This is a genomic window from Halomonas sp. CSM-2, assembly GCF_002119345.1.
Taxonomy (GTDB): domain Bacteria; phylum Pseudomonadota; class Gammaproteobacteria; order Pseudomonadales; family Halomonadaceae; genus Vreelandella; species Vreelandella janggokensis.
Genome location: NZ_NBYR01000001.1, coordinates 172,370 through 230,040, shown reverse-complemented (window position 1 = coordinate 230,040; position 57,671 = coordinate 172,370). Strand labels below are relative to the sequence as shown.

The following is a 57,671-nucleotide window of genomic DNA, read 5'->3' as shown; positions in this document are numbered from 1 at the left end:
AGCCCATCACCTCAACGCCTCGCTTGAGTACAGCAGATTGCGCGGCGCCTGTTTCGGTCAGCCAGGCAAGTAGCAACGGCGTTACGATCAGTCCCCAAAAGGCAGGTAATAATTCGCTCAGCAGATGGTCACTGACAAGCTGCTCGCCCATCATTAACGTGACATAAAGCGGCAGCAGCGTTATCTGCAGCAAAAGCAGTACCGGCGTCGCGGCAATTGCCTTGGCACTATCCCCCTGCCCAAGATGGGTAAAGCTGATAAACCAGTCGGTGCAGGGCACCAACAACACCAGCAGGACGCCGAGCAGCACAGCACCTTTCAACCCAAACAGCGTGGCCAACCCCCACACCACCAGCGGCATGACAATAAAGTTACCTAGCGCCAACGCGCTCATAAAGCGTCGGTCTTTGAATGCTTGCGGGATATGTAGCAGCGGTACTTGAGTAAAGGTCGCATACAGCAACAAGCCAAGCAGTGGCCAGAGGGCAACGTTCCATGCCTGAATCACTTCCCAACGCGCCCCCAAACCAATACCGGCAAGGATGGCAACGAGATAAAGCCAGACTTGATACTTTTCCAGGGTTTCGCGCATCAAGGTAGTGTCGGATCCAGAGAAAAATGTCCCTCTCAGGGGCGTTGGTCGTGCCTAAACGATGATTAGCTCACGCGCTCATAACCGCCCACCACGCCTTTCTTGCTCAGCACGAACTGCCAAAGCTGGATTTCCCGCGCACGGAAAGCAGCCGCACAGCTCAGCAGGTAATAACGCCACATGCGGTAGAAGGTCTCATCAAAACGGTAGCGGAAGTTTGGCCAGTTGGTTTCGAAATTGGCGTGCCAGGCCATCAGGGTCTTGTCGTAGTCAGCGCCGAAATTATGTACATCTTCAACGACAAATAGCCCTTCTGCCGCATCGGTGACCTGGCCCATGACCGGCAACTCACCATTGGGAAAAATATACTTGTCGATCCAGGGATCGCAGGCCGTGGCGCGCAGATTTTTACCAATGGTGTGAAGCAGGAAGAGGCCGTCGTCTTTCAGGCAACGATGCGCCACCTCCATGAACTCGCGATAGTTTTTATGCCCCACGTGTTCAAACATGCCAATACTGACGATACGGTCAAACGTCTCGGTTTCATCGCGATAGTCCCGCAGACGGAACTCCACCGGCAATCCGTTTTTCATCAGGCGCTGGCCAAACTCTGCCTGCTCTCTGGAGATGGTCAGGCCAACACATTCGACGCCATAATGCTCGGCGGCGTAGGCCATGAAACTGCCCCAGCCGCAGCCAATATCGAGCACCCGCATGCCGGGCTCCAGATTCAACTTACGACAGATCAGGTCGAGTTTGGCCTCCTGAGCATCGTCCAGATTGGTGGCATCTTTCCAGTACCCGCAGGTATAGGTCATACGCTTGTCGAGCATGCCCGCGTAAAACTCGTTACCCAGGTCGTAATGTTTTTCGCCCACTTCCCAGGCACGTTTGGCACTTTGCCGGTTGATCAACCTGGCACGCAGGGAATGATAAATCAGTTGCGTGGGCTTGATCCGCTGATGAAGCTGAGCACGCATCAGGCGATAAAAGAATTGATCCAGCGACTCAACCTCCCAGTCGCCTTGCATATAACTTTCGCCAAACCCCAGGTTGCCTCGCGAAAGGGCGCTATCGATAACGCCAGGGGCTTTCAGTTGAATATCCCAGGACCTCTGGCCATTGATTTCAATATCGGCTTGCTTGAGCAGGTCGGCAACGAACCGATGGGAAGGTGAACGCTCGTCGAACACCTCACTTTTTTTCTCCAATATTGGTAAGTTCAAGGTAACACCCCCGCCTATCCCGTGAGTGAATTAGTAACACCTCAGTTAAGCATAGAACCAACGTCGACATTAGGTGAAGTGCCTTAATAGTCACACCACCCACAATGATAAAAAAAACCGGCACACTCACTGTACGAGGGCCGGTTTCGGGGAGCTTAACGCAATATCAACACGGGTATGGTGCTCTTGCGCAGCATGTCGGTGGTCGTGCTGCCCACCAACAGGTGGCGTATGCGCGAGTGGCCATAGGCCCCCATGACCATCATGTCGATGTCATTGTCCTTTGCGTAGGCATGAAGTGTTGTTTCCACTTCACCGGCGCGAATCGCCCCTTCGGCTTCGTGGCCGGCCTCGCGCAGGGTGGAAAGCGCCCACTCGAGCTGCGAGCTGTTTTCGCCGGTATCGGCGCCGACGATGACCACATGGCAGGCAATACCGCTGAACAGCGGGCTCTTGGCGAGCATTTCAATGCCCTTCCGCGCCGTCTTGCTGCCGTCGAACGCCATCATGACCTTTGCCGGGGTTTTGAAACCGCCTCGCGGCACCATCAGAATCGGCCGGTGCATTTCGCGCACCACGCGTTCAAGGTTGGAACCCAGATGGCCGCTGGCCTGGTCGGCGGTTTCGCCGCGCTTGCCCACGACCAGCAGACGCACATCGTTTTCGAGCTCCACCAGGGTTTCCACCAGGGTGCCGTTGCGCTGGCGGGTGGCCGGGTCGGCGATGCCGTCTTCAGCGGCACGCGCCTTGGCCGCCTCGAGCATCAGCTTGCCCTGCTCACGATTGACCTTGGCCCGCTGTTCATCAAGATCGGAAAGCTCTTCCATGAGCTTTTCCCGCGCGCCGAGGCGCAGACTCCCCGACAGGTTGGCGTCCTCGCTGGTTTGCGGATGGTTGTCCACCACGTGGACGAATACCAGCGGCGCGTTCAGCGCCTGGCTGGCCCAGGCGGCGTAATCGCAGACGCTTTCTGAAAACGATGAGCCGTCGATGGCGGCCAGTACCTGACCGGACATTGAGAATTGATCAGACATTGTGCACTCCTTGCTGATTAGTGGCCGCCCATGAGTTTTTCTACCGCCACGGGGTCATCATGTACGGCGTAACGATCCACCACGGTGGCGCTCGCCTCGTTGAGGCCGATCAGCTCAACCTCGGTGCCTTCACGGCGGAACTTGATCACCACCCGGTCCAGCGCCTGTACGGCGGTGATATCCCAGAAGTGAGCCCGCGATAGATTGATGGTGACCTTGTCGATGCTTTCCTTGAAATCAAACGCTTCGATAAAGCGCTCGGAGGAGGCAAAAAACACCTGGCCCACGACCTGGTATTCGCGCTCGCTACCTGGCGCGACTTCCGTCGAGCCGATGTACATGATATTGCCGACCTTGTTGGCGAAGAACATCGCCGCCAGCAGAACGCCCACGAAGACACCAATCGCCAGGTTGTGAGTGCCGACGGTGACCGCCACGGTCGCCACCATCACAATATTGGTGCTCATGGGGTGTTTCTTGAGGTCGCGAATCGACTCCCAACTGAAGGTACCCACCGACACCATGATCATGACCGCGACCAGCGCCGCCATGGGGATCTGGGAGACCCAGTCGGCGAGGAACACCACCATCAACAGCAGCGCAATGCCGGCAATCAGGGTCGAGGTGCGTCGACGGCCGCCGGATTTTACGTTGATCACCGACTGGCCGATCATCGCACAGCCCGCCATGCCGCCGATCAGGCCCGAACCGATGTTGGCAATGCCCTGGCCTTTACACTCACGATTTTTATCGCTCTTGGTATCGGTCAAATCATCGATGATCGTCGCGGTCATCATTGATTCCAGCAGGCCAACAATCGTCAGCATCAGCGAATACGGCAGGATGATCATCAGGGTATCAAGATTTAGCGGCACATCTGGCCACAGGAAAATCGGCAGGCTATCGGGTAGCTCACCCATATCACCCACACTGCGGATTTCCATGCCGGTCATCATATAAACCGCGGTTAGTACCACAATGCACACCAGCGGCGAGGGAATCATCCTGCCGATAGCGGGCACATAGGGAAAGCCGTAGATGATCGCCAGCCCTGCCGCCGTCATGGCGTAAACGTGCCAGGTAACGTCGGTCAGCTCGGGCAGCTGGGCCATGAAAATCAGAATCGCCAGGGCATTCACGAACCCCGTGACCACCGAGCGCGAGACAAAGCGCATCAGGTCGGCAAGCTTCAGGTAGCCGGCGATAATCTGCAGCACGCCGGTCAACAGCGTGGCGGCCAGCAGATACTCGAGCCCGTGCTCCTTGACCAGGGTGATCATCAATAGCGCCATGGCCCCGGTGGCGGCCGAGATCATGCCGGAGCGGCCGCCGGTGAAAGCGATGATCACACAGATGGCGAAGGAGGCGTAAAGCCCGACCTTGGGGTCGACCCCTGCAATGATGGAGAACGCGATCGCCTCGGGAATCAGGGCGAGTGCCACTACGATACCCGCCAGGGTGTCGCCCTTGAGGTTCGAAAGCCAAGACAGTTTAAATTTTTCGTACATGCGGGGGTCCATAGTTAAGGGTTAACGACAGGCCGCAAGCCTGTGGCGTAAAACGCCCGACAGCGGCGCGTAAAGCGCTTGGGTCATACAAGACGGTGCTTGAGTGCTTGAGAGATTGACGTCCGGTGACGCCAGGACATAGCAAAGGCGATATGCAAGATACCGCCATGCGATGACAGCCGGGTGAAGGCGTCATGCAAAGCAAAATAGGAAGGGAGGCCTAGGGTGGAGTCATCAGCCCTGAGGTGGCAAATGCCGGCAATGTCATAAACAAGGTCACTGTGTCATCTACACGGATTCGTCTATATGCCTGCCCTGAAAATAAGGGCGGCGGCAGAAGGCGCAAGATTATAACAGTAATTTTACCACGCTGCACCCGGCCATCGCCGTTGGCGTTCTTTGACAACGGTCAGGAAGGCACCATGTTCGACGACCGCAGGGTGCCCAAGCCCATCACTTTGGCGTACCATTGCAACGCAATATATCGACTGATCGAGTCCCAACTTTCCACGTTGAAGCGGCACCCCCGCCGAGAGAAGAGGAGCAGTAGATGAGCCATTCCATAGCAGTGATCAAAGGCGACGGTATCGGCCCCGAAATCATGGACGCCACGCTTCGCGTGCTGGATGCCCTGGATTGCGGTTTGGATTACGAATTTATCGATGCAGGACTTGGCGCGCTGGAAAAACACGGTACGCTGATTCCTCAGGCATCGCTGGATGCCATCGAAAAACACGGTATCGCGCTCAAGGGCCCGCTCACCACGCCGATTGGCAAAGGCTTCTCCTCGATCAACGTGCAGCTTCGCCGTCACTTCGACCTTTACGCCAACGTGCGCCCTGCCATCAGCTTTCCCGGTACTCAGTCACGCTACGACAACATTGACATGATCACCGTGCGGGAAAACACCGAAGGGGCTTACCTCGCCGATGGCCAGGAATATATCGACGATGGCAATACCGCCCTGTCAGTCATCAAGGTGACCCGTAAAGGCTCCGAGCGCATTGTGCGTTATGCCTTTGAATTGGCGAAAAGCAACGGCCGCAAGAAAGTCACTGCCGTGCATAAAGCCAACATCATCAAGACCAGCTCAGGGCTTTTCCTGGATGTTGCCCGGGAAATCGCCGAGGAATATCCCGACATCGAATTCCAGGAGATGATCGTCGATAACGCCTGCATGCAACTGGTCATGAACCCGCATCAGTTCGACGTCGTGGTGACCACCAACCTGTTTGGCGACATCATGTCAGACCTTTGTGCGGGTCTGGTCGGCGGGCTTGGCCTGGCACCGGGCGCCAACATCGGCGAAAAAGCGGCGATCTTCGAGGCTGTGCACGGCTCCGCGCCGGATATCGAAGGCAAGAAGATCGCCAACCCCTGTGCGCTGCTGCTGGCCGCGGCGCAGATGCTCGACCAGCTGAACATGGACGACAAAGCCACCGCCATTCGCAAGGGGATTCGCGACGTGCTGGAAAACCGCCGCGATATGGTCACCCCGGACATGGGCGGCACCGGCACCACCGATACCTTTGCCGACGCACTGGTCGACTACGTCGGTCATTAAGCAGCTACCGCTCACCGGCCCTCAGTAACGGCCGGTGAGCGAAACCGGTAGCCCAACAGGCGCATCGCATTAAGCGTGACCAACACGGTAGCGCCGGTGTCAGCCATTACTGCCACCCACATGCCGGTGATGCCCAGTACGGTCGACACCAGAAACAACGCCTTGAAGCCCAGCGCCAGCGCCACGTTGGTCTTGACGTTGTTCAGTGTCGCCCGGGACAGCGCGATGAGTTCGGCAACCCCCATCACACGGTTCTTCAGCAAGGCCGCATCGGCGGTTTCCAACGCCACATCGGTTCCACCGCCCATGGCGATCCCCACGTCGGCGGCCGCAAGCGCCGGGGCATCGTTAATACCGTCACCCACTTTACCCACGGTCCCCAGTCCCTGGGCCTGCCAGTCCCGCACCCGCTGGGCCTTGTCCTCGGGCATCAGCTCGCCTTCGGCCTCAATACCCAACTGCTTACCCATGGCGGCCACCGTGCGCGCGTTATCGCCGCTGAGCATCACCACGCTGACGCCCAGGCGTTTGAGCGCCTCAATCGCGGCTGGCGTATCCTCACGGGGTTCGTCGCGCAGTGCCAACACGCCAAGTGCCTTGCTTTCAGCCAGCAACAGGACCACCGTTTTACCCTCTGCTTCCAGCGCGGCAATTCGCGCTGACTGGGTCTCGGTCCCCTGCCAATGGCGCGGGCTTGTGAGGGTTAACTGCCGGCCCTCGAACCGACCGCTGACACCCTGCCCGGCCTGAGCCTGCCCCTCGGATGCCCTGCCAAGCCACAGCCCCAACTGCTCTGCATGCTGCACAATGGCCTGGGCCACCGGGTGGCTTGAGTCCTGCTCCAGCGCGGCGGCCAACCTGACTACCTCGTCCTCGCTCGACTCGGTCCATGCTTCAACATCGGTCACGCTGGGCGCACCAGCGGTCAGGGTCCCGGTTTTATCCACCGCCACGCGCTGGAGCTTGCCCAGCTGTTCAAGCACGGCACCGCCCTTGATCAAAAGACCACGCCGCGCGGCGGTTGAAAGCCCCGCGGCAATGGCCGCCGGCGTCGAGATGACCAGCGCACACGGACAGGCAATCAACAGAAGTGCCAACGCCCGGTAGATCGACTCGGACCAGGCAAGCCCGGTCAGCCAGGGCGGCACCACCGCGACAAGCACGGCCACACCGACGACCAATGGCATGTACCAGCGGGCAAACCGGTCGATAAAGCGCGCCACTGGCGCTTTGGCGCCCTGTGCTTCTTCGACCAGGTGAATAATCCGGGCAATAGTATTGTCAGCAGCCCCCCGAGTGACTTCCACCTCTAACGCCGCGTCGAGATTGACCGTGCCCGCCCAGATATCCTCGCCGGTGGCACGCTGCCGGGGCACCGACTCGCCGTTGATAGGCGACTCATCGAGCTGGGAGGTTCCTGCGACAATACGCCCATCGCAAGGCACGCGGTCCCCCGGGCGCACCAATACCCGCTGGCCGGGCGTCAACGTATCAGCTGCTACATCGCGGATGGCTTCCCCTTCAAGCAGACGCGCCGTCGCCGGCGTCAGATTGCCTAGCGCCGCGATGCGCCGCCGCGCCTGCCCGGCCGCCACCCCTTCGAGCAGCTCACCCACCGCGAACAAGAACACCACCATGGCCGCTTCAGCGGCGGCCCCGATGGTTAAAGCCCCCAGGGCCGCGATACTCATCAGCATTTCAATGGTCAGAGGATTGCCCATGCGCAGTGAGCGCCAGGCGGCTTGCCCGATTGGCACCCATCCGATCAGCGTGGCCAAGATGAATGGCCAGGCACCCACTTCGGGCAGACGCCAGGCCAACAGCCACGCCATTACCAGCAGTGCGCCACTGATCAGTACCAGCCGTCCTTTTGCCGTTCCCCACCAGCGCGGCGTCGATGCCGTGGATGGTGAGGCGTCAATCACCGGATAGCCAAGCTTGGACAGGGTGTGTGTCAGGGCGTCATGGTCCAGCGCCTGATCGGCATAAGCGGTCACGCTTACCGTACCGCTCATGCTTGAGGCGCTGACTTTTTCAACCTGCGACAACCCTTCTAGCGCTGCCTCTACCTTGCGTTCACAGCCGCCACAGTCCATGCCCTGGACGTTCAGACGCGCGGTGTCGCGGGTGTCTTGCTGGCGAGTGGTCATGGCATCATCCTTCCCGTTCGGCTATCGTGGGAATAGCGTAATACCTGTAGTCACTAGAGGTTCAAGCCATGACCAACACGTCCAGCCATGCCGCTATCGGCATTGGCGAACTCGCCAGCCGGACCCACTGCAAGCCGGAGACCGTGCGCTATTACGAGAAGATCGGCCTGCTACCCGCCGCCCCGCGTAATGATGGCAACCAGCGGCGCTACAGCGAGGCTACGGTTCAGCGGTTGATGTTTATTCGACACGCGCGGGATTTTGGTTTTTCGGTGGAGGCCGTGCGGGAGTTACTCGATATGGCCGATCACCCGAGCCAGCCGTGCGAGCAGGTCGATAGCCTGGCAAGGCGGCACCTGGCGGAGGTGGAATCGCGCATTCAGCGGCTGATGGTTCTGCGCGACGAACTGAAGCGGACGGTCGCCCAGTGCGACGGCGACAGCGTGGCTCAGTGCCGGATTATCGAGGTGTTGAGCGACCACCGGCTGTGCAGCCACGATGCCGCCCATGGCGGCGCGGAGGCGCTACGCTAATACGGCGGCGCGTCATGCCCCCAGCCACACGTCGAGGAACAGCATGATCACCAGGCCGATGGCCAGACCAAAGGTCGCCTTCTTCTGGTGACCGCAGCGATGGGTCTCGGGAATGATTTCATGGCTGATCACGTAGAGCATGGCCCCGGCGGCAAAAGCCATGCCCCAGGGCAGTAATATCTGCGAGACGCTGATAATGCTGGCGCCGAACAGGCCGCCGATAGGCTCGATCAGTCCAGTGAGCGCAGCAATCGTCCACGAGCGAACCCGTGAATACCCCTCACCCATGAGCGCAATCGCCACGGCCAGCCCTTCCGGTATGTTTTGCAGGCCAATGCCGATCGCCAGCGGCATGCCGCCCTCCAGGCCGTTGGCGCCGAATCCAACGCCTACCGCCATGCCCTCGGGCAGGTTATGAATGGCAATGGCAAACACGAACAGCCAGACCCGCCGCAGCGAGGCAGCTTCGGGGCCTTCGCGGCCCTGCTGGAAATGCTCGTGGGGCAGGCGCTCATTGAGCAGCGCAATCGCGCCCATGCCCAGCAGAATCGCCGCGCAGACGATGGCGGCAGGCACAGGGCCACCCGCATAGTAGATTTCGGCGGCGTCCAGCGCCGGGATGATCAGTGAAAAGAATGACGCCGCCAGCATGACGCCAGCGGCAAACCCCAGTGCCAGGTCACGAAAGCCGCGGTCAGGCGTTTTGCCCAGCAATACCGGTAGTGCGCCGACGGCTGTCAACGACCCGGCCACAAGGCTACCCAAGAAACCTAGTAAAAACGTATTTTCCATGCGCCAAGCAGGCCTTGTATCTAGAGAATCAGCGCCGGGGGTTATGTCTAGTCTAGCCTACCCCAGCCCGCGCAGAATAAAGTTTACCGTTTGCCGTGCCTGTTGCTGAGAAGCCCCGCTCTTCATCAACAGCCGCAAACCGGACATGGACAGCGTCAAGAATTGCGCGGCGCTGTCCGGATCCCGCGTATCAGTTATGCTGCCTTCCCGCTGAGCGCGTTTGATCACCTCGGAGAAGAATGCATTGATGCTGGCCACGCTGTCCCGGGCAGTCTGAGCCGGAAGCGAGTCTTCTCCGCCCAGTTCGGTGGCAGAATTGAACAGCAAACAGCCGAGCGATGCCTGTTGGCTGTCGGTATCAGCGGCTGAATGCAAAAGCTGCTCGATAAACGACCAGGCGCTATCGGCAGCGTCCAACTGTTCGGCCAGCGACGCCAACAGCTCTTCGCGATAATTCTGCAGGGCTAACAGGAACAGCGCCTCTTTGTTACCGAACGCCTGGTACAGGCTGCTGCGCGACAGCGCCATGGCGTCCAGCAGATCACGCATGGACGTATGGTAGTAACCGGAGCGCCAGAAGGTGTTAACCGCGGCCTTTAGCGCTTCTTCAGGCTGATGCTGTAGGGGTCTGCCGATGGTCATCGTCACCACTCTTGGAAGCTGTCGCCCACTATTCAACAGGGCAATCACGATCTGGAACATCAATCTAACATGCCGCAGGGGCATTAGGGGAGTCAGCGCCCCTATTGATCGCGGGGCGAGGAAAAGCGACACGAGGCCACCAACGAAGAAACCGCAACGCTCATCCCCGGCGCGGCCTGGCCGAACCGGGGATGGGATGCGTCCAGAGGGCGTTGAAAGCTTAGTTCAGCAGTTCTCTCACCTGCTTGATGCCTTCGCGGGCAAGCTGCACCGGGCGGGAATCGCTGAGGGTCCAGGCGGCCATCGAGCCGTCATACATGGCGATATTGTCGAACCCGGCGACTTCGCTGAGCACGAACCAGTCGGTAGCAGCCCAGTGACCGGTGTTGCAGAAGGCAATCGTGCGCTCACTGCTATCCAGCTCCACGGCATTGATGCGCGACTGCAGACCCTCGACGTCCAGATAGTAAGCGCCGTTCTGGTCGTTCAGGTGCGACTGGTGGGGCAGGCTCCGCGCGCCCGGAATCGTACCGGCGACCCGTGCCGCGGAGGATTGGTTGTCACCGGCGAAATAGTCGGCGGGCCGGGCGTCGACCAGCTGCGCCTGGCTTTCCCGGGCGGCTTCCACGTCCTCGGTTGACGCAATCAGCTCTTCACGGAGTGTGGCGTCGAACTCGGCGGCATCGTAGGGCTCAGGCTCGCCGCTTGCCACGTCAAAACCCTGCTGCTCCCAGCCTGCAAAGCCGCCGTTGAGGATGGCAACATCGTCGTGGCCGAGGACTTTAAGCGTCCAATACACCCGCGCTGCACTGCCGAAGTCGGTGGCGCCGGTACCGGCGGGCACAATCACCACCGCGCTGTCGTTATCGATCCCCAGGTCGCCAATCAGCGTTTCCAGATCGCTCACCTCGGGCATCAAGCCCGCAACGCTGTCGCGGGTTTCGCGCCAGCCGTCATCGGTGTAGCTTGAATAACGGCTGCCCGGAATGCGCGCCTCGGCAAAGCTCTCGGCATCGCCACCATCGTCGATGGACGAGCGCACATCCAGTACCACAAGTTCCTCTTGATCAAGGTGTTCGTTCAGCCACTGGGCATCCACCAGCGGCGTCATTTCAAGCGGCGTTTCTTCAAGTGCTAGGGCCTGGACGGAAAACCCCAGGGCGCCGATCAGGCCCAATAGTAAGCGGGACATAAAACCTCCATTGCGGTCGCGAGCAACGCTCATCGACCTGAGTAAAACAGGCAAAAGAACGATTGGTACATTAATATGATAGTGGGTGATATAAAACCATTATCAAAATGCTTTTTTGGCATAACCGTATAGATAAACATACCAATGGTCGTGGCATCGGTGCAGGGTCTGCTTTTCACAATCGCTGAAAATGTTGTGTAAGCAATCGCGCTGATCGACCACTCACTGGTAACGACCCGACAAGGAGCCCAGGATGAGCGCGCACGCTACTCCCCCGCCACGCTTTTGGCTGAGCGGCAAACGCCATGCCGAGCAGGATGTTTTTTTTCGCCAGACGCTGGAAGCCAAGGGCTGGCAGCAAGGCGACGACGCGCAGTGGCAGGCAGCCTGGGTCACCGGCATGCCGCCCAGGGCGGCATTCAAGGCGACGTCTCCCAGCCGCGTGATGAACCATATTCCCGGCAACGCCGCGCTCACGGTCAAAAGCCGCCTGCATGCGGGGTTGAGAGGGCTGCGCGAACGCACCCGGCGCCACTTTGGGGAGGCGCATCCCAACACGGAACGGCTGAATTTCTTCCCGCGCGCCTATGAAATGCCCCACGACTACCCGGCGCTGGTCGAGGACGCCGCCGCGCATCCCGACAAGCGCTGGATCTTGAAGCCGACCAATGCGTCCAAGGGCCAAGGGGTTCAGGTGTTGCGCGATCCGACCAGCGCGCCGCTGGAACCCAACTGGCTGGTGCAGGAGTACGTTGCCAACCCGCACACCATCCGCGGCCACAAGTACGTGCTGCGCCTTTATATGCTGATTGCCAGCATCGACCCGCTACGCGTGTACCTCTACGACCAGGGCTTTGCCAAGCTGGCCTCGGCGCCGTGGAGCCCGGATGACATCGACAATCCCTTTAGCCAGCTGACCAACCCCGACATCAACGCGCTCAACCTGGACGCCGAGATTCCGGTGGAGTTTATCGACCTTGACCGCTATCGCCACTGGCTTCGCGAACAGGGCCACGACGACCAGGCGCTGTTTAGCCAGCTTCAGGATCTGGCCACGCTGACCGCGCTGTCCGGCGTCGAGGCGATGCGCACCCGCTCCCGGGAAGACGACGCCGACCCGCGGGGCTGCTACGAGCTGATCGGCCTGGACTGCCTGGTCGACGACCAGCTCAAGCCCTGGATTCTGGAGTGCAACCTGAGCCCCTCGCTGGGCACCTGCGCCAAGCCCGAGCACGGCGGCGTAGTCGAAGAGGCCGTCAAAACCGGCCTGGTGCAGGACATGATCGCCCTGACCGGGCTTGATCAGCCGCCCCGCGACGAGGCCACCTTCGATGCCGCTGCACTGGCGGCCGAGCGTGAACGGGCGGGTGGCTTCGTGCTGCTCTACCCGACCCGGGACGGCCATCGCTACCTACCCTTTGTCGGGCTACCCAGCCTTGCCGATTACCGTTTGGCGTCCGAGCTCGCTCCGCTGAGCCTGTCTTACCACGGCCAGGACGTCAGCGAGCTGATCGACGGCGAGCGGCTGGCGCTTTACCACCACCCCAGTGGTCGCTACTTTCAGCTTAATGACAGCGCGGCACTGATCTGGCTGCTGGTCAGCGAAGGCGCGCCGCTCGAGAGCGTACTCGAGCAGCTCCAGGCGGCTAGCGGCGGGCAGGTCGATGCCGACACCCTGGCCAGCGACCTCTGGGCGACGCTCTCGCTATGGTGGCAACATGGGCTGCTGGCGCCCGGGGATAGCGACACTTCAGTGCCCGACACGGCGTCACCCGCGCGCGAGCGTCCCGCCACCTGGCGCGGTACGTTGTTTTTTGATCAGCGCCTCTGGTCGATCAGCGCGCCACAAGGCCCCGTGGCAGCGCGCATTGCCGAGACACTGGCGCCGCTGCTGGACGCCGACGGCAACGCCCCTGACACGTCGCTGCATATACTGGAAAGCGCCAACGGTTACTGCCTGACCAGCGACAGCCGCGTGATTCGCTCCCGCCTGCACCTCGACGACATCGTCCCTGCCCTCACCCAGCACTGCTTGTCCCACGCCACCAGGGACGGGCAGCTGGTACTCGACGTTGTCCTGCTGAGTCGGCCGGAGGGGCATGTCGTCTGCGTGGTGCCCGACCAGGAGCCTGCCCAGGCGATGGACACGCTCCAGGCAGTGTCGGAACCGAACGCCCTTGCCCTGACGCGCGGGGCACGCCTTTCGCTGGCCGTACCGGGCACCCTGGAACCGCTTAATCTACCGCTTGGTGATGCCGGGTTTCTGTTTCAGGAACGCGGCCCTTGCGTTGGGCTGTTATGGCTTGATACCGACCCGAGCGACAGCCCGGAGGCGCCGTCGTCGCTCGAGTTACTCGGCGCTTTGCTCCCCGCGACCCTGGAAACCGCAGAACACCCACAAGGCTTAAGCCCTGACGCCTTGACCGCGCTGCAGCACATGACTCAGGGCGCGCATTGTGCGCGGCTGGCCAGCACGCAGGTCGAGGCCGTCGGCCAGTGGCTTGACCGGACACCGCTTTCACCCTCTTCCCACGCCGCGGTATAGCGGCAGGAAGTCGCGCCATCTGGCGCATTTGCTTGTCACACCAAAAGGAGAAGCCTCATGTCTCAACACGAAGCTAAACGTCGTTTACTGAGCCGCCTTAGCCGTCGGTTCGGCTATACCGCCCCCGCCCTTGCGCTGGTCGCAGGTGGTCTGGCCTTTCAGGCCCAGGCCGACGAGCCCACCGACGGATTCACCTCGATGCAGGAAGCGCCCATGATGCTGGCAGAAGGTGGCGCTGAGGGCGAAGGCGAGGAAGAAATGGAAGGTGAAGGAGAAGGCGAAGGCGGTGCCGAAGCCGGCTAACACCGGCCTTGCCCACCAAGATAACTGCTTCTGTGCCGGTGTCCGCACCGGCACACTTCACCGGGAGGCTAACGACCATGTCGACATCACCACTGTCGCCACTGATTGACGAAAATGTGCAAACCCTCGCGCAGCTCGCCCAACTGCTGGGCCGCGTTTCGGCACACGATTACCAGCGCTCGCTCGGCGCCAAGGGGACTCAGTCGCTGGGCAAGCACGTTCGCCATATCCTTGAGCACTACCAAACCCTGCTGGATGCCTGCGCGACGACATCTACCCAGGCGATCTTTGACTATGAAAATCGCCCGCGGGAAGCGGCGCTGGAAACCCAGCCTGGCTATGCGAGTGACCGGACTGAAGCGCTTCAGGCGGGGCTCAAGGCATTAGCGACCATGCAACACGATGCCGCCCTAACGCTGAGCTATCCGGTTGAGGGTGACGTTGACGATTCGGTAGCACTGCCCACCAGCCTGGGCCGGGAGCTGGCATTTTTAACCAGCCACAGCATTCACCATATGGCGCTGCTGGGCCTGCTCTGCGAACAGCTGGGCATCGCGCTACCCGAGCACTTCGGCGTTCATCCATCGACGCTACGTTACTGGGAGCTACAGCATTCAGGCTCTTGAGAATCTACGCGCCACCCCACTTCCAAGCGCGTTTCCATTCGCCACATCACCTACTCGATCCCTGTTCAATTCCAGTGGAACACTACACGATTGCCTTTGCGTGGTAATAAAGATTCCGGCCACCAACGCTCAACGAAAGATACATGACAGAACCCTCATCGCGCCTGTTGTCAATTCTGAACCAATTGTTCCATAATCAATGAGTACAATGCAGCGATACTGCAGCAACCGTTTTTTATCAACCCAAAGAGAGCGACATGGCCGATTTCCCCCCCTTACACACCGCCGATAGCGCCCCCGAAGCCGCGCAGGCAAACCTGAAAGCCGCCGAAAAGAAAATGGGCTTCCTGCCGAATATCTTTGCCAAGATGGCCGAGGCGCCGACGCTTCTCGACGCCTATATGACCCTTGACGGCATCTATGCCAAGACCAGCCTGAGCCCGGTGGAACAGCAGGCGGCCCTGCTCGCCATCAGCGCCGATAACCACTGTGCATTCTGCGTCGCCGCCCATACCGGTGGCATTAAACAAGCCGGCGCCGACGACGAGATCGTCAAGGATCTGCGCGACCGCAAGACACCCAACGATGACAAACTGGCCGCCGTGACGCGTTTTGCACGCCACTTGAATGCTCAGCGTGGCTGGGCCGAGCAAGCCGAGCTGGATGCCTTCCTTGAAGCAGGTTTCACCCATCAGCAGGTGCTCGAGTTGGTCATTGCCTGCGCGCTAAAAACACTCTCGAACTACACTAACCACCTTGCCGGCACACCGCTCAACGAAGAGCTCAGGCCGCTTGCGTGGGAAGCCCCCACGTCATAAGGGATCAGAGGCGAGTATGAGCATGAACACTTTTCTGCTATCAGATCTTGTCGGTGAGGACTAACGTGACAACCGCCATGCGCTCACCCGATGAACATATTGCGGCGCTGCGACCCAAGCTCGTCGCCTTCGCTCGCTTACAGCTACGCGATAACACCGCAGCCGAGGATACCGTGCAGGACACGCTGGTCACCGCACTGGAAAAGCACGATACCTTTGCCGGGCGTTCCGCGTTCGAGACCTGGGTCTTCGGCATACTCAAAAACAAGATTCTCGAAAGATTCCGCCAGCAAGACCGCTATGTCGCGTGGCAAAATGATGATCAGAGTGAGGACGATGCACTGGAAAGCCTCTTTCAGGACAACGGACGCTGGCGGGCAGCGAATCGTCCAACGCCATGGGGCGACCCCGATCAGATACTAGAAAACACGGCATTTTGGAAAGTACTGGATGCCTGCCTCATAGCACTGCCGGAAAACACGGCTCGCGTTTTCACGATGCGTGAACTCATGGAGCTTTCAACGCAGGAAATATGCCAGATACTGGACATAACAGAGACCAATTGCTGGGTCATATTGCATCGAGCTAGGCTAAAGTTACGCCACTGTGTTGAAAAAGGCTGGTTAGCCTAACGCTTCCCCCTCCCCCTCAAAATATGCGATCCGCTGTAAAGTTTTACGTCTCTTGCCCACTAAGACCTGTAAAGCACGGCTTGATGGCTTTTGAAGGCTAGCAGCTAAAAATCGCTAAGAGATCAATAAGGCTTGGCATTGAGGAGGAGGCAATCAAATGCAAAACGATACGACCACACGCTCCCTAGAGGCATCTTTAATAGAACGCCATGCGCACTGGTTGTTGCGCCTGGGCTTGGCCAGTGTCTTTATTTTCATGGGAATCGACAAATTCATGGGCTCAGGGATTGCCGCATTTTCGGCCACAATGAGCCTACCGCTAATTCTTGGCGTTCTTGTTGCCCTAGGTGAGATTGGCACCGGTTTGCTTGTCGTCCTGGGTGGGTTGATGAAGAGTCGCTTGGGCGACCTCATAACTCGCCTAGGTGCGCTGGGTATGGTGCCCATCCTGCTCGGTGCCATCTTCATGGTGCACTGGGGGCAGTGGCACTTTATGTCCACCGCTTCGCACCCGCTGGGAGGCATGATGTTCCAGGTGACGCTCGCTATGATGGCAATCTATCTGCTAGCCAAAGGCAATAATGCTTAAAAACTTAACCTAATAAACTCATGCCTTTGTGAAGGAGGCTTTATGTCAGACAATAAACGACAAACGTTACTGGATAGCCTGACCAAAGGGTTCGCCTATGCGGTCCCCGTTCTGGCCCTGGTCGCCGGTGGGTCGGCAGTGCATGCCGTCTACTCCGACGTTACCACTGAATCCGGTTATTACATGATGGCCGCAGCAGAAGGTGGAGCCGAAGCTGAGGGTGGTGCTGAGGGTGAAGCCGAAGCTGAAGGTGGCGCCGAAGCCGAAGGTGCCGCTGAGGGTGAAGGTGAAGGTGGCGCCGAAGCCGAAGCCGCCTCATAAGTGGCAAGCTTAACTCACCCTGATCGCTCAACTAACCAAGGAGTCTTCTATGCTGATGTGCCGTGAAGCGACACGCTTGATGTCGCTTAAGCAGGACAAGGCGCTCACCTTACGGGAACGAGCGGCGCTGCGTTTTCACCTTTCCATGTGTGGGGCCTGCCGTGCTTGCGCCCGTCAGTTTGATCTGCTGCACGCCATTGGTGAACACCACCCTGCCGCATTGAAAACGACATCGACATCCGATGACTAGGAGTTGCGCTATGGCGATACGCCCACTTGAAATCGCTGTGGTTATCGTCGGTTCGCTGGCGATCAGCAGCGCGGCAACGGCAGATATATTATTGACGCCCAACCAGATCATGACCTGGCCCACCCGCAGTTTTGACGGTGAGACCCATTACGAGATCGTCGAAAAGGATGGTGCCAGGGTGCTAATGGCCCAATCACAGGGCCAGGCATCGGCACGCTATCTGGAACGCGAAATCGACCTCGATGAAACACCCTACCTGCACTGGTGCTGGCAGGTGGATTCCACCTACCCGGGACTCGATGAGACCACCAAGGCGGGCGACGACTACCCTGCTCGTGTCTATGTCGCTCGCAAAACAGGGCTGTTGCCCTGGCAGGTACAGTCCGTCAACTATGTGTGGTCGTCCACGCAGGACGCTGGCAGCGCCTGGACCAATGCATTTACCGACCGTGCCGAATTGATGGCCTTGCAGGGCGGCACCTCGAAGGTCGGCAAATGGGTCGCTGAAGTACGCGACGTGCGCGCCGACTTTGCCAACTTGTTTGGTGACACGGTGACCACCATCAACGGCGTCGCCTTGATGAGCGATGGCGACAACTCAGGCAGTGACGCCACCGCCTGGTTTAGCCAACTCGGGTTCTCCGCGACTAAACAGCTGCCTAATTGCCCATAAAAACGGCTTCTCGAACTCCCCGGACACTTGATACCCCGAATCTTGCATACCGCCCATCAATATTATCTTGAGGTATGTAAACAGTTTTTTGATCTACCGTTGGCTCTTCAAGGCGACAAGGGATGTCAATCTCGCCGCTTTCGTATAGGATATGTACAACTATTAAATAACAGCAATACACTGATTACTCAGGCGGCTTAGAAGACAAGGGACTTAAGACAATGATTTTTAACAACACGACTAACGCTCATCGACGTGCCTTGATGCAACACACCGCCTGTATAGAGTTTACCCCTGACGGTATTATTCTTGACGCCAGTAAACAGTTCCTGGATGCGGTTGGCTATTCGCGAGAAGCCGTCAAAGGCCAGCATCACCGACTGTTCTGCACGGAAAAAGAGGCGAGTTCTTCCGCATATCGATCATTCTGGCGGTCGCTTTCTGAAGGTGAAAGCCATCAGGGCACGTTCAAGCGCATAGATGCCAGGGGCCAGGAAATATGGCTTGAGGCTACCTATGTGCCTGTTTGTAACCGACGAGGACGTGTCGTCAGTGTCTTCAAGGTCGCTAATGATGTAACGGCCGAGCACCAGGAAGCGGCGCGCAAGGACGCTGTTCTGCAGGCGCTTGATAGCTCCATGGCAGTGATTGAATTCACTCCGACAGGCGACATCATCAACGCCAACACCAACTTCGAGCAAGCGGTAGGCTACACCAATGAACAGTTGGCAGGTACGCATCATCGTCAACTTTGCCCGCCCTCGTTTTATCAACAAAACCCGCATTTTTGGGAAGAGCTGGCCAGAGGCGAATTCAAGCAAGGCAAGTTTGAGCGATTGGATTCGCGAGGCAGAAGCCTCTGGTTGGAGGCGACTTACAACCCGATTACGGATGCCAACGGCGAGGTGTTTAAAGTGGTCAAGTTTGCCACCGACATTACCTCGGCCATGCAGGAAGCCCAGGCTGCCAACCAAGCAGTGTTGACGGCGCAATCGACATCATCGGAAACCGAACAGATTGCCCAGAGCGGCCTGTCTCACTTGCAGCGTGTACTGGAGGATGCCCAGCAATCAGCCCAGGCGCTGTCTGAGGCGCAACGCCTGGTTGAATCGCTCAACGAGCAGGCAAAAAATATCAACATGATTACTGAGGCCATCGCCAACATTGCCAACCAGACCAATTTACTTTCGCTTAATGCGGCGGTGGAAGCCGCTCGCGCCGGAGAGCAGGGGCGCGGCTTTGCCGTTGTTGCCAATGAGGTTCGCCAACTGGCCAAAGGGTCGAGTGAAGCGGTCGACAGCATTACCCTGGTGCTCAGGGAAAACAGTGACCTTGTTACACGCACCACTCAGACCATGAAGCAAGTCATAGACCGCAGCGAGTCGAGCCAGGCAAGCATCAGCGAAATTGAAACGATCGTGAATGAAATACTGACGGGGTCGCGTAATGTATCGTCGTCTATCGACCAGCTAACGCTCAAAGCCGCCAGCTAGCTTTCCTGGCCATCATAAAAAGTGCCAGCCTTTTGAAAGGCTGGCACTTTTTTTGGCAGGTTTTCATTCCCCGCCTTCAAGATGCAACTTACTTCAACGGCGTTTTACGCAGATACGGCAGCACCGTCTCGTAATCGCCGAATTTTTGCTTCGCATCTTCGTCGGAGACGCTGGGCGGGATAATCACATCCTGCCCGACGGTCCAGTCTGCCGGGGTCGCCACGCCGTGCTTGGTGGTAGCTTGCAAGGCATCCAGTGCGCGCAGGATTTCAGCGAAGTTGCGGCCTACGGTCATCGGGTAGGTCATGGAGAGCTTGAGCTGCTTGTCAGGCCCGATGATGAAGACCGAGCGTACCGTGGCGCTGTCAGCGGGCGTGCGGCCATCCGGTAGATAGGCGTCTTCCGGCAACATGTCGTAAAGCTTGGAGACAGTCAGCCCGTCATCGGCAATGATCGGAAAATCAACGTCGCTGCCGCTCACGGTTTTAATGTCGTCGCCCCAGCGCTTGTGATCTTCCACGCCATCGACCGAAACACCAATCACCTTGGTACCGCGTTTCTTCCACTCATCGCTTAACGTGGCGACGGCACCAAACTCGGTGGTGCACACGGGCGTAAAGTCTTTGGGGTGAGAGAACAGGATCGCCCAGCTGTCGCCAATCCAATCGTGAAAGCGAATGGGTCCCTGGCTGGTTTCGGCTTCAAAATCGGGAACCACTGCATTGATACGTAGTGACATGTTTTCCTCCTGTGGGTCAAAACCCCTAATGCTTTATGCGCCTTTCAGATCCATCACTATAGAACATAAAGTGCTAAGCAAGCCAATCAAAACCATCACACCGTGATAAAAACGGCATAAGCAAAGGCATTGATTACTCTGGACGGTATATAAAAATTAGGCGCTATGAGAACCAGCCGACTTTTCAGCGGCTTTGGTTTCTCGTTTGACTCGCTTCAGCCATACCTGTTTGGCGTAGCTGCGCAAGTTGTCAACGTCGTCGGTCTCGTCGACGATATCCTGCCCAAGAATCGTCTCAATGATGTCTTCAAGGGTAATCAAGCCAACGAAGGTACCATGCTCGTCGTAAATCACTCGCATGTGCAGCCGGTCACTGAGCATTGAAGCAAACACCTGCTCCACATTACTTGAGACATCCACACTGGCAATCGGATGCATCATGTCTTTCATGATGCTGTGCTCATCCGCATGATACATATCCGCTTTATGCACATAGCCAAAGGCCTGCTCACCATTATCCATGACCGGAAAGCGAGTGAACGGTGTATGGCTGTAAGTTTCTTCAAATTCTCCCACCGTCAGATGCGGCAAAACCGTCTGGCAGACGGTACGCGGCGTCATCGCCTTGCCTACCGGAATTTCGTGCAAATTGAGCATATTGACGATGGTGCGGGTTTCATCGGCATCCAGGACTTTTTCTTCCAGCCCCACCCGGGCAAGCACTTTGATTTCATCGCGAAGATCAACATCGTGCTCAGACTTGCCCAGGCGACGGGTGATTTGCTCCGACATCCAGATAAACGGCAGCAGAATGATGATCATCGGCTTGAGCAGACGCGGCAACAGCGGCGACAACCCCCGCCAGTAAGTCGCCCCAATCGTTTTGGGGATAATCTCCGAGAGCACCAGAATCAGCATGGTCATCACCGCCGATACGATGGCAATAGAGGCTTCGCCAAATACCACTGCGGCCTGGGCGCCAACGGCGGTGGCCCCTACCGTATGGGCAATCGTATTAAGGGTCAGAATAGCCGCGAGCGGGCGATCAATATTGTCTTTTAACTGCGTCAGCGATGCATGAAGCTTGGGGTTATCTTCTTTCTGCTTGGCGATGTAGCTTGGCGTGATAGAAAGTAATGCCGCTTCAAGAATCGAGCATAGAAAGGAAAAACCGATGGAGAAGGCGGCAATCGTGATCAGAAGGACCATGTAAGGCTCATGTAAGGAATGATAGGTATGTTATAGGACCATGGACCACCAGAATCAACAGGCGGTTCAATAAAGCGTCTTTTCCACTGTCGAAGCCGAAAACCGCTGCACCGGACAAGCCATTACATTAGCCTGGACAGAGAGCGGCGGCCAGTCATGCGGTCAACCGAGAAGTCATAAAGCTAGAACGCCTCCCGTCAGGAGGCGCTTGGCTAACAGCCTTTACTTCTGCTTCCTTTTACCACTCAGGCAAACACTTCAGTCCACTCGCTACGTTTTTCCAGCAAGGCTTTGGCAAGCTCCTGAGCACCTTCCAGGCTATGGCTCGCTGCCCAGCCACACTGCATTTCGTTGCAGGCAGGCACTTCGGTAGCTTCCAGCACATCGTTTAGCGTTTTCTCGACAATGGACACCACTTCATCGTAGTCATCGTGGTTGATCATCGCGATATAAAAGCCGGTTTGGCAGCCCATCGGACTGATATCCACCACTTTATCGGTGTGGTTGCGCGATTTTTCGGCCAGCAGGTGCTCCAGCGAATGCAGCGCAGGCATGTCCATATGGCCTTTATTGGGCTGGCAAATGCGCAGGTCGTATTTATGAATACGATCTCCGTTTTCGCCTTCTTTGATATCAGCTAAACGGATATAGGGCGCTTTCACCTTGGTATGGTCCAGGTTAAAGCTTTCAACGTTCATTTTTTGCTCGGCCATATTGGCTCCTCTCCGTTTGCGTATTGACTCAACCTTATTCTACACCTTTAAGCTACACGTTTGGCGCGTCGAAGTCCCAGGGCTCGTCGGTGTACACACACACGTTGGCATCTTCGATATCGCCATCGGGTGCTTCAACGTGCTGGGCAAAAAAATCCTGGATTTCCTTGCGCTGGCAGTGGGCTTCAAACTCTTCGCGGCTGGCCCAAATTTCGTGGAAAACGATCGGGTAGCTGGTGCCCTGAGCAAAGGGGTTATCGATCTGTCGCGTCACGGTGTAGTGGATGCAGGCATCTTCGCGATGCGCATTGGGTTCTAACGCCTGCAGCGCTTTAAACACCGCTTCTTCTTTACCGGGCTTGGGCTTGAAACCCGCCACACAATAGATTTTTTCTGACATGCTTATACCCTGAGTCATTGAACGCTTGCGTATTATGCGCTTTGCCACGCCACCTGGACAATGTGACTTGACCAAGGTTCGACAGTTTTACTGAGCAGCGCTCTCTGCGACGTCACGTAGCACATCCGCCACATTACCGAGGGGCAGATCGCACCCTTCCAAACCATGGCGTTCAGCAAGATAGTGAGGGTCGTTCCACTCCAGACGCACGCCGTCGTCGGTTTCGCGCACCACCATCTTTTGCGGAAGGTCCAATGCGACGCTTCCCTGGCACTGCATCATGGGGGTGCCGACCTTGGGATTACCAAAGATAAACGTCATGGTAGGCGGTAGCTCAAGGTCGTTGTTGGCCGCGTTTTGCCCGTGATTGACGGTGGCCATAATGTTCAGGCCATTATCCTCCAGCGCCGTATTAAGCTGCCTCACGACGGTGCTGTAAGCTGAATCACTGATGACATGTTCAATGCCGTTGTCACGCTCGGCAAGAACCGGCTGGCTCAACAGTCCGCCAAGTACCGCGATTCCCAACCCATAAAAAGGGCGCATAGTTCCTCCTTGTCAATTATTTGAGCAGCCGGTTAGCCAGGGTTTCCAGATCGGTGACCGTCATATCGGGTTCGATTCCCCAGGGGTCGAAGGGGGCATCAGAGCTGCGGCGTACCCAGGCACTGCGCAACCCCGCATGGGTCGCTCCGATCACATCAAAAGGATTGCTGGAAATCAGCCAGGTATTTTCAGGGCGGGTTTCCAACCGGGTCCTTAAAAACGCATACACCGCCGGGTCGGGCTTGAAGCGCTTGATATCGTCAACACTGACAACGTCATCCATATGCTGGTCAACGCCTGCACGTTTCAGCAGCGCCGAGACGGCGTCAGACGTGCCATTGGAAAACGCCACACAACGCATACCGGCATCGCGAAGCTGGTCAATCGCTGGCACGACATCAGGAAAGGCGGGCAATTCGGCATAAACCGCCATCAGGTGATCATAGTCATTGTCGGAGAGGCCGGTTTGCAACGCACGGTCGGTGAATACCAAGGCTTCCCGGGTGCATTCTACAAACGGCACATAGGCGCCCATCAAGCCATGGCGAAAGCTGTACTCCAACTGCTTGTCGCGCCAACGGCGGGCAAATTCGGCCGCTTTATCCCGCTCGGGCAGACGTCTTTCAAGCTCAGCCTTAACCCCCTGGGTATCAATCAGCGTGCCGTATACATCGAAAGCTAATACGGGCTGCATGGAAACTCCTTAGTTTCACGGATTATGGCGTGTATTTAGCATAGTCGAGGCGTTGAAAAACAAAAACGCCGCTGCCAAGAATCAGGCAGCGGCGTTTTGGCTATCGCCCTACGAATCAGACCGTAAACGCGGCTTCCTTTTCACCGGTTTTCAGGTCGCCTGCGCGCACCAGCTCATCGGTAACACGGTCGATGGCGCGCTTGGCGCGGCCAATCATCTCGTCCACCTCACCGCGATTAATGGTCAGCGGCGGCGCAAAGCCGAGAATATCGCCCTGGGGCATGGCGCGGGCAATCAGGTTCTCTTCCATGGCGGCCGCCGCCACACGAGGCCCAACTTTCAGCGCCGGATCAAAATGCAGGCGCTGTTTGGCATCCGGTGAGAACTCCAGCGCCGCCATCAGGCCAACACCGCGAACATCACCTAGCAGCGGGTGGCCTTCAAAGGTGGCCTTGAGCTGCTGCTGGAAGTAGGCGCCAGTTTCGGCCGCGTTGCCCACCAGGTTTTCGCGCTCGATGATCGCCAGGTTGGCAAGTCCGGCCGCGCAGCCCAGTGCATGGCCAGAGTAGGTCCAGCCGTGGCCGATGGGGCCATACTCGCCGGTGCCCTGCTCGAGTACCTGCCAGACTTTCTCGCCTACAATGACACCGGAGAGTGGCTGATAGGCGCTGGTAAGGCCTTTGGCGATGGTCACCAGATCAGGCTTCATGTTGTAGTGGTGGCTGCCGAAATCAGAGCCCGTGCGGCCGAAACCACAGACCACTTCGTCGGCAATCAGCAGGACATCGTACTTGGCCAGTACCGTTTGAATCGCGTCCCAATAGCCTTCCGGCGGCGGCACGATGCCGCCGGTGCCTAACACAGGCTCACCGATAAAGGCGGCTACCGTGTCCGGTCCTTCTTCCAGAATCATCGCTTCCAGCTTGTCGGCGCAGAAAGCCGAGAACTCAAGCTCGGACATGCCGTGCTGTTCGGCGGCGCGCAGGTAGTAATGCGGTGCTTCGGTGTGGCGGATGGTCTCAATCGGCAGATCGAAATGATCGTGGAACGCTTTCAGACCGGTCAGTGACCCCGATGCAATACCGGAACCGTGGTAGCCCCGCATCCGCGAAATGACCTTTTTCTTCTGTGGGCGACCCAGCACGTTGTTGTAGTAGCGCACAATCTTGAGCTGGGTTTCGTTGGCGTCCGAACCGGACATGCCGTAGTAAACCTTCGACATGTTCATACCGGCGATTTTCAGAATCTGCTCGGAAAGCTCAATCTGCGGTTCATTCGAGTGGCCCACATAGGTGTGGTAGTAAGAGAGCTCCAGGGCTTGCTTGTAGATCGCCTCGGCCACTTCGGTGCGACCATAGCCAATATTGACGCAGTAAAGCCCGGCAAAGCCGTCGATAAACTCGCGACCGTCTTTATCCACGATATTGATACCTTGACCGCCGGTAATTACGCGCCCCGGGGCATCGCCATGGGCGAAGTCGCGCAGATGAGTGGATGCGTGGAAGGTGACGTTGCGATCACGTTCAATCAGATCCTGATGCAAGCTCATAATGTTCTCTCTATACGGTAAACCTCCCCGATCAGCGGGGAGGGTGTTGAAAATATGGCGAGCTTTTTTGACTAGCTCCCGGACACGGAGCCCAGGGCTCCAAGACAGTAATACTTGGTTTCGAGATATTCATCGATACCGGTAGCACCGCCTTCACGGCCAAGGCCGGACTGCTTCACACCGCCGAATGGCACCGGGGGACCCGTCATCTTCACCGAATTGACGCTGACCATGCCATATTCCAGCGCGCGCATCAGCTTCCAGATGCGGCGGATATCGTGGGTGTAGATATACGCGGCCAGACCGTATTCAGTGTCGTTGGCCATCTCGATCGCTTCATCATCATCGCGGTAAGCGGTAATACCGGCAACCGGGGCGAAGTTTTCTTCCCGCCATACTTTCATCTGTGGCGTGACACCGGTCAGCAACACGGGCATGAAGAAGTTTTCGCCAGGTGCCTGGCTCTGATCGCCCGCTACCATGGTGGCGCCGCGAGAGACAGCGTCATCAACGATGGAGGCGGCTTTTTCTACCGCTTGGCGATGGATCAAGGGCCCCAGGTCTATTTCACTTTGCAGGCCATTGCCCACGGTGAGTGCAGACATGCGCTCGGCAAACTGCGCGACGAACTCATCGTGGATGGATTCGTGCACCAGAATACGGTTGGCGGCGAGGCAGTCCTGCCCGGCGGTCTGGAACTTGGCCGCAACCGCCGCATAGGCTGCTTCCTTGGGATCCATATCCGGACCGACAATAAAGGGCGCGTTACCGCCCAACTCCAATGAGAGTCGCTTGACGGTGTTGGCGCTTTGCTCGATCAGGATGCGTCCGACGCGGGTAGATCCGGTAAACGACAGTGCCCGAATACGCGGCTCGGAACACAGAATCTTGGACACTTCGGGGGGATCGCCCAGCACGACATTGAAAATGCCTTCCGGAATCCCCGCACGTTCAGCCAATTCGGCCAGCGCGAGCGCAGAAAACGGGGTCTCGTTGGCCGGTTTGATGATCACCGGGCAGCCTGCTGCCAGGGCCGCTGCGGCTTTGCGGGTAATCATTGCCAACGGGAAGTTCCACGGCGTAATCATTGCCGATATGCCCACCGGCTCCTTGATGGTACCCAGCGAGGCGTTGGGAATCGGGCTGGGAATGGTGTTACCGTAGGTCCGCTTGCCCTCTTCAGCAAACCAGCGCACAAAGCTCGCACCATACTCGACTTCACCACGTGCATCAGGCAGCGGCTTGCCCTGCTCCAGCGTCATGATGGTGGCCAGATCTTCGCGGTTGGCTTGAATCAAGTCATACCACGCCAGCAGTTTCTCGCAGCGTTCATCGGCGCGTAGTGCCCGCCACTGCACAAAGGCATCTTCCGCGGCATCAACTGCCGCGGTGATCTGTTCGGCTTCCATCAGCGGAATATGGCCAATGGCTTCGCCGGTTGCCGGATCAATCACGGCTTCTTCGCGACCGCCTTCGCCATGGGTCCACTTGCCGTTCACGTAGGCATACTGACGGAAAAGGCGCGGGTCTTCCAGGCGCTTGGCGAGCGTAGTCGATAGTGTGGTCATGGAAACCTCCCCTGGTTGACGCCTGGCGTGGGCGACAGCCGTTGCACATTAAAAATGACGGCCCTGAGCCGTCGTGTTTCGATGTGTCTAGCCTAAGGGAGATTGCGCACGAAGTGTTTTTGAAAGGACCGACGTATGACGCGAGTTTTTTTGTCAAAACCGCTTTTCCAACGCTTTTTTTTGGCGAGACGTCGCAAAAAGCTGAGCCATCATGATGGACTCATCATGATGGCCGCCGGGAATGTATTTTAGGTTTTGATTCAGTTTAAGTTTTTGTGGCATTAGTCGATATAAAATGAATATTATTTAATACTTTCACTTACTCAATGTCTTCACGTTAGTGGCCACCATGGACGGACTCGTGTATCGACTGGATTATTTTCAACAGCTCTCCCAGCGTATCGGCAACGTAACGGTCCGGGAGCAGTACGACCTTGATCGCCACGACGAGCGTTTGCGATCACTTTTTGTGTTAACAACAGTATTGGCGCTTTTCTATTTCTCTTACACTTTTGTGGATATTTTTTTACTCCGTGATGTCACTTTTCGGTCAGTGCTGTTGCGTGCATTGGTTGTGGGGCCCATAACCGTCTTTTTATTTTTTTATTACAAGCGTCCTGTTTCTATTCGCCGTAAGGAGCTTGCTGGTGTTCTCGTCGTCTGCATGGGAACTGTCGTATGGTGCGCAGTGCTACTTGGCTCATCGGCTCCCGGCGTACTAGATTACTTCTATGCAGGACTCGTATTCATTTTAGTCATTACGATTGTCATCACGCCACCCTTCGAATATAGCGTGTATGGCTCACTATTTGTGTTTGCTTGCCTTTACACAACGATTTGGTTTTTAGAGGGCGTCGATAGCCATTACATACTCAATCATTTAGCTCTTGGCTTACCCACATTTGTATTGACGCTCATCGCCAATTACCGTTTTTCAGCTGAATCTCTGAGACTGTATATGGCTAAAGTCCACGCAGACCGGCTAGGCGAAACCCTGTCGATGCAGAATGCAGAGCTCGAGAAGATATCCCGTCTTGACCCTCTTACCGGACTGGCTAATCGTCGCGCTTTAGTCCACTACGCCACTATGCTGTTTAAACAACCCACAGCGCATAAACGTTTTGCCGTGGTGATTGTAGATATCGATTACTTCAAACCCTTCAATGACCATTATGGCCACGCCGAGGGAGACAACTGTTTACAAGCTGTTGCCGGCGCCATTCGCTCCGCTTGTAGTCCAGAGGATTTGGTATGCCGCTTTGGTGGCGAAGAATTTCTTGTCCTACATTCAGACTGCCACCTGTCAGCACACGGCGCTTGGTCACTCGCGGAGCATATTCGCAGCAAAGTCGCGAACCTGGAAATTGCCCATCAAAAAAGCCCATTAGGACAGGTAACCATAAGCGCAGGGGGATATACCGCGCCGGTCGATACCCATACCAAGCTCGATGAAATCATCATCGCCGCCGACAGTGCACTCTACGAAGCGAAGCGTGAAGGGCGCAATCAAGTCCGTATAAGCGACCATACTCCCGTTGATGTGCCATACCAACGCCGCCTCTAATTGGCTGGCGGCGCTCCTCCATCAGTGCCTATACCAAGGCTCAGCCGTCTGCCGGGTTCAGCAGTGCCTCCTCGGTAAATACCACCAGCCCTAACTCCGGCCGGTAGCCATGGATCTCGGTCACATCCAGCGCTTGAAGAAAGTCGAGAATTTCCTCGCTGATGACCTGCCCAGGCACCAAGACCGGGAAGCCCGGCGGATAGGGGATCACGAAGCTTGCAGACACCACATCCCGTCCCTCACGCATCTGCGCCTGCAATTTGCCGTTATCGAAACGAAGATATTCGGTGTTTTCTTCCTCGTAACTAAGGAAGTAGGCGCAACGGATATCGCCCTGGGGCGTGTCGGCATTCGGACGAAAGGCATCGTGAAAGCGACTGAAGTCAGGCAACGGGGGCAGATCATGATTCAGGGAATGCACCTGCTGTTCGATGATCTTGCGCTCGGGGCGGCTGCTGTCTTCCAGACGATACTCGAACTCCTTAGCCAGCTTCATTAGCACATCCAACAGGTAGGCAATTGATCCGCGCGTCGTGCCGATATTGGTCATGAACAGCACGGTATTGCGTGATGTCTTGTTAATCTGAATACCGTACTTATTCATCAGGTATTCGTTCTTGAAGGTATCGCCATCGACCCCTGTATTGCCGATCGCGATGGTCACGCGGGAAGGGTCCACCACAAACTCATCGCGTGCCCAGGCTTCCTCCATTTTGTTCCAGCCGGTCACCGGGTCATAATAGGACTCGACACCCGACTCACGATAAGCCTCAGGCACCATGTCGCTATTTTTAAGTACACGGAAATATTTTTGCAGTAACGGGTGAGTATAAAGCTGTTCGCGGAGGGACAGCGCCGTTTCGACCTGGGAGTGCACCAGCTCGAAGCCCTCCATTTCCGCCTGCATACGTCCTACGTCCAGCGATGCCACAATTTGGTAATTGGGAGAGGTTGAGGTATGCGTCATGTAGGCCTCATGGAAAGAGGCCTCCACCTTCTGGCGAAAGTCCTGATCCCAGACGTGAATCATCGAGCCTTGTCGCAAGGAAGTCAGCGTTTTGTGCGTCGAATGGGTCGCATAGGTACGAATGCGTACCTGATCCGGGTCGGGCATCAGTCGCTGGTCAAGCCAGGTCGCATCATCTTCCGGATCGAGCTTGTCGAACTCGGCTTTCCAGGCCGCATATTCTTCACGATAGCTTTCACTGCGGTAACGATATCGCAGGGTGCTTGCCGTGTTCATCGCGGTACGCGGCCGATAAGTGGGGTTGAAGCCAGCGAAAGCGAACCAGGCTTCGTCCCACAGAAATACCAGGTCAGGCTTGATCGCCAGACACTCTTCCATTACGCGGCGTACGTTATACACGATGCCATCGAAGGTGCAGTTGGTCAGCAATAGCATCTTGACCTTGTGCAACTGGCCAGCGCGCTTGTAGGTAAGCAGTGTCTTCTTGATGTCGCGCAGCGGTACTGCGCCGTACATGGAGTAGTCGTCGAGTGGATAGGAATCCAGATAACTGACATGCGCCCCGGCCAGCACCATGCCGTAGTGGTGCGACTTGTGACAGTCACGATCGATGAGCACGATGTCCCTCGGCTTGATGAGGGCTTGCACCACGATCTTGTTGGCCGTTGAGGTGCCATTGGTGACGAAAAAACTGCGACGCGCTCCGAAGGCCCGGGCGGCATACTCTTGCGCCTTTTTAATCGGCCCGAAGGGTTGTAGCAGAGAGTCGAGACCTCCGGATGTCGCCGACGTTTCAGCCAGAAATATATTGATGCCGTAGAAGTCGATCATGTGGCCCGCCCAATGGGAGCGGGTCACCGACTTACCCCTGGAAATGGGCATGGCGTGAAACACCCCTGTGGGCTTTTTGCTGTACTCACGCAAGGCATCAAAGAAGGGGGTACGATAACGGCTATCGATCGCGCGCAGAATGGTGTGGTGCTGCTCGATATAATCCGTTTCACGGTAGAAGATACGGTTGAAATATTGGATGTCCCGGCTCGCCGTGGCCTCCACATCGCCACTGGTGACCAGGAACTGATCAATCTCAGGACGCAGTTCATGAATCATCGAGCTGAGCAAGATACTGCGCTCGGCTTCCGTTTGATGCTCCAGTTCCTTTTCCGACAGGCCTTCCAGGTAATTACGCAGGGCACTGAGGTTGTACTTTGACTTGTAGGGAAACTCGTAGCGGATCAGGCAGGCCTGAATATTGGGATTGACCAGGATGGCAATCAACGCATCCTCGAAGCTCTTTACCGTCACCACGTCATAGACAAAACGATCCTCGGGACGACGCATATTGTGAAACGCTTCGCGCACCACCTCCTCTTCCTGATTGGAGAGGTTGTCGACGATCAACAGCTCGAAATAAGGTTGTGCCGAACTGTTGGAAGCAGGGTGTCCGCGGCGCAGCTGATTGAGCGCATCGAGTGCTTCCATGTCTTCTGAACCGGCATCCGTCTCGGAGAGATCGACATGGCGACGGCGGTAGGATTCGCTGATCAAGGCTCTTACCAGTCGCTTTACGACTTTGTCCAGCAGCGCGTACTCCCCCCGGTTGAAGAGTGTCCACAGGTGGCGAAAATCTTCCTTGGACGGAAACGCATGATAATCCTCGATGATTTCCAGGCGAGTCAGTTTAACGTCAATGGCCTTGACCAGATTCTTGGCGCGGCCCTCATCCTCAAGCCTTGTCAAAATACCCAGGTCACGTTTCAGTGCATTCCAGGTGTCGGCACGCAATTGGGAGATTTTGTGATAAAAACCCAAGGCGGTGTAGGACGTTTCGGTAGGATTATTCTCTGACATGACGACACCCATCCTTTGTCGGTATTTATCTAGCAACGCATTGGCGTCGGCAACGATTCAATCAGCCGTACAGCCCTCGTAAGCCGTAACGCACGATTATTTGTTCTTCGCAAAATTTATCGAAACTCAAATCCAGCACCCTGCCGGGCCAACGAAACTCAACAAGCCCTTCCTTGGGGTAATACACAGAGGTATACACGGTTCCAAGGCCACGCTGGTAGTCGTGGCGAAATAGAGGAGGAGCGGAAAAAGCCGAGATCAGACGCTCATTAGTGGTCTCGTCATCGTCCACCAGGATCGAAAGCTGACGCTCGCGAATCAGCGTTTCCGAGGCCAGCGCGTGGGCATACCATTCAATTTTCTTTTGATGATTGGTGGCCACCGCGACTCGCCGGATATTGGCGCGGCGGTCTGGCGCAATCATCGCCGTGACATAGCGCCCACTGGCGTCTGTCACGGTAATGTTGTAAGCCATGTGCGTGGGCACCCGCTCGAGTACGGCCGCCGCTTCGGGCACCGTATCGCAGAATTCAAGGATATAGCGCAGAATGATCGGCGCGCCGAAGCCATCCCCCACCACCTTGCGCCCACCGAAGGCCAGGGAAACGGCAAGCCCCGAATCATTCATCCCATCCAGCACGCCCCACAGACAGTCCGACATGGCGATCACACGGCGCTGATTCCAACGGGTGTAGAGAATCGTGCCCTCGCACAGTTCCGGTGGATAATCATAGTTGCGTGCCAGCACGGTAGAAGACGGCCTTGCCAACACCGCCTGGGAACAACCGGTGATATAGGGCGGCGGCCGATACAGACTGAGCAGCCGCGACGCCAGGTCGCCCCCACCGGTCAGTGCGCACAAGGTGCGATAGGTTTCCAGCAACTCCGGCATGTAGTGACGTAGGGCGTTGTAGCACTCCAGATAGGAGGGCCTTTCACGCTCACCTTCGGACAGGTACCAGGGTTCATAAGCAGGCCAGTGGTAATCAAACAGCGATTGCCACTTGAGTCCCGCCTGCTCTTCATGAACGGTGCGAAACGTCAACGCCTTGTCCAGCTCAACGCCTGGCGAACGGCCCGCTGACAACTTTCCGTCAATACTCACAGAATTTTGAAGTTGCCACCGCCAATCGCATGGCTGACGGCAACTCCCTCCACCACAGGATCTTGCAGCGCTTGACCAGCATATTCACCGCGAATGCCTTTGATCCAGGCCTTCGCCCGCTCATTAAGATTGAAATCGTCGTCCATCAAACGGCCACGGGTGATCAGAATTCCAAGGTCAGCGCCTTCGTAGCGGAAATCACCGGCTCCGCTAATGCGCATAAAGAAGGCTTCCTGCTCGTTTTCAGCGGCGTGGGGATGGTAGCTATAGTGGTCATAGTTGATGCTGCCATCGTCACTGATACGCCATACCCCCGTCTTTGGGGCCCGAGTCAACAGGTCAACGCTCTCGTCGGTATGCTTGATCACCAGCTGACTCCAGCTATCGACGCTCTCGGGGTGCGCCCAGCGCTCATTGATATCATCGATATCAAGATCGAAGTCGAGGTCTGAAAACTCCAGCAAGTGGAAAAGGAACAGCGGGATATCGGAGTGAGCGAACGCCGCCACGTTAGTCAGTGAACTGGCGCCGGTGACGCGCGGATTGAGCTCGCCAAGGTAGACGTCGTCGGTATCCATATCGATCAGGAAGTCGAGCTCGAAATAGCCGCGATACCCCTCCTCGCGAAGCGCCTCACCGAACTGGAACGTATAGTCGCGCGCCTTGTCACGTACTTCCTGGGTAAAGGCACCAGAGAACATCTCGTTGCCGCACCAGCCGCCCTTGTAGGGTGTCAATGTCTTGAACCCGACAAGCTCTGTCATCAAGGGGCCAACGACGGTTCCACAACGCGTGGCGCAGGCTTCTATCGCCGAGCCACGACAATTGATCCGCTTCATGATCTTGACTTCGGGCTCGGCCTCAATCTCTTCGGCGTGCTTGTAATAGTCTTCTTCATTGGCAATGAAAAAGGTGGTATGCCCCGAGTCGCCAAAGGCGGTCTGCACCACCAGGTCGCTGCCGAGCTCTTTACTGACCTCACATAGCTCCTGATAGCTGCCGACTTTCGCCAGTACATTGGGCACGCTTGGCACGCCCGCTTTATTGCCGATGCGCACCGTCTCGATCTTGTTATCCATGCGCTGGCGTAACGTCGCCGGGGGAAAAGCAATCTTGAGCCCCAGTTGCTTGCAGATCTCTTCGGTATGCTCATCAAACATCAGGAAAGACGCAATACCGGCGTTATCACCGCTGGATCGCGACTGAATAAAATCGATCACTTCCTTGTGTTCAAGCAGGTAGTTGTTGATATCTTCGATGCCTTCAAAATCGCGCGGGAATTTTTCTTTAGGCACAAAAACGTTTCGCTGCTGCCCCTCAAAACAGTCTATATAGTTGATATGGCGAAAATTGCTCACCCAGTCGCCAATCCCCAACAGATTGAAGTTGGTCGCTGATATGAAGTAAATCGGTTCCTGATTATTGCGAAAGTGACGACGAACATCGGCAATGGAGGTGATCTTGCTCATGGTTGATGCTCCCTGGGTGGCGGAAGGAGTGCGCGTGTTATCAAGCGTTGTCTGTGACGGAGCGCTTGACGGCTCAATAGCATCGCTAGCGGCCTTATTGTTCTGCGCGGGGCGCAATAGCCGACGCATCAGATCCAACAGAAATTTCATCGATGGTCTCCCTTTGCCGGCCATTGCCGGGATTAATGTTCCGGCGGCGTCTCAAGGTCAGCGCGAGCAGGCTTTACCAATGGCCCTAAGGTATCCAGAAATGGTGAAGAGCCGCCTTCGCTTGCATAGATAGAGAAGTTCACCTTCCGGTCACGGAAACTCTTGAGCGGCTGGCCAAGACCATGCAGGCCTCTCTCGCGTTCGCGTCTCACCCGGTTCAGGTCAATCTCGATGGGCATTACTTGTTCGCCACTCCCTGCCTGATGGATGACATCACCAGAAGGTCCAACCACAATTGAGCGGCCGTTGCCCAAGGCGCCAACACCGTTGATATCGAAGAAGTAACACTGGTTGAGCGCCGCGCTGGTGCGGGCAATGGAAAGCTCCAGGTCCCGATCAATGGTATCGGTCATGGTGGGATGCAGAATGACCTCAGCGCCCATGGCGGCAAGGGTTCGAGTCGTTTCCGGAAACCACATGTCGTAGCAAATCGAGATGCCAAAGCGCCCGACGTTTGGCACGTCAAAGACAACAAATTCGCTGCCGCTTTCCACACCGGCTTCAAAGGGACGGAACGGGAACATTTTGCGGTAACGCGCTACCACCTGACCCATGGGATTAATGACCACGGAGGTGTTGTAAATATGGTCGCCGACCTGCTCAAACATGGAACCAGGTATCAACCAGATGCGATGCTGTAACGCCAGTTGACAAAACATCGCCTCGGTATCACTGGGCAATGGCTGGGCATGATGGGGTGAAGCCCCCATCGGCATTAACTCACTGAACAGCACCATCTGAACCTGAGGAAAGCGGGTCATGAGTGCGTCAACTCGATGACGCATGGCTTCGGTATTATCGCCATGGTGCAGGGCATGCATTTGGACACCAGCAATGGTGAAGTAAGACATCGTGTTCTCTCTGCGTTAGGCGAACGGGTTGTTTGAGCTTAGCCTTACGGTATAGCTCGGTGATTCAGGTGCGTATATTCCATTAGGTGAGTGAATAAAGGTCATTTATCTCATAGTAAGCCAACGAAGCGCTGAATTGGCGTTGACCAAGTGCCTAGCAATATCAATATTTCAACTTTTGAAGCACTAAACGTTAATATCGATGCCGATAGGCTCCTGCTTGACGGTCTTGGTCACAATATAAGTAAAGTAGCGCTCGATACCTGCATCCGAGACCAGCCACTTGTCCATCAGGCGCTGATAGCTATCGATGGTGCGCGCCTCGAACTTGACGAGGTAATCCACGCCGCCTCCTACCGCGACGCACTCGGTGACTTCCGGGGTTTGCATCACCAGGGCTTCAAAGCGGGTAAAGCTGTCGGCATTGTGCTGCTTGAGCTCGATTTGTACCCAGACAGGGTTGCGCGGCACCAGCACGTCGGTATCAATGCGTGCACTGTAACCTTGAATGATACCGGCATTTTCCAGGCGCTTTACCCGCTCCCAGCATGGACTAACCGAGAGGTTGATCGCTTCGGCCAGCTTCGACTTGGTGATCCGCCCATCGCGGGAGAGGATATCGAGAATTTTCAGATCGTAACGGTCAAGTTTCATCACGGTGAATGTTACGCCTCCAGGCGCTCAACAACATCGGCGATCACCGCCAGGGTGTCCCCCATATTGATCAGCGAGGGCGCTCGACGGGCCATCAGAATACCGTCGCGCTCAGCCCTGTAAGCAACCGGCTCGGTGCCGCTGCGGGTCATGTCGTACACGTAGGCAAGTGTCTGGCCTTTTGTCACTTCGTCACCCAGCGAGACCAACAGCTCCAGCACGCCAGAGTGCTGGCTCTGCACGTAACAACTGGCATCGGGCATATCGAGATACACCTGCCCGCCCGAGGGCATTTCCACCTCGCCGTCTACCAGACCGTAGTGAATCAGGAAGTTGCGCACGCCGCGTTGCGTAATGGCGATGCTCTCCGGGGTGGAGGTGCCGCCGCCCCCAAGCTCTGTGGCGACAAAAACCTTGCCCTGGCGCTCACAGGCGGTGTCGAAAAGTTTCTCGGCATCCAGCTCGAACATCACCATGGCGTAGGGAGCACCGAAAGCTTTCGCGCCTTCAAGGGCTGCCTGCTGCTGGGCTTTGTTGTCCAGTACATGAGAGGCGCCAAACGGCAGGATATCCAGCGTGCGGCCGCCGGAGTGCAGGTCGAGTACCACATCGCTCATCGGCACCAGCACGCGGGTGAAGTAATCGGCAATTTGAGAGGTGACACCGCCATTAGGGTCACCCGGGAAGCTGCGATTAAGATTGCCTTTATCCATTGGCGAGGTGCGCTTGCCGGCCATGACAGCCGGGGTATTCATGCATGGCACGATAATCACCCGCCCGGTGACGTCTTCCGCTTTCAGCGTTGAAGACAGCTTCAACAGCGAGGTAATGCCTTCGTACTCGTCGCCGTGGTTACCACCGGTCAGCAGCGCCGTGGGACCGTCACCGTTTTTGACTACGGTGACCGGAATCATCACCGCGCCCCAGGCGGATTCATCGGTGGAGATGGGCAGCTTTAAAAAACCGTGCTGCACGCCGTCGGCGTCAAAATCCACGGTGGCCGAAATCGGACTGGGCCGCTGTTGGCTGGAGGGTATCGTCATGGTGTCTTCCTTTTACTTAACAAACAGCTGGCGCGGAAAATTGGCCAGGGTTTCGCAGCCGTCTTCGGTGATCAAAATGCTTTCGGTAATTTCCAGTCCCCAGTCGTCATCCCACAGGCCGGGCATAAAGTGAAACGTCATGCCGGGTTCCAGGATAGTGTCATCCGAGGGACGCAAACTCATGGTGCGCTCGCCCCAGTCGGGCGGGTAAGAAAGGCCAATGGAGTAACCGCAGCGAGCGCCGCCGCGGTCAAAACCGTATTTATCCATGGCCGCCCCCAGCGCCATGGCAATATCCGCCGTACGATTACCCGGCTTGGCCACTGCCAGGCCGTTCTCAATGCCTTCCAGCAGCGCCGACTCCGCACGGATAAAGTCCATCGGCGGCTTGCCCAGAAAGACCGTGCGCGACATCGGGGCGTGGTAGCGCTTGAACACGCCGGCGATCTCGAAAAACGTGCCTTCGCCTTCACGAAACGGCGTATCATCCCAGGTCAGATGGGGCGCCGCTGCGTCTTTACCCGTCGGCAGCATCGGAACAATGGCAGGATAATCGCCGCCGAACACCTTGCCGTTTTCGTCTTTCCAGCCTTCGATACCCACGCGGTAAATTTCCGAGACCAGCTTGCTTTTGGGCACCCCGGGCTCCATCACCTCCAGAATACGCGAATGCATGCCTTCCACAATCTTGGCGGCAATACGCATATAGGCAATTTCCTGAGGTGACTTGATCTTCCGACACCAGTTGACCAGGGCGTTGGCATCCATGAAGCGCGCGTGGGGCAATGAACGCAAAAGGCTCAGGTAAGCTTGAGCGGAGAAATAGTAGTTGTCCATTTCCATGCCGACTACGCCCAGGTGCCAGCCCCGGTCGGGCATGATCGACTGGGCCAGGTATTCCATGGGGTGCATGTCCGGATTCTGGACGTAGTAATCCGGGTAATAGGTGATGTTCTCAGGATCAATCCAGCAGGTGCGCAATGCGCCATTGGCATCCATGCGGCGACCAAACCACACCGGCTCGCCCTCAAGACCCACCAGAACGCACTGATGCACATAAAACGACCAACCGTCGTAACCGGTCAGCCACGCCATGTTAGAGGGGTCACTGACGATCAATACGTCAATGCCTCTACCGGCCATTTCAGCACGCACCTTCCACAGGCGGTTAGCATACTCTTCACGAGTGAAGGGCAGGGAAACCTGAGTCATCGGGCAACTCGCCATTAAAGATCACTAAGAACCAGCGCCGCTGGGCCACAGGATCGACCTGGCCATCGCCACAGTAGGCCCGCCAATGTCGTCTTGAGCCGATACTAGCACTCACCCTTGGTTGCCGGTCAAAGCCTTTATTACAAAATGTGCATACGGCATGCTAATCAGTGCTGAAACACTCTCCGGCACTCTTTTTCACACGGTCCACGTCATAAATACATTTTCCCGCCACGAACGTCAGTTGCGGTTGAAGTTCGCTGCCGAGAAGCACCACATCGGCATCGAAGCCGATGGCTATTCGTCCCTTGATGTCATGTAACCCAAGCACTCGAGCCACACTGGTTGAAATCAGGCCCAACGCCGCCTCGATAGGCAGTACACCGTCACGAACGAGGCGTTGCCAGTCCGCAATCAATGTCGTGTTGCGGGCCACTTTCATGCCCAGGTAAGCGCCTTGGGTATCGAATTCAGGCAAGCTGCCGTTGCAATCGGAGCTCATGGTAATGCGCTCGGGGGGAACACCGCGCTCGAGTAGCCGCGACACCGCGTCAAAGGCTGAAAGACCGTCGCCGGGTTCTTCAAAGGCGGTGACGTCGACACAGGCACTGAAGGCTAACGCGTACGCAGCGGCTTCCTCAAGCAAAGCGGGATGGCGATTGACATGGGTGGGGATGATTTGATCGGCGGGAATTTCGGTTTCGGTTAGCAACCTGCGCAGCGGTTCCAGGCCCCGCTTACCGTCCCCAAGGTGGAAATGGCAGATACCCCGCTTGCCCGCCAGCATGGCGCCCACACGGGTATCACTGACGATACGTTCGATTTCATCCTGGCGCGGCTGGCTCGAGCGATGGTCCGAGATGGCAATTTCGCCTAGGCCTATCACCTCAGGTATCCAGGCCAGATCACGCTGGAGGTCGCCAGTCAGCGTGGGCGGCGGGACGCGATACGCGCCGGTGTACATGTAGGCCGATATGCCGTCGGCCCTGAGTCCACGCACCTTGGCCAGCAGGTCAGCCGGAGAGCGGCTGATGCTGTCGGTGCCCAGCACCCCCACCACCGTGCCAATCCCCATCGAGGCGATTTCGTGGGCGGTGATTTCCGGACAGCGGGTGCCACAGCCGCCTTCGCCACCGCCGCCGGTGACGTGGACGTGCTGATCGATAAAGGCGGGCACGGCGATAAGATGACGTGCCTCCACCACCTGGATGGGCCAGCCCACCGGGATTTCGATATCACGGCCCAGCGCGGCAATCCGGCCGTCGGCAATCAGGATATCGGTCGCTTCTAGAGGGTCCGGTGCGAAGATACTGCCCACCCGCAGCAGGGTCAGCAGTTGGTCCTGGGCGTTGGCGGGCATCATGTCGGCTCACCGTCGGGTGTCGTGGCGGCAGCTGGCTGGAAGCGACGCCCCCGGATACGCTCAATGGCGCCCTCGACATCGTCGATCAGCAATACCAGCAGATCGCCCTCGCCGGCCTCATTAAAGGCCCGGTCGACAGCTTCCTGCTCTTCCATGATGACCTCGACATGGCAGTCCCCCGGGATTGATTCGGCCCCTTCGCGCAGCAGGCGAGCAGCATCACCGGGGGTTCTGCCGCGGGCATCGGTTTCATAGATAAAGACGACATCGTGCATCCTGGCCAGCAGAGTGCCCAGCGTGAACAGGTCTTCGTCGCGGCGGTTGCCGGGGGCGCTTGCCACGCTGATGCGTCGGCGGGCCGGAATGCAGCCGACCAGTTCGCTCAGCGCCTCTAGCGCCGGGACGTTATGGCCATAGTCGATCAGCACCTTCATGCCGTCGGCGTCGATCAGGTTGGTACGCCCGGGGTTCTGACCCGGCGTGGGATGGAAGGTCTGCAGGCCCCTCTGGATATCGGCGATCGACAGGCCCAGCGCATAGGCGGCGGCACTGGCTGCCAGGGCATTGGCCACATTGAAGCGCGCATGACCTTCAAAGGTGATCGGCACGTCCACTACCGGAATCACCTCGGCTTCAACGTGACCCTGGCGCATCACGATACGCTCGTTGTGAACGGTAAAAGCGATGCCCTGTTCGCGGACATGCTGACGGACGGGGCGGGAATGGGGGTCCAGCGTGAAGAAGATGATATCGCCTCGGGCCCACTCCTGACCTTCCAGCACCCGTAGATCGTCGGCATTAAGCACCGCCGTCCCCCCCTGACGGACGGCGTCGATGACCACCGTTTTGCAGCGCGCCAGTTCATCGAGGGTATGAATGTCGTGCTCACCCAGGTGGTCACTGGCGATATTGAGCAGCACGCCCACATCACACTCGTCGAAACCCAGACCACGGCGCATGATGCCGCCGCGTGCGACTTCCAGCACAGCGCACTCGACCGTGGGCTCACGCAGGACGATCGCCGCTGCCTGGGGGCCACTGTAGTCACCGCGCATGATCACATGGTTATCGATCTCGATGGTCCCGGTACAGGCCATGCCGACGCTGCGTCCCGCCTGGCGCAGCAGGTGCGAGAGCAACCGCACCGTGGTGGTCTTGCCATTGGTGCCGGTGACCGCCGCAATAGGGATGCGTCCAGTGGCCTCACTGTCAGGGAACAGCATATCGATGACCGGACGACCCACGTCGCGGCCCTCCCCGTGGGTGGGTGAAAGGTGCATACGAAAGCCGGGGCCGGCATTGACCTCGACCACGGCAGCAGATTGCTCTTCCAACGGCAGTGTCAGGGTCTCGGCCAGCAGGTCGATACCGATGATATCCAGCCCCACCAGCCGAGCGATGCGCTCTGCCACGTAACGCACCTCCGGGTGGACATCGTCGGTGACGTCCGTGGCCGTGCCCCCGGTGCTGAGGTTCGCGGTGGGCTTGAGATAAACGATATCACCGGCCGGGATGACGCTCTGCAGGGTCAGGTTCTGCTGGCCGATCAGTCTTAGCGACTGGTCATCCAGCTGAATCTGGGTGAGCAGGTTCTCGTGGCCGATACCGCGACGTGGATCGCGATTTTCCTTATCGACCAACCCTTGGAGGGTGGTGACCCCATCACCCACCACATGCGCCGGGCGACGCCTCGCAGCAGCCACAAGCTTGCCATCGATGACCAACAGACGATGATCCTCGCCTCGGATGTACTGCTCGACGATTACCGATGGGTGACGCAGGGAGGCAATATCGAAGGCATCACTCAGTGCCTGGTCATCCTCGATGTTGGTACTCACCCCGCGGCCATGGTTGCCGACAACCGGCTTCACCGCGACGGGATAACCGATGCCACGGGCAATATCGAGCGCCTCGTTGAAGGCGCCACACACCTGCCCCTTGGGCACCGGAATCCCGGCATCACCGAGTAGCTGCTTGGTCCACTCCTTGTCGTCGGCAATGCCATAGCCAACAAGCCCCGTACGGCCGGTCACCGTGGCCTGAATACGCTGCTGCCGATGACCATGACCAAACTGGATATAGCTGTTTTCCTCGCTCAGCCGGACATGGGGGATGCCACGCTGGGTGGCGGCATTGACGATAGCCGCCGTGGAGGGACCAAGCATGTGGGCATCGCGCACCTGTCTGAGGCGCTCCAGGATGTCGGGCAAATCGATTTCTGCGTCGCGAAACAATCGCTCGACGAGATCGACGGACTCGACACCCGCGGCCAGACCGCAGGCCTCGTCCCGGTAACGGTAGACCACGTTGTAGATGCCGGTTTCGTAGGAATCAACCGTCTTGCCGTAGCCCACCGAAAAACCAATCAGGTTCTGCAGCTCGATGGCGACATGCTCGACAACATGACCCGCCCAGGTGCCGCGCTCCAATCGCGCCAAAAAGCCGCCGGGGCGGCCTATCGAGCAGCGATGCTCCTGCAGGGTTGGTAACAGCGTTGTCAGACGCTCGACGATGCCGGGAACCAGGTCGCTCGGCCGCTCTTCGAGCTCACCGATGTCCAGGCGCATGAAGATGGCCGGATAACGACTGTAATAGTTCGGTCCGCGCAGAGCTCGATGCTCGATAATATTCATCGACTCTCCGCGAGGGCAGCACTGAGTTCATGGGGAACGAGATAACGTCGGGCTTCAACGTCAAATCCATGGCCGCTGACCAGTGCATGCAGGATCATGTGTTCAACAGCCACCGGCTTGCCCATATCAAGATCGGCGATGTTCGAGCTCGCCAGGTCGAGGCTATCGATGAGGATGACATGCCCCGGCCCGATGGCTTCGAGAATACCGTGGGGATGCATGATGACCCCGGCATCTTCGCCCAGCCCCACCCCCAGGTGCTCAGGATTGCTGGCGCCGACTTCCATCAGGCGGGTAAATCGGCCGCGCTCGAGGAAGTGGCTGTCGATGATCAAACCGTCGACGAAGCCGAGGCCAGAGGTCATATTGACGGCCCCCTTGCGCAGAGCATCGGCGGCAGCACCATTGTAGATCATGGTGCTCGGCATGGCCGCCGCGCCAGCGCTCGTGCCAGCCACTACCGCGCCGTCCTGCAGGCGCTTGCGTACGGCTCTCAGAACCGGCGAGCCCCCCAGAACATTGGTCAAGCGCAGCTGGTCACCACCGGTAAAAAAGATGATGCCGCTCTTCTCTATCCTGCGCACCGTGTCAGCATCGGCGGCTTCCCGACGGTCACGGATTCCCAGCAAATGGACCTGGCTCGCGCCCAGGCGTGAGAAGGCTGCCTCGTATTCGGGCAGGACCTGTTTGGGTATGCCGCTGGCCGTGGCAATAACCGCGACCTCCCGGTTACCTTCAGGGGTCAGGGCGAAGACGTTCTTGAGGATTTCGAGATCGGAGGTTCTATCTTCGGCACCGCCGATGGCAACGAGGTGGCCGGCTGCCGAAAAAAGGGGATGGGCCATATTCCTTTCGTCGCCCAGCGACGCTTTGGAGGAACGCTGAATCATTACCGATAGCGGCAATGTCGTATCGCGTAAGTTTTAACCTGATCTTAACTTATACCAGCTGGAAACTGCGCTAGCCAGATTAATCATGCCCCTTGGTTGGGTGAAATCTCCTTGGGTAATACTGAATGGCTGCGCCATCACGTATTGGCCAAGCGCCGCCACCATAAATCGCTATACTGCAAAAGGCGCCTACTCCTTGCCTGGCCCTAAGGTCAGACCGATACCCCCGACCCCGCCTGCTGCCCATTGCCGTTGGGTGGAGAGGACGGTGGTCAGCATAGTGATAGCGAAGTTTGCGCCTGGAGGCGATCATGAGCGTTCGGAATATCTTTGTTGTCGGAATGGATGACTATAATCGTCAACGCCTTGAGCATATACGCGGAGCTGAGCAATACCGCTTCCATGGCGTGATCGAACCGGAGGAAGTCAACGATACGGAAATCTTTCCTATCGAAGACATGCTGGCCCGAGCCGAAACTCAGTTGAAAGCATTTGGCGAGCCTATCGATGCCATCGTGGGCTACATGGATTTTCCCGTGTCGACCATGCTGCCACTGCTCTGCAAGCGCATCGGCACGCCCTCCACCAGCCTTGAAAGTTTGCTCAAATGCGAGCACAAGTACTGGAGTCGGCTCGTCCAGCGTGAGGTAATGGCCGACTACATTCCCCGATTTACGGCCTTTGACCCTTTCGACGCTAATGCCCTTCAGCGTATCGGCGAAGCCGGGCTGTACATGCCCTTCTTCGTCAAACCGATCAAGTCTTCGGGTTCACGACTGGGCTTTCGCATCGAGAGTCCGGAAGACTTCGCTTATGCCGTGGAGCGGCTATGTGAAGGCATAGGGACAATTTCAGAACCGTTTAATTACGTGCTGGAACACGCCAACCTGCCAGACGACGTTCGCTCGGTCGACGGCGGCCACTGCATGGCGGAAGAGATCATCGGCGGCTGGCAGTGCACGGTCGAGGGCTACGTTTTCCAGGGCGATGTTGTCCCGTACGGCATTGTCGATTCGATTCGCTATCCGCAGGTACTGAGCTTTTTCTACTATCGCTATCCATCCCGCCTTCCCGATGCCATTCAAGCCAAGATGCAGGACCTGACGCGTCAGATCATGGCTCATATCGGCTATGACAATGCGGCCTTCAACATCGAATACTTCTGGGATGAAGTGCAAGACCGCATCTGGCTGCTGGAGATCAATACCCGTGTGGCGCAATCGCACTGCGACCTGTTCGAGAAGGTCGACGGGGTCAGCCACCAGCAAATAACGGTGGACCTGGCGCTGGGGCAGTTGCCCGACATGCCGCACCGTCAAGGGGCTTTTAACGTCGCCGCAAAGTTCTTTTATCGCGTATTCTTCACCGACGCCATCGTCACCCAGGTCCCCAGTGCTGAACAGATCGAGGCGCTGCAGAAAGCTTTCCCCGGCACCGTGATCACGCTCCAGGTGGAGACCGGAACGCGCTTATCCTCCCTGCCCGAGCAGGACAGCTACAGTTACGCCCTGGCTTACGTATGGATGGGGGCCGACGACGATCTCGCGCTGGAAGACAACTACGCACGGCTTGCCGAGCAGCTCCACTTCACCTTTGACGACATCACCAGCTGACGGAATTGCGTCGCGCTACACAAACGATAAGGAACACGCCCATGCAGATCGTCAGCGATTTCCCCCGCGAGGTACAGGAGGAAGAAGACTGGATCACGTTGGCCGACGGCTGTCGGCTGGCCATCCGTATCTGGCGCCCGGTGGATGCCGAAAGCGACCCGGTACCGGCCATTCTGGAATACCTGCCTTATCGCAAGCGAGATCTGACGGCGATGCGCGATGCCCAGACACACGCCTATTGGGCTGGCCACGGTTACGCCGGGGTGCGCGTCGACATGCGCGGCAGCGGCGAGTCGGACGGCGTGCTGACCGACGAATACCTGCAACAGGAACTCGACGATGGCGTCGAAATTCTACAGTGGCTGGGTAAGCAACCCTGGTGTACCGGCGACGTTGGTATGATCGGCATCTCCTGGGGCGGGTTCAATGGCCTGCAGATCGCGGCGCTCCAGCCACCCGAGCTGAAGGCCGTCATTACGCTATGCTCCACCGACGACCGCTACGCCGATGATGTCCACCACATGGGCGGCTGCCTGCTGGGCGACAACCTGTCGTGGGCCTCGACCATGTTCGATGGCAATACCTGCCCTCCCGACCCGCAATTGGTCGGTGAGCGCTGGCGCGAGATGTGGATGGAGCGCCTTGAGCACAGCGGGCTCTGGCTGGCGACATGGCTCCAGCATCAGCGCCGTGACGACTATTGGAAGCATGGCTCGGTATGCGAAGATTTTTCGCGCATTCGCTGCCCGGTTTATGCCGTTAGCGGCTGGGCCGATGGCTACTGCAACGCCGTCTTCCGCCTGCTCGAGGGGCTCGACGTGCCGCGCAAAGGCCTGGTGGGGCCCTGGTCGCACAAGTACCCTCATCTGGGCGTTCCCGGCCCGGCCATCGGTTTTTTACAGGAAACGCTGCGCTGGTGGGACCATTGGTTGAAAGGCAAAGAAACGGGCATCATGGACGAGCCCATGCTGCGCGTCTGGATGCAGGATTCGGTGCCGCCGTCGGCCCGCTACGAGGAACGTCCAGGGCGCTGGGTCGCCGAGCCGAGCTGGCCCTCGCCGCGAATCGACCCCAAACATTTCCGTCTCACCAGTGGCCATGACCTGCTGCCCGTTGCACAGGATCCCACCGTATTTGCCGCGGACAACGCTGTTCCTCTCAGCGTACGTTCGCCGCTGTCCGTAGGCCTGTATGCAGGCAAGTGGTGTTCCTATAACGCGCCGCCGGACCTGCCTCACGACCAACGCGACGAGGACGGCGGTGCGCTGATATTCCAGACACCTCGACTCGATCACGACATCGAGATTTGCGGACAACCCGTGGTCGAGCTCGACATCGAAGCCGATCAGCCGGTGGCCATGGTCGCGGTTAGGCTCATCGATATTGCCGACGACGACAAGGCCACCCGAATTTCCTACGGCCTGCTCAACCTGACCCACCGTGACAGCGACGAATTTCCACAGCCCCTGGAGCCCGGCAAGCGTTATCGCGTACGCGTCAAGCTTAAGCATATCGCCCAAAAATTTCCCGTCGGCCACGCCATACGGCTATCGCTCTCGACCAGTTACTGGCCGTTGGCGTGGCCGTCGCCGGCTCCTGTCAAGCTGACCATGCACCCTGCCGGCTGCCAATTGATCCTGCCGAGCCGTGAGCCCCAACCTCAGGAAGAAGCGGCACTGCCCCCGTTCGGGGAACCGGAAGGCGCACCGCCACTGGCCGTGAGCCTGTTACAGCCCAGCCAGGAATCATGGCGGGTAATACGCGACCTGGCCCAGGATCAGACCATGCTGGAGGTCATCAATGACGAGGGCACCTTCCGTCTCGATGATATCGATCTCGAACTCTCGTCGCGGGTGGTTGAGCGCTACACCTATTCATACGGCAACTACGACAGCCTGAGCGGCTGGACCGAATGGGAGCGTCGTTTTCGCCGCGGTGACTGGGAAGTCCGAAGTTTGACCCGCACCTTGATGACGTCCAACGCCACGCATTTTCGCCTACGGGCGACCATGGATGCCTTCGAGGGCGATAGCCGGGTCTTTTCCAAGAGTTGGGACGAGGAGATCCCGCGGGATCTGGTGTGAGACGCCTTGGCGGTCGGATGGCGTTGCAAGGGCAACGGGTACATAAGCGCTAACCCCTGCTTGCAGCGCTCTACGATGCTCCCCATGATAGACGCAACGAACAAGCGTCTGAGGGAGACAAGGCAATGAAGATCATCGTGCATATTGACGAGGCCGCAGCGTGGCAAAACGCGCTGGCCGATGCGTTTCCTGATGCCCAGGTCGTTACCAGCGATGCGCCGGCAGACCAGCGTCAAAACGCCGATTATCTGGCCGTCTGGAAAGCGCCTGCGCATCTGATCGAAGAGCAGACCCACCTTAAAGGCATTATCAACCTTGGCGCGGGCGTCGACTACCTGCTCAAAACCCCGGGCCTGCCGACGGATGTGCCCATCGTCAAGCTGCGCGATGCAGGCATGGGCGAGCTGATGGCCGACTACGTGCTTTATGGTGTGCTGCATTTTTACCGCAGCATGGACCGCTATGCCGCTCAGCAGCAGGACGCCACCTGGCAGCCGCAAGACGTCGTAGCGAAGTCTCAATGGCCAGTGGGCGTACTCGGTCTGGGGGCGATTGGCCGCTATGTAGCCGGTGCGCTACACCAGGCGGGCTTTCCGGTACTCGGCTGGAGCCGTTCACCCAAGCAGATCACAGGTGTGCACTGCTACCATGGCGATGAAGGGCTTGCCGCGCTCCTGGGTCAAGTGCAAACGGTGGTCACCATACTGCCCGATACCGCAGCCACCCGGCATATTCTTGATGCCCAGCAGCTTGCCAAGCTGCCCAAAGGGGCCAGCGTGATCAACCCCGGCCGGGGCAGCTTGATTGACGAGCAGGCACTGCTGGAAGCGCTGGGCCACAACAGCCAACCTGGCCATATCCGCGGTGCCCTGCTGGATGTCTTCGAGGCAGAGCCACTATCCGACGATCATCCACTGTGGCAACATCCCAGGGTCATCATCACGCCCCACATGGCGGCTCCCACCCCTCTCAATGACGCCATCGACCAGGTGATTGCCTACATAAAAGCGTTGGAAGCGGGTGAATCCGTGACGACCATCGATCCAGAGGCAGGTTACTGAACGCTGAAACACTCGGCTTGCTATCCTGTCCATATGACTAGCCGGTAACCCGTTGGAAACGAAGGAGAAACGTACAATGCCGTCTTCCCTCCATGATTATCAACGCCACGACGCACTACTGGTCGTCGATATGCAAAACGACTTCTGCGAAGGTGGTGCGCTGGCGATTAACGGCGGCAGCGCTCTGGTGCCGGGCATCAACGCCGAGATTGCCGCTGCCCAAGACGCTGGCGCCACTATCGTGGCTTCCCGCGACTGGCACCCAGTGGACCACGTAAGCTTTAACCACCGGGGTGGCCCCTGGCCGATTCACTGCGTTCAGGACACGCCGGGAGCGGCTTTCCACCCCGACCTCACGCTGCCCGACGAGGTCATTCGCGTCAGCAAGGCAACTGCGTTCAACGCCGATGCCTACTCGGCATTCGATGGCACGGGGCTTGGCGAGTACTTGCGCGAAAACGGTATCCAGCGCGTCGTGGTCTGCGGCCTGGCGCTGGATGTCTGTGTTCATGCCACGGTGCTTGCCGCCTGCCGTGAGGGCTTTACGACCCTGCTGCTGGAAACGCTATCCGCCGCAGCCGACCCTGGCGCCGTCGAGCGCTGCCGCCATGAAATGCAGGATGCCGGGGCCGAGGTACGCGCATGAATGAACCGTTAACGCTGAGCGTTGCAGACGAGGAGTTGGCGCTATTAACCGACCTCTACCAACTGACCATGATCCAGGCGTACTGGAAAGAGGCGATGCATGACACGCCCGCTACTTTCAGCCTGTTTTTTCGCCAGCTGCCGCCCTCACGCCGCTTTATCCTCGCCTGCGGCCAGCAACACGCCGCGGCCACGCTCAGCCAATTGCATTTTAACGCTGCGGCCATTGAAAAACTCGCTTCAACCGGACGCTTCGACGATGACTTTCTAAGCTGGCTCGCGAACTGGCGCTTTTCAGGCGATATCTGGACCGTGCCTGAAGGAACGCCCCTTTTTCCCCATCAGCCATTGCTTGAGGTGGATGCGCCGATCGCCGAAGCGCAGCTGCTCGAAAGTCTTGTCATGAACCTGGTGCAATTGGAATCCGTGCTCGCTTCCAAAGCCGCCCGCATTGTGTGGGCAGCAGGCAACCGCCCGGTCGTCGATTTTGGCATGCGCCGTATGCACGGTATCGATGCTGCCGTCCGTGGGGTCAGGGCCTATAAGGCCGCCGGACTGAGTGGCACCAGCAATGTGCTTGGTGGGCTGCGTCATGACCTGGCGCTGAATGGCACCATGGCGCATAGCTACATTCTTGCCCATGACGATGAGCCGTCGGCATTTCGAGCCTTCGCTCGTCACTACCCCAACACCACCTTGCTGGTCGACACCTACGATACCCTGCAAGGCGTCAGGCATGTGATTGACATGCTCCGCGACATACCCGATTTATCGGTGAGCGCCATTCGCCTCGACTCCGGTGACTTTGGCCAGCTTGCCAGCGAAGCCCGTGCATTGCTGGACGATGCCGGTTTCAGCCGGATCAAAATCATTGCCAGCAGCGGCCTGGATGAACATGGCATCGCCGAGCTTGTCGCCCAGAACGCCCCCATCGATGCCTTTGGCGTCGGCACCCAGATGGGCGTTTCGGCGGACGCCCCGGTCATCGACCTCTCTTACAAACTGGTTGAATACGACGCACAGCCAAGGGCTAAACACTCCCCCGGCAAGATAAACCTGCCGTCACGCAAGCAGGTTTACCGTCGGCAGGATACTGCCGGACGCTATACCGGCGACACCATTGCCCAACGCGATGAAACCGACATCGCCGGAGAACCCCTACTGAGGCCGGTGGTCAAAAACGGGGTTGTCGACCCCGACGTCATGTCGCCAGCCCAACAGGCAACCTCTCGCGTAGCGGATACGTTACCTCGTTTCCCTGCCTCGGTGACGGCATTGGAGCAAGGTGAAAGCGATTATCCGGTGGAACTGAGTGACGCCCTGAAACATCTATCGTCCACGGTGTGATAGCGCTAGGCTACCCCGTTGGCTGGACTACCGCTTGTCAGGGAGACTCTCTATGCGATGCGCTCTATATCAACATATTCAATACCCACGCTGCCTTCTCGCGGTCACGCTGTGTCTTACCGGCCTGATGACGGCCGGAGCCCAGGCGTCGCCAAGTAAGGCATTCTCAACACCGCAGCCTTTTGAGGCACAATACCGTCTCAAGGTTGACGGCTGGCCAAGTGCGACCATCACCCACCACTTGAGCCAGGAAGAAAGCCACTGGCGCAGCGATATGCGCTTCTCGATTGCCGTTATCAGTGGCGAAGAGCGCAGCCGCTTCAGCGTCGCTGACGACGCCACGCGCGCATTGCTTTATAACAGCCGCTATTCGCTGTTTGGCATCGGTAACGACTACCAGCTCAAGGAAGAACAGCTCACGACGCTTGATCGGCAAACGGCCCTGTTCGACCTTTCCCGCCGCGCGGGTAAGGAAAACTGCATTGAAGCGGCCCCCTGCGATTTACGCTTTCTTGATCACGAGGGTGAAGAGGAACACTACCGGTACTATATGGATAGCCAATCCCCGATTAGCGTTCCTGCCGGTGAGTTCGACGCGCTGAATGTTGTCATGCTCAATGCGGAAAAAAGCGATAGTGAACTTCATCTAAGCTTTCATCCGGACTGGCCGGGGCTGGTGCTTTCAGCGGAATACTTCAAAGACGGCGAGCGTGAAACGCAGATTGCCCTGACTGAATTCAGCCCAAGCGGAGGCGTCACGCCGTAAATGCTTTCCGGATTACTGATTGTTTTACTACCGCTTCTACTGGGTTACCTGGTACGTGTTCACTCGTCGCGTTGGCAGCACCGTATCAACCATGCCGTTAACAGCGCCGTTTACATCATTCTGCTGCTGATGGGCATTAGCCTGGCAGGGCTTGAAAACCTGTCCAACCAGCTTGCCAAGCTGGGCGGTAACGCCCTGCTGCTGTTCAGCATCACCACGCTGTTTAACCTGGCCGCGCTGTGGTGGCTGTCGCGCAGGGTGGCGCTGAAGACCGGCCAGTCGCCGGTGGTCAAGGATGCGCCGACCAGCAAGCTGGCGGCGATGCAGGGCTCGTTATTGTTGGTTGCCGTAGTGGCGGCTGGGGTGATAACCGGCCTGTTGGCTGGGCCGCCATTAGGTGAAGGGCTATTTTCCACGGCCGATTTGTTGGCCGAATGGGTTCTCTATGGCCTTCTTGCGCTGATCGGCTGCCAACTGCGTAACTCAGGCATGCCGCTAAAGCAGATACTGCTCAACCGATTGGGACTGGCCATTGCCGTCACCCTGGCGCTGAGTTCCCTACTGGCAGGCGTACTGGCCGCCCCGCTACTGGCGCTAAGTTGGAACGAAGGCCTCGCCATGGCCGCAGGCTTTGGCTGGTACTCGCTGTCGGCGATCCTGATTGGTGACCAATTGGGGCCACTGATGGGTGGCGTGGCGTTTTTCAACGACCTCACACGTGAGCTGCTGGCGTTCATCCTGATCCCGTTGGTGATCCACCGCCACACCGCCCTGGCCATCGGCTACGGCGGCGCCACCTCAATGGACTTCACCCTGCCCGTCATTCAACAACACGGCGGCGTGGCCTGCGTTCCCATCGCCGTGGTCAGCGGGTTCATTCTCTCGCTGCTGTCACCACCGCTGATTCTGTTCTTTCTGTCGCTGTCGGGTTAACGATGGAGGGTATTCGACGGTCAGGATCAATGGCTCTCACCTCGAGTGTCAGATCTTCTCGGCAATACGGTGGGCTAACTTATGGATAAAGGGGCCGCTAATAAAGGCGATGATCCCAGCAGCTGGCCAAGCAAGGAGCCATGCATGCATCCAAATAACCACAAAATCGGGATGAGCACCGATATTTACGTAAGTCACCCACGCCGACATAATCAGTGACAGGGTGAAAGACATCAGTAGCGCGAAAATAATTCTGTGTTTCATGGGGTGTCCTTATGAGCTTTATTTACCTGGGACAAGGCTATCAAACACCTATTACGGTAATATATGCCAATATATAAGAAACCATTTTACAGAATTGCAAAATGCGCAAACCGTCTCTGGATGATCTAAACATCTTTATCGTGGCTGCCAATCAGCACAGCCTTACCGCAGCGGCGGCAACGCTTAAGATGACGATTGCTACCGTGTCGCGACGCATAAGTGCACTGGAGGCCACGCTAGGCGTAGAGCTACTCTATCGCTCAACCAAGGGATTAACGTTAACGCCTCAGGGCGAGTCGTATTACCGCGAGTGCGAGGAACTGGTGCTCGCGCTTGATCAGCGTATTTTGGATCTGGATCAGGCGCTACATAGCCTAAGCGGTCCGTTGAAGATTATGGCGCCCGTCAATTTGGGCAGCGGGCCGCTAGATGCGTTTTGGCGACATTTTATCTATCACCACCCTGACATTGCGCTGACGATCGAACTCGATAACAACATAGTTGATATTCGCGATCACCAGGCCGATATTGCGCTTCGCTCTGGGCCACAAAAGGATTCGACGCTAATCCAGAAATACCTGGGCTACATAGAGCCGATTTTGGTGGCTTCACCGACGATGAAGCACTCTCTTCCTCATACGGTTGAAGAATTGCAGGCATGCCCCAGCGTGGCAGCAAAAATGTTTAGCGAGTGGCATTTGTTCCACCAAGCAGGTAGCCAGCACGCTTGCCATAAGAGCCATTTTCATATCAGTAACGATATGAGTATTGTGCTCAACCTCGCTAAATCGGGCGCAGGCGTCGCCTTAATGCCCGCCAGTATGGTGGCGAATAGCTTACAAAAGGGAGAGTTAATACGGGTACTCCCTGAATGGCGGGGGCGCCACAGAGAGATCTTCTTGGTCTGGCCCTACCGGCGTAGCCTTTCAGCGCGGGCCCAGTTGTTTCGCACCGAGTTAATCGAATTCCTCAGCCACCAATCCTGGTTCCACTCTGCTGATTAGACCGTCTGTTCGGAGCAGCCACACAGCGCAAGCTCTGCTGGCACCGTCACGCCAGCAGAGATCTATCAACACGTTTGGATAATGCTTAGTTAGATGCCCGCTTTAGCCGCCCGTGCCGCGTGAAGCTTCTTATAGCTTTCGATCAAGCGCTGGTGGCGCTCAAGGCCTTCCAACTGCATGTTGGTCGGCGTTAGGCCATGGAAGCGCACGGCGCCTTCCACCGAGCCCACCACCGCTTCCATGGTGGCTTCGCCGAACATGCGCTGGAAGTTGGGCAGGTAATCATCCAGTTCCAGCTCGTCATCCAGGGCGATTTCCAGCACCGCGTTCACTGCCTGGTAGAACAGACCACGTTCGACGGTGTTGTCGTTGTACTGGAGGAACATCTGCACGCAGTCCAGCGCCTCTTCATGACGCTGAAGCGCCAGATAGACCAGCAGTTTCAGCTCCAGAATGGTCAACTGCCCCCAAACGGTGTTCTCGTCAAACTCGACGCCGATCAGCGTGATGATATCGGCGTGATCGTCCATCTGGCTGTCTTCCAGTCGTTCGACCAGATCGGTGAGTTGATCGTCATCCAGGCGGTGCAGGTTGAGAATATCCTCGCGGTAATCCAGCGCCTTGTTGGTGTTGTCCCAGATCAGATCCTCGATGGGATAAACCTCGGAGTAGCCCGGCACCAAAATGCGGCAAACCGGCGCGCCCAGATCCTCGTGCACCGCCATATATACTTCGGCACCCAGCTCTTCAAAGATACCAAACAGCGTCTCGGCTTCTTCCTGGTTGGTGCCGGAGAAGTCCCACTCGCTGAACTCAAAGTCGGGCTTGGCGCTAAAGAAACGCCAGGAAACCACACCTACCGAGTCGATAAAGTGCTCAACGAAGTTGTTCGGCTCGGCCACGGTTTGCGAGTTGAAGGTCGGTAGCGGTAGATCGTTCAAGCCCTCGAAGCTGCGGCCCTGGAGCAACTCAGTCAGGCTGCGCTCCAGCGCCACTTCAAAGCTTGGGTGGGCGCCAAAGGAGGCAAAAACGCCGCCGGTACGCGGGTTCATCAGCGTGACGCACATCACCGGGAACTGCCCGCCCATGGAGGCATCTTTGACCAGCACCGGAAAGCCTTGGGCTTCCAAAGCGTTAATGCCTTCGACAATGCTGGGGTACTTCGCCAGCACCTCCTGCGGTACATCCGGCAGGGTCAACTCCTGTTCGAGGATTTCACGCTTGACCGCTCGCTCGAAGATTTCCGACAGGCACTGCACCTGGGCTTCCACCAGGGTATTGCCCGCGCTCATACCGTTACTGAGGAACAGGTTTTCAATCAGGTTGGACGGAAAGTAAACAGTCTCGCCATCGGACTGACGCACATAAGGCAGCGAGACAATCCCCCGGTCTTCGCGACCCGAGTTGGTATCGATCAGATTAGAGCCGCACAGCTCGCCTTCCGGGTTGTAGATCGCCAGACAGTGCTCGTCGAGAATCTCCGCAGGCAGTTCGTCGTTAGGGCCCGGCTGGAACCACTTCTCATTGGGGTAGTGAACAAAGTCACTGCCCGCCATCTCTTCCCCGAAAAACTGGTCGTTGTAAAAGAAGTTGCAGCTCAAACGCTCGATAAATTCGCCCAACGCCGAACATAGCGCACTCTCTTTGGTGGCGCCTTTGCCGTTGGTAAAGCACATGGGAGCAGCCGCATCGCGGATGTGCAGTGACCAGACGTGGGGCACAATATTGCGCCAGGAAGCGATCTCGATCTTCATGCCCAGGTCAGCGAAAAGTGCGCTCATATTAGCGATGGTCTGCTCCAGCGGCAGATCCTTGCCTTCAATATAGGTACTGCTGCCTTCCGGCGCGCCCATCAGCAACGCCTGGGCGTCCTCGTCGATGTTCTCGACCACCTCGATCTGAAATTCAGGGCCGGTCTGGACGACTTTCTTCACCGTACAGCGATCGATGGAGCGCAGCATGCCCTCGCGATCCTTGTCGGAGATATCCTCCGGCAATTCGACCTGAATCTTGAAAATCTGCTTATAGCGGTTTTCCGGGTCGACGATGTTATTTTGCGACAGGCGAATGTTCTCGGTGGGAATGTTCCGCGCGTTGCAGTACACCTTGACGAAGTAAGCCGCGCACATGGCCGACGAGGCCAGGAAGTAGTCAAACGGGCCAGGCGCCGAGCCGTCGCCCTTGTAGCGAATCGGCTGGTCGGAGATAACGTTAAAGTCGTCGAACTTGGCCTCCAGGCGGAGGTTGTCGAGGTAGTTGACTTTGATTTCCATGAACGGGCACCCGGAGTGGTAAATGTCTAAAGGCCGTAAGCTGATTGGTGGCCATTATCCAGTTTTTTACCCGCTTCGTCTTGGGCAGTCTCCCGAATAATCTATTCAACGTCGATGGTGGGAAAGCGTTGCACTCTGCCACCCAAGGCATCACATCAGGCAGCCCAAAGCCCATGAGAAACTCGAGCCATCCCATGATTGTTCGATGGCGCCCTGATCGCTAACGACGTGGCCAACGATGAGCATCACTTCAGAGCCAGGCATTAATCGTCAGAGACCAGCACCTGTTGAAACAGAATTTTCTCAAACTGCTCCATCGGCTCAACAGACTTGAGCGTTTTGGCCCGCAGAATCGCGCCTTCCCAGCCCGAGAGAATAAAGCTGGCCAGATGATCGGCAGGCAGGGCCGCACTGAGTTCGCCGGCCTTTTGAGCGTCCTGCAGGCAAGCGACAAAATATTGTTCCCAGCGCTGGAAAACGCGATCCAGAGCATCGCGAAAGGTATCGCTTTGCCCGGAAAGCTCCTGCCCAAGGTTGCCAATCAGACAGCCGGTCGTATGGTTGCAATCGCACATATACTCACGACCCGCCGCAAAATAGCGTCTTAGCCGTTCAAGCGCAGGCATCGTGGTGTCTTCCAGAAGCTCGGCAAGCTGGGCGTCATAGGCCGTTGCAAACTTATCGATCACCGCCAGACCGAACGCCTCTTTGCTCGAGAAATAGTGGTAGAAGGATCCCTTCGGCACGCCGCAGGTTTTTAAAACGGCATTGATGCCCGTGGCATTATAGCCGTGCTGACCAATCAGTTCGGCACCGGTCTCAATGAGCTTGTCGCGCGTAGCGGTATTTTTCATATCATTAAAGTAGACCAGTCAGTCTATTGTTAGCAAATAAAGTGTCAGCCAAGTAGTCTTGAGCCACGTTACGGCGATAAAGGCGCTTCGCAAGGCGAGTTGCACGCAATTTACACATTGCTTACCTAATCGCTGCGTGACATAGGGTGATGCTAGCATGATACGCCCCAATAGCTCTAAGTTTCGATTTCGGCCAATGGATAACCCGCGACCATGACAGATCATCAACCACTATCACCATCACAACATGGTCGCATTCGGCTAAGCGCAGTGGTTGCGCTATTTGTTTTGATAGGTGGTGCGGCGCTGGCATGGTGGATCGTCACTCAGCCCCCGCGTATCGAGCGCCAGCCCCCGCCCGAACCCTCGCCACCACTGGTCGATGTGGTCAGCGTATCATCCGCCGCCCGTTCCCCTGACCTGCAAGGCTTTGGCCGCGTTGAGGCCGAGCAGGCAACCATGCTCGCCAGCCGGGTCGACGGCCAGCTCGAACGGTTCGCAGAAGGTGTCATGCCTGGGCGGGTGATCGAAAAGGATGCCCCCGTCGCGTATATCGACCAGGCCGACCTACAGTTGGCACTGGAAGATGCCGAGGCTCAGTTAGCCGATGCCCAGGCGCAGTTGTCACTTGAACAGGCGGAGCAGCAACGCGCCCGCAGTGAGTATGAGTCTTTCGGACGCCAGCTTTCCGCCGAGCGCCGGGGATTGGTCCTCCGCGAGCCACAGTTGCGCCAAGCCCAGGCGCTGGTTGCCCAGGCACGCGTTGCCCGCGACCAGGCCGCGCTTAACCTGGACCGAGCCACCCTGCGCTCGCCCTGGGAGGCGATGGTGCAGGAGCGCCTCGTCGGCGCGGGCAGCCTGCTGAGCCAGGGCACCGAGGTGTTGCATCTGGTGGGCGTCGACCAGTTCTGGGTGCGCGCCTCGCTACCCGGCGAATGGCTTGACTGGCTGCAGGAAGGCAGCCGTGTCAGCTTGTCGAGCAGCGGGTGGCCGGCAGGCGAGCAGCGCGAAGGAACACTGGTCTCGATTCTTCCCGCGCTGGAAGAAAACGGCCTGCAGGCGCAGCTACTGATTGCCGTTGATGATCCGCTGGCGCTTAACACCCAAGGTCCGGCCCTGCGCCTTGGCGATGTGCTGCGCGTCTCGTTTACCACCCGCACCAGGCCGGATCTCATCGCCGTGCCCTCCGCCGCGCTGCGTCCCGGCGAACAGGTGTGGTGGGTCGACGCCGATGACCGCCTGCAGCGTAGCCAGGTCACGCTCGCCTACCGCGGCCAGGATCAGGCATTGGTCAGTAGCGGTCTGGCCGACGGCCGACGCGTCGTGACAGCAGGGTTGGCCCAGCCCAGGGAAGGCCAGCACGTTCGTATCCGACAACGCGGCGACATACCCTCGGACGACAACGGGGGTGACAGCTGATGCTGCGTAAAGGCCCCCTGGCGTGGATGGTCGACCATGGCGTTGCACCAAACCTGCTGATGATCCTGTTTATTGTCGGCGGGCTCATGGCGTCGCTGGCAATCAAGAAGGAGATCTTCCCGGAATTTGAGACTGAAGTGGTCCAGGTCACCATCAGCTACCCGGGCGCCACGCCGGAAGATATCGAACAGAGCCTGCTGCTGCCCGTTGAGGCCGCCATTTCCGACGTCGAAGGCATCGATGAACTGACATCCAGCGCCAGCGAGGGTAGCGCCAACGTCAGCGCCACACTCGTGGATGGCATCGACGTGATGCGCGCCTATCAGGATATTCAGCAGTCGGTTAATGCGATCACGACGCTGCCCAACGCCGCTGACCCGCCCCGCTTCACCCTGGCCGGTCGTGCGCGAAGCGTATTGAGCCTGCAGGTTTACGGTCAGACCGACTTGGGCACGCTCCACGATGCCGCGGAAAACGTCCGGGCCGAACTACAGGCCACCGACGGCCTTTCCCGTGCCGAACTATCGGGGAATCGCGCCCGGGAAATCCAGGTGCTGCTGGATGACGAAGCCATTGAACGCTACGGCCTGGATCATCAGGCATTGGCCAGCGTGATTGGTGAGGAAGCGCTGGACCTGGCCAGCGGCCAGCTGACCACCAACGAAGGTGAATGGCTGGTGCGCTACCAGGGGCGA

The 57,671-nt window shown here is 57.7% G+C and carries 52 protein-coding genes (2 of these 52 running past the window's edge); 23 read left to right on the top strand and 29 right to left on the bottom strand.

Going from position 1 to position 57,671, the window contains the following annotated elements:
* The 4 genes from B7L15_RS01055 to B7L15_RS01040 all read right to left on the bottom strand — a co-directional run.
* Positions 1–592 carry the 5' portion of an arsenic resistance protein gene (locus B7L15_RS01055; RefSeq protein WP_085917196.1) on the bottom strand. 380 nt of this gene lie to the left of the window's left edge, so only the first 592 of its 972 coding nucleotides appear in the window; the start codon lies at positions 590–592; its stop codon lies off the left edge, out of view.
* A 65-nt stretch (positions 593–657) separates the two neighbouring features.
* Complete coding sequence (gene cfa / locus B7L15_RS01050) at positions 658–1,818, bottom strand: cyclopropane fatty acyl phospholipid synthase (protein WP_085917195.1); 1,161 nt, start codon at positions 1,816–1,818, stop codon at positions 658–660.
* A gap of 155 nt (positions 1,819–1,973) precedes the next feature.
* A complete protein-coding gene (locus tag B7L15_RS01045) occupies positions 1,974–2,834 on the bottom strand; it encodes a universal stress protein (protein WP_085917287.1) in 861 nt (286 codons plus the stop codon).
* A gap of 35 nt (positions 2,835–2,869) precedes the next feature.
* Complete coding sequence (locus B7L15_RS01040) at positions 2,870–4,360, bottom strand: SulP family inorganic anion transporter (RefSeq protein ID WP_085917194.1); 1,491 nt, start codon at positions 4,358–4,360, stop codon at positions 2,870–2,872.
* A gap of 550 nt (positions 4,361–4,910) precedes the next feature.
* Here B7L15_RS01040 and B7L15_RS01035 point away from each other — a divergent pair.
* Entirely contained in the window at positions 4,911–5,924 is a 1,014-nt protein-coding gene (locus B7L15_RS01035) for an isocitrate dehydrogenase (protein ID WP_085917193.1), read from the top strand.
* 11 nt (positions 5,925–5,935) lie between these two features.
* On the opposite strand, the gene B7L15_RS01030 is transcribed toward B7L15_RS01035, so the two are convergent.
* A complete protein-coding gene (locus B7L15_RS01030) occupies positions 5,936–8,074 on the bottom strand; it encodes a heavy metal translocating P-type ATPase (protein ID WP_085917192.1) in 2,139 nt (712 codons plus the stop codon).
* Between the two features lie 68 nt (positions 8,075–8,142).
* On the opposite strand from B7L15_RS01030, the gene B7L15_RS01025 reads away from it, so the two are divergent.
* Positions 8,143–8,607 carry a MerR family transcriptional regulator gene (locus tag B7L15_RS01025; RefSeq protein ID WP_085917191.1) on the top strand — a complete coding sequence of 155 codons (465 nt, stop codon included), beginning with the start codon at positions 8,143–8,145 and terminating at the stop codon, positions 8,605–8,607.
* Positions 8,608–8,619: 12 nt separating this feature from the next.
* On the opposite strand, the gene B7L15_RS01020 is transcribed toward B7L15_RS01025, so the two are convergent.
* The 3 genes from B7L15_RS01020 to B7L15_RS01010 all read right to left on the bottom strand — a co-directional run bounded on the left by B7L15_RS01020 (position 8,620) and on the right by B7L15_RS01010 (position 11,233).
* A complete protein-coding gene (locus B7L15_RS01020; RefSeq protein ID WP_085917190.1) occupies positions 8,620–9,399 on the bottom strand; it encodes a ZIP family metal transporter in 780 nt (259 codons plus the stop codon).
* Positions 9,400–9,456: 57 nt separating this feature from the next.
* Positions 9,457–10,041 (bottom strand): TetR/AcrR family transcriptional regulator, encoded by a 585-nt coding sequence (locus tag B7L15_RS01015; RefSeq protein WP_176243602.1) that lies wholly within the window; start codon positions 10,039–10,041, stop codon positions 9,457–9,459.
* A gap of 220 nt (positions 10,042–10,261) precedes the next feature.
* Positions 10,262–11,233 carry a sulfurtransferase gene (locus tag B7L15_RS01010; RefSeq protein ID WP_085917188.1) on the bottom strand — a complete coding sequence of 324 codons (972 nt, stop codon included), beginning with the start codon at positions 11,231–11,233 and terminating at the stop codon, positions 10,262–10,264.
* A gap of 253 nt (positions 11,234–11,486) precedes the next feature.
* Here B7L15_RS01010 and B7L15_RS01005 point away from each other — a divergent pair, with 253 nt between their 5' ends.
* The 10 genes from B7L15_RS01005 (at position 11,487) to B7L15_RS00960 (ending at position 19,483) form a co-directional block, all read left to right on the top strand.
* On the top strand, positions 11,487–13,778 hold the full coding sequence (locus B7L15_RS01005; protein ID WP_085917187.1) for a PqqD family peptide modification chaperone: 2,292 nt from the start codon (positions 11,487–11,489) through the stop codon (positions 13,776–13,778).
* A gap of 57 nt (positions 13,779–13,835) precedes the next feature.
* Positions 13,836–14,081: a hypothetical protein gene (locus tag B7L15_RS01000; protein WP_085917186.1), complete on the top strand. Its 246-nt coding sequence runs from the start codon at positions 13,836–13,838 to the stop codon at positions 14,079–14,081.
* Positions 14,082–14,158: 77 nt separating this feature from the next.
* Positions 14,159–14,707, top strand: a complete 549-nt coding sequence (locus B7L15_RS00995) for a DinB family protein (protein ID WP_085917185.1) — start codon at positions 14,159–14,161, stop codon at positions 14,705–14,707.
* 257 nt (positions 14,708–14,964) lie between these two features.
* Complete coding sequence (locus B7L15_RS00990; protein ID WP_085917184.1) at positions 14,965–15,525, top strand: carboxymuconolactone decarboxylase family protein; 561 nt, start codon at positions 14,965–14,967, stop codon at positions 15,523–15,525.
* A 65-nt stretch (positions 15,526–15,590) separates the two neighbouring features.
* On the top strand, positions 15,591–16,157 hold the full coding sequence (locus B7L15_RS00985) for a sigma-70 family RNA polymerase sigma factor (RefSeq protein ID WP_254902822.1): 567 nt from the start codon (positions 15,591–15,593) through the stop codon (positions 16,155–16,157).
* A 157-nt stretch (positions 16,158–16,314) separates the two neighbouring features.
* Complete coding sequence (locus tag B7L15_RS00980) at positions 16,315–16,746, top strand: DoxX family protein (RefSeq protein WP_085917182.1); 432 nt, start codon at positions 16,315–16,317, stop codon at positions 16,744–16,746.
* Between the two features lie 42 nt (positions 16,747–16,788).
* Complete coding sequence (locus B7L15_RS19500; RefSeq protein WP_085917181.1) at positions 16,789–17,067, top strand: hypothetical protein; 279 nt, start codon at positions 16,789–16,791, stop codon at positions 17,065–17,067.
* A gap of 49 nt (positions 17,068–17,116) precedes the next feature.
* Positions 17,117–17,317: a zf-HC2 domain-containing protein gene (locus tag B7L15_RS00970; protein ID WP_085917180.1), complete on the top strand. Its 201-nt coding sequence runs from the start codon at positions 17,117–17,119 to the stop codon at positions 17,315–17,317.
* Positions 17,318–17,327: 10 nt separating this feature from the next.
* Positions 17,328–17,990 (top strand): DUF3047 domain-containing protein, encoded by a 663-nt coding sequence (locus B7L15_RS00965; RefSeq protein WP_254902821.1) that lies wholly within the window; start codon positions 17,328–17,330, stop codon positions 17,988–17,990.
* 221 nt (positions 17,991–18,211) lie between these two features.
* Entirely contained in the window at positions 18,212–19,483 is a 1,272-nt protein-coding gene (locus B7L15_RS00960) for a methyl-accepting chemotaxis protein (RefSeq protein ID WP_085917178.1), read from the top strand.
* A gap of 88 nt (positions 19,484–19,571) precedes the next feature.
* Here B7L15_RS00960 and B7L15_RS00955 read toward each other — a convergent pair whose 3' ends face one another.
* From B7L15_RS00955 to B7L15_RS00920, 8 genes are all read right to left on the bottom strand, one after another.
* Positions 19,572–20,222, bottom strand: a complete 651-nt coding sequence (locus B7L15_RS00955) for a peroxiredoxin (protein ID WP_085917177.1) — start codon at positions 20,220–20,222, stop codon at positions 19,572–19,574.
* 156 nt (positions 20,223–20,378) lie between these two features.
* Positions 20,379–21,431 carry a CNNM domain-containing protein gene (locus tag B7L15_RS00950; RefSeq protein ID WP_085917176.1) on the bottom strand — a complete coding sequence of 351 codons (1,053 nt, stop codon included), beginning with the start codon at positions 21,429–21,431 and terminating at the stop codon, positions 20,379–20,381.
* Positions 21,432–21,676: 245 nt separating this feature from the next.
* Positions 21,677–22,144 carry an S-ribosylhomocysteine lyase gene (locus tag B7L15_RS00945; protein ID WP_085917175.1) on the bottom strand — a complete coding sequence of 156 codons (468 nt, stop codon included), beginning with the start codon at positions 22,142–22,144 and terminating at the stop codon, positions 21,677–21,679.
* Positions 22,145–22,196: 52 nt separating this feature from the next.
* The gene (locus B7L15_RS00940) at positions 22,197–22,544 is read right to left on the bottom strand and encodes a putative quinol monooxygenase (RefSeq protein WP_085917174.1); all 348 of its coding nucleotides are present in this window, start codon (positions 22,542–22,544) and stop codon (positions 22,197–22,199) included.
* Between the two features lie 87 nt (positions 22,545–22,631).
* The gene (locus B7L15_RS00935; RefSeq protein WP_085917173.1) at positions 22,632–23,090 is read right to left on the bottom strand and encodes a DUF302 domain-containing protein; all 459 of its coding nucleotides are present in this window, start codon (positions 23,088–23,090) and stop codon (positions 22,632–22,634) included.
* Positions 23,091–23,106: 16 nt separating this feature from the next.
* Positions 23,107–23,784: a haloacid dehalogenase type II gene (locus B7L15_RS00930; RefSeq protein WP_085917172.1), complete on the bottom strand. Its 678-nt coding sequence runs from the start codon at positions 23,782–23,784 to the stop codon at positions 23,107–23,109.
* A 115-nt stretch (positions 23,785–23,899) separates the two neighbouring features.
* On the bottom strand, positions 23,900–25,333 hold the full coding sequence (locus B7L15_RS00925) for an aminotransferase (protein ID WP_085917171.1): 1,434 nt from the start codon (positions 25,331–25,333) through the stop codon (positions 23,900–23,902).
* A gap of 71 nt (positions 25,334–25,404) precedes the next feature.
* Complete coding sequence (locus tag B7L15_RS00920; RefSeq protein WP_085917170.1) at positions 25,405–26,901, bottom strand: NAD-dependent succinate-semialdehyde dehydrogenase; 1,497 nt, start codon at positions 26,899–26,901, stop codon at positions 25,405–25,407.
* 361 nt (positions 26,902–27,262) lie between these two features.
* Between B7L15_RS00920 and B7L15_RS00915 the strand changes: the two genes are divergently transcribed.
* Positions 27,263–28,465 (top strand): GGDEF domain-containing protein, encoded by a 1,203-nt coding sequence (locus tag B7L15_RS00915; protein WP_085917169.1) that lies wholly within the window; start codon positions 27,263–27,265, stop codon positions 28,463–28,465.
* A 40-nt stretch (positions 28,466–28,505) separates the two neighbouring features.
* Here the strand turns inward: B7L15_RS00915 and B7L15_RS00910 are convergent, their stop codons facing one another.
* From B7L15_RS00910 to B7L15_RS00865, 10 genes are all read right to left on the bottom strand, one after another.
* Complete coding sequence (locus tag B7L15_RS00910) at positions 28,506–31,283, bottom strand: aminotransferase class I/II-fold pyridoxal phosphate-dependent enzyme (RefSeq protein ID WP_085917168.1); 2,778 nt, start codon at positions 31,281–31,283, stop codon at positions 28,506–28,508.
* A 61-nt stretch (positions 31,284–31,344) separates the two neighbouring features.
* Positions 31,345–32,370 carry a C45 family autoproteolytic acyltransferase/hydolase gene (locus tag B7L15_RS00905; RefSeq protein ID WP_254902820.1) on the bottom strand — a complete coding sequence of 342 codons (1,026 nt, stop codon included), beginning with the start codon at positions 32,368–32,370 and terminating at the stop codon, positions 31,345–31,347.
* 14 nt (positions 32,371–32,384) lie between these two features.
* Positions 32,385–34,007: a biotin carboxylase gene (locus B7L15_RS00900; RefSeq protein ID WP_233337272.1), complete on the bottom strand. Its 1,623-nt coding sequence runs from the start codon at positions 34,005–34,007 to the stop codon at positions 32,385–32,387.
* Between the two features lie 32 nt (positions 34,008–34,039).
* Entirely contained in the window at positions 34,040–34,918 is an 879-nt protein-coding gene (locus tag B7L15_RS00895; RefSeq protein ID WP_085917167.1) for a carbon-nitrogen hydrolase family protein, read from the bottom strand.
* Positions 34,919–35,104: 186 nt separating this feature from the next.
* Positions 35,105–35,575: an Lrp/AsnC family transcriptional regulator gene (locus tag B7L15_RS00890; protein ID WP_085917166.1), complete on the bottom strand. Its 471-nt coding sequence runs from the start codon at positions 35,573–35,575 to the stop codon at positions 35,105–35,107.
* 8 nt (positions 35,576–35,583) lie between these two features.
* The gene (gene doeB / locus B7L15_RS00885) at positions 35,584–36,615 is read right to left on the bottom strand and encodes a N(2)-acetyl-L-2,4-diaminobutanoate deacetylase DoeB (RefSeq protein WP_085917165.1); all 1,032 of its coding nucleotides are present in this window, start codon (positions 36,613–36,615) and stop codon (positions 35,584–35,586) included.
* A 12-nt stretch (positions 36,616–36,627) separates the two neighbouring features.
* Positions 36,628–37,827: an ectoine hydrolase DoeA gene (gene doeA / locus B7L15_RS00880; RefSeq protein WP_085917164.1), complete on the bottom strand. Its 1,200-nt coding sequence runs from the start codon at positions 37,825–37,827 to the stop codon at positions 36,628–36,630.
* A gap of 163 nt (positions 37,828–37,990) precedes the next feature.
* Complete coding sequence (gene iadA / locus B7L15_RS00875) at positions 37,991–39,190, bottom strand: beta-aspartyl-peptidase (protein ID WP_085917163.1); 1,200 nt, start codon at positions 39,188–39,190, stop codon at positions 37,991–37,993.
* The gene (cphA, locus tag B7L15_RS00870; protein WP_085917162.1) at positions 39,187–41,823 is read right to left on the bottom strand and encodes a cyanophycin synthetase; all 2,637 of its coding nucleotides are present in this window, start codon (positions 41,821–41,823) and stop codon (positions 39,187–39,189) included. The genes iadA and cphA overlap by 4 nt, the downstream gene beginning before the upstream one ends.
* Complete coding sequence (locus B7L15_RS00865; RefSeq protein ID WP_233337273.1) at positions 41,820–42,668, bottom strand: cyanophycinase; 849 nt, start codon at positions 42,666–42,668, stop codon at positions 41,820–41,822. The genes cphA and B7L15_RS00865 overlap by 4 nt, the downstream gene beginning before the upstream one ends.
* A 356-nt stretch (positions 42,669–43,024) precedes the next feature.
* On the opposite strand from B7L15_RS00865, the gene B7L15_RS00860 reads away from it, so the two are divergent.
* The 7 genes from B7L15_RS00860 to B7L15_RS00830 all read left to right on the top strand — a co-directional run bounded on the left by B7L15_RS00860 (position 43,025) and on the right by B7L15_RS00830 (position 51,162).
* On the top strand, positions 43,025–44,326 hold the full coding sequence (locus B7L15_RS00860) for an ATP-grasp domain-containing protein (RefSeq protein WP_085917160.1): 1,302 nt from the start codon (positions 43,025–43,027) through the stop codon (positions 44,324–44,326).
* Between the two features lie 41 nt (positions 44,327–44,367).
* On the top strand, positions 44,368–46,410 hold the full coding sequence (locus B7L15_RS00855; protein WP_085917159.1) for a CocE/NonD family hydrolase: 2,043 nt from the start codon (positions 44,368–44,370) through the stop codon (positions 46,408–46,410).
* Positions 46,411–46,535: 125 nt separating this feature from the next.
* On the top strand, positions 46,536–47,471 hold the full coding sequence (locus B7L15_RS00850; RefSeq protein WP_085917158.1) for a 2-hydroxyacid dehydrogenase: 936 nt from the start codon (positions 46,536–46,538) through the stop codon (positions 47,469–47,471).
* Between the two features lie 76 nt (positions 47,472–47,547).
* Positions 47,548–48,117, top strand: coding sequence for a nicotinamidase (locus B7L15_RS00845; RefSeq protein ID WP_085917157.1), 570 nt, complete (start codon positions 47,548–47,550; stop codon positions 48,115–48,117).
* Positions 48,114–49,463 carry a nicotinate phosphoribosyltransferase gene (locus tag B7L15_RS00840; protein WP_085917156.1) on the top strand — a complete coding sequence of 450 codons (1,350 nt, stop codon included), beginning with the start codon at positions 48,114–48,116 and terminating at the stop codon, positions 49,461–49,463. The genes B7L15_RS00845 and B7L15_RS00840 overlap by 4 nt, the downstream gene beginning before the upstream one ends.
* A gap of 52 nt (positions 49,464–49,515) precedes the next feature.
* On the top strand, positions 49,516–50,229 hold the full coding sequence (locus tag B7L15_RS00835; RefSeq protein WP_254902819.1) for a hypothetical protein: 714 nt from the start codon (positions 49,516–49,518) through the stop codon (positions 50,227–50,229).
* Positions 50,230–51,162: a lysine exporter LysO family protein gene (locus B7L15_RS00830; protein WP_085917155.1), complete on the top strand. Its 933-nt coding sequence runs from the start codon at positions 50,230–50,232 to the stop codon at positions 51,160–51,162.
* Between the two features lie 48 nt (positions 51,163–51,210).
* Here the strand turns inward: B7L15_RS00830 and B7L15_RS00825 are convergent, their stop codons facing one another.
* Positions 51,211–51,426, bottom strand: coding sequence for a DUF2798 domain-containing protein (locus B7L15_RS00825; protein WP_085917154.1), 216 nt, complete (start codon positions 51,424–51,426; stop codon positions 51,211–51,213).
* A gap of 101 nt (positions 51,427–51,527) precedes the next feature.
* Here B7L15_RS00825 and B7L15_RS00820 point away from each other — a divergent pair, with 101 nt between their 5' ends.
* Entirely contained in the window at positions 51,528–52,430 is a 903-nt protein-coding gene (locus tag B7L15_RS00820) for a LysR family transcriptional regulator (protein ID WP_085917153.1), read from the top strand.
* An 89-nt stretch (positions 52,431–52,519) separates the two neighbouring features.
* On the opposite strand, the gene B7L15_RS00815 is transcribed toward B7L15_RS00820, so the two are convergent.
* Both B7L15_RS00815 and B7L15_RS00810 read right to left on the bottom strand, forming a co-directional pair.
* Positions 52,520–54,703 (bottom strand): OsmC domain/YcaO domain-containing protein, encoded by a 2,184-nt coding sequence (locus B7L15_RS00815; protein WP_085917152.1) that lies wholly within the window; start codon positions 54,701–54,703, stop codon positions 52,520–52,522.
* Positions 54,704–54,966: 263 nt separating this feature from the next.
* Positions 54,967–55,557 (bottom strand): TetR/AcrR family transcriptional regulator, encoded by a 591-nt coding sequence (locus B7L15_RS00810; RefSeq protein WP_085917151.1) that lies wholly within the window; start codon positions 55,555–55,557, stop codon positions 54,967–54,969.
* Positions 55,558–55,770: 213 nt separating this feature from the next.
* Between B7L15_RS00810 and B7L15_RS00805 the strand changes: the two genes are divergently transcribed.
* The gene (locus tag B7L15_RS00805; RefSeq protein WP_085917150.1) at positions 55,771–56,976 is read left to right on the top strand and encodes an efflux RND transporter periplasmic adaptor subunit; all 1,206 of its coding nucleotides are present in this window, start codon (positions 55,771–55,773) and stop codon (positions 56,974–56,976) included.
* Positions 56,976–57,671 carry the beginning of an efflux RND transporter permease subunit gene (locus B7L15_RS00800; protein WP_085917149.1) on the top strand. The gene runs 2,403 nt beyond the window's last position, so only the first 696 of its 3,099 coding nucleotides appear in the window; the start codon lies at positions 56,976–56,978; the stop codon falls past the right edge of the window. Before B7L15_RS00805 ends, B7L15_RS00800 begins: the two co-directional genes overlap by 1 nt.

Coding starts and splice junctions, on each gene's coding strand:
- B7L15_RS01045 (WP_085917287.1), bottom strand. CDS start 2,834: ATGTCCGGTCAGGTACTGGCCGCCATCGACGGCTCATCGTTTTCAGAA.
- B7L15_RS01040 (WP_085917194.1), bottom strand. CDS start 4,360: ATGTACGAAAAATTTAAACTGTCTTGGCTTTCGAACCTCAAGGGCGAC.
- B7L15_RS01035 (WP_085917193.1), top strand. CDS start 4,911: ATGAGCCATTCCATAGCAGTGATCAAAGGCGACGGTATCGGCCCCGAA.
- B7L15_RS01030 (WP_085917192.1), bottom strand. CDS start 8,074: ATGACCACTCGCCAGCAAGACACCCGCGACACCGCGCGTCTGAACGTC.
- B7L15_RS01025 (WP_085917191.1), top strand. CDS start 8,143: ATGACCAACACGTCCAGCCATGCCGCTATCGGCATTGGCGAACTCGCC.
- B7L15_RS01020 (WP_085917190.1), bottom strand. CDS start 9,399: ATGGAAAATACGTTTTTACTAGGTTTCTTGGGTAGCCTTGTGGCCGGG.
- B7L15_RS01015 (WP_176243602.1), bottom strand. CDS start 10,041: ATGACCATCGGCAGACCCCTACAGCATCAGCCTGAAGAAGCGCTAAAG.
- B7L15_RS01010 (WP_085917188.1), bottom strand. CDS start 11,233: ATGTCCCGCTTACTATTGGGCCTGATCGGCGCCCTGGGGTTTTCCGTC.
- B7L15_RS01005 (WP_085917187.1), top strand. CDS start 11,487: ATGAGCGCGCACGCTACTCCCCCGCCACGCTTTTGGCTGAGCGGCAAA.
- B7L15_RS01000 (WP_085917186.1), top strand. CDS start 13,836: ATGTCTCAACACGAAGCTAAACGTCGTTTACTGAGCCGCCTTAGCCGT.
- B7L15_RS00995 (WP_085917185.1), top strand. CDS start 14,159: ATGTCGACATCACCACTGTCGCCACTGATTGACGAAAATGTGCAAACC.
- B7L15_RS00990 (WP_085917184.1), top strand. CDS start 14,965: ATGGCCGATTTCCCCCCCTTACACACCGCCGATAGCGCCCCCGAAGCC.
- B7L15_RS00980 (WP_085917182.1), top strand. CDS start 16,315: ATGCAAAACGATACGACCACACGCTCCCTAGAGGCATCTTTAATAGAA.
- B7L15_RS19500 (WP_085917181.1), top strand. CDS start 16,789: ATGTCAGACAATAAACGACAAACGTTACTGGATAGCCTGACCAAAGGG.
- B7L15_RS00970 (WP_085917180.1), top strand. CDS start 17,117: ATGCTGATGTGCCGTGAAGCGACACGCTTGATGTCGCTTAAGCAGGAC.
- B7L15_RS00965 (WP_254902821.1), top strand. CDS start 17,328: ATGGCGATACGCCCACTTGAAATCGCTGTGGTTATCGTCGGTTCGCTG.
- B7L15_RS00960 (WP_085917178.1), top strand. CDS start 18,212: ATGATTTTTAACAACACGACTAACGCTCATCGACGTGCCTTGATGCAA.
- B7L15_RS00955 (WP_085917177.1), bottom strand. CDS start 20,222: ATGTCACTACGTATCAATGCAGTGGTTCCCGATTTTGAAGCCGAAACC.
- B7L15_RS00950 (WP_085917176.1), bottom strand. CDS start 21,431: ATGGTCCTTCTGATCACGATTGCCGCCTTCTCCATCGGTTTTTCCTTT.
- B7L15_RS00945 (WP_085917175.1), bottom strand. CDS start 22,144: ATGGCCGAGCAAAAAATGAACGTTGAAAGCTTTAACCTGGACCATACC.
- B7L15_RS00940 (WP_085917174.1), bottom strand. CDS start 22,544: ATGTCAGAAAAAATCTATTGTGTGGCGGGTTTCAAGCCCAAGCCCGGT.
- B7L15_RS00935 (WP_085917173.1), bottom strand. CDS start 23,090: ATGCGCCCTTTTTATGGGTTGGGAATCGCGGTACTTGGCGGACTGTTG.
- B7L15_RS00930 (WP_085917172.1), bottom strand. CDS start 23,784: ATGCAGCCCGTATTAGCTTTCGATGTATACGGCACGCTGATTGATACC.
- B7L15_RS00925 (WP_085917171.1), bottom strand. CDS start 25,333: ATGAGCTTGCATCAGGATCTGATTGAACGTGATCGCAACGTCACCTTC.
- B7L15_RS00920 (WP_085917170.1), bottom strand. CDS start 26,901: ATGACCACACTATCGACTACGCTCGCCAAGCGCCTGGAAGACCCGCGC.
- B7L15_RS00910 (WP_085917168.1), bottom strand. CDS start 31,283: ATGTCAGAGAATAATCCTACCGAAACGTCCTACACCGCCTTGGGTTTT.
- B7L15_RS00900 (WP_233337272.1), bottom strand. CDS start 34,007: ATGAAATTTCTGTTGGATCTGATGCGTCGGCTATTGCGCCCCGCGCAG.
- B7L15_RS00895 (WP_085917167.1), bottom strand. CDS start 34,918: ATGTCTTACTTCACCATTGCTGGTGTCCAAATGCATGCCCTGCACCAT.
- doeB (WP_085917165.1), bottom strand. CDS start 36,615: ATGACGATACCCTCCAGCCAACAGCGGCCCAGTCCGATTTCGGCCACC.
- doeA (WP_085917164.1), bottom strand. CDS start 37,827: ATGACTCAGGTTTCCCTGCCCTTCACTCGTGAAGAGTATGCTAACCGC.
- iadA (WP_085917163.1), bottom strand. CDS start 39,190: ATGATGCCCGCCAACGCCCAGGACCAACTGCTGACCCTGCTGCGGGTG.
- cphA (WP_085917162.1), bottom strand. CDS start 41,823: ATGAATATTATCGAGCATCGAGCTCTGCGCGGACCGAACTATTACAGT.
- B7L15_RS00865 (WP_233337273.1), bottom strand. CDS start 42,668: ATGGCCCATCCCCTTTTTTCGGCAGCCGGCCACCTCGTTGCCATCGGC.
- B7L15_RS00860 (WP_085917160.1), top strand. CDS start 43,025: ATGAGCGTTCGGAATATCTTTGTTGTCGGAATGGATGACTATAATCGT.
- B7L15_RS00855 (WP_085917159.1), top strand. CDS start 44,368: ATGCAGATCGTCAGCGATTTCCCCCGCGAGGTACAGGAGGAAGAAGAC.
- B7L15_RS00850 (WP_085917158.1), top strand. CDS start 46,536: ATGAAGATCATCGTGCATATTGACGAGGCCGCAGCGTGGCAAAACGCG.
- B7L15_RS00845 (WP_085917157.1), top strand. CDS start 47,548: ATGCCGTCTTCCCTCCATGATTATCAACGCCACGACGCACTACTGGTC.
- B7L15_RS00840 (WP_085917156.1), top strand. CDS start 48,114: ATGAATGAACCGTTAACGCTGAGCGTTGCAGACGAGGAGTTGGCGCTA.
- B7L15_RS00835 (WP_254902819.1), top strand. CDS start 49,516: ATGCGATGCGCTCTATATCAACATATTCAATACCCACGCTGCCTTCTC.
- B7L15_RS00830 (WP_085917155.1), top strand. CDS start 50,230: ATGCTTTCCGGATTACTGATTGTTTTACTACCGCTTCTACTGGGTTAC.
- B7L15_RS00825 (WP_085917154.1), bottom strand. CDS start 51,426: ATGAAACACAGAATTATTTTCGCGCTACTGATGTCTTTCACCCTGTCA.
- B7L15_RS00820 (WP_085917153.1), top strand. CDS start 51,528: ATGCGCAAACCGTCTCTGGATGATCTAAACATCTTTATCGTGGCTGCC.
- B7L15_RS00815 (WP_085917152.1), bottom strand. CDS start 54,703: ATGGAAATCAAAGTCAACTACCTCGACAACCTCCGCCTGGAGGCCAAG.
- B7L15_RS00810 (WP_085917151.1), bottom strand. CDS start 55,557: ATGAAAAATACCGCTACGCGCGACAAGCTCATTGAGACCGGTGCCGAA.
- B7L15_RS00805 (WP_085917150.1), top strand. CDS start 55,771: ATGACAGATCATCAACCACTATCACCATCACAACATGGTCGCATTCGG.